This is a genomic window from Olleya sp. KKT75, assembly GCF_055635485.1.
Genome location: NZ_CM145759.1, coordinates 1,895,313 through 1,952,500, shown reverse-complemented (window position 1 = coordinate 1,952,500; position 57,188 = coordinate 1,895,313). Strand labels below are relative to the sequence as shown.

The window sequence follows — 57,188 nt, the reverse complement described above, 5'->3', positions numbered from 1 at the left end:
TTGAAGCTTAACTTTTAAATACGTTATCGGGTTTGTACTTTGAAATGCTTTGACACCATCCTCGTCGTTTTTTGCAAAATACACGTAGTCGTTTATTGTATTTAAGTCCAGGGTTAAATTTGCGTATTTATTAGACTGCACCTTAAATACTAATTGTTGTGTTTTTATATTGTCAAATTGATTGCGCCAGTTATAGTTTTTGTAACTACTTTGAAATAATAGGGTGTTGAAATTTGGAGCAACCGAATTATGGTTAATATTTGCAGACACTTTAAGATCTTTATTTAACAGATAAGACGCTGTACCGGAAATATAGTTTCCGTCAAAATCTCCAGACACATTTAATCCTGCATCTCCTCTTAAATTAAATCCTTTGTATTGCTTATTATATTTTGCTCCTACAGATAAAACATCTCCTTTTAATCTATTAGGAATTACATTTTGATCAAGAAGCACAATTTTATTATAACCGTAATTGTAATTATTGTGAGTCGCATTAAATTGAATGTTACCTAATGTTGAATTACTATAGTTTAATTGTAGTTGATTGGTAAATTGCTCTAGCTCTGTTCTGTCCTTTATATTACTAGTTTGAAAGGAGTCTCCGAAATAATCTGTGTTGGCTGTTGTTTGATCGTAGGTATAAATTTTATCCTCTAACGTCATAACATGTGCTAGTTGGATTTTGTTTGAACTTACTGAATCCTTTGCTTGTACTAAATCATAGCTATGGTTTAAATAAAAACGCTTACCTAATAACAGGTTTTCTGCATCTTCAAAATTAACTTCTAAGACTCCCCTGTCATCAAAATCGGGATCTCCGGATTCGAAAAATGCTATATTATCGTCTTTTAATCCACCATTTTCTTGATTTAATATATCTTGAGATGTAAAATGCGTGTTTAAAACATACCTTTTATTTTTTGTTTTATAGCTTGCTGTAATCCTTAAATTACCAGAACTACTTAATGAGTTTTGATAAAAACCTAATGATCGCAATCCCTTATACCCTATTGACAAATTAAATTGTCTTGATGTATTTGTTGTAAAGAATGCATCTAACTGCTGGCCTTGGGTGAATGCTGTCTTAAAATAAAGCTCTGTTAGTGGTGTTGGTGCATGATAGTAATTAACATCGTCTGCATTTAGGTAATTAAAATGTTTAGACCTTGCTCCAAATCCAGGAAGTTGATTGGTGTTTTCAAAATTATATGTTAGACTATTATATGTTTGTCCAACGTTAGCAAATGGCATTAGCCCAAAATTATCACGTCTTAAATAATTATATTTATACTCCTTATTAATACTTAACGTTGTATCTAGATAAGTTGTGTCTCTTACTGAAGAAATAATCAAATACTCTGAGATTATTGCTTTTTGCTTTTCGCTTTTATTTGTGTTTGATCTTTTAGACTTAGTGCTATCTTGCGTATTAGATGCGTTTACACTAGAATCTGAGTTTAAAGATTTTTTAAGTGTAGGCTTTTGAGCATAAGCTATGCTTACAAAAGCGGTTAAAAGAAAAGAGAAAATTATTTTTTTCATTAAATGGTGACTATTTTAGACCTTTAATTTAAATCTGAAACATTTATTTTTGCCAAAAATAGCAAATATCTTTATGGTTTTGTGCTTTCTGTCAAGAAAGGCACAAAATTGAATATAGTATAACGTTAAACCTTCATTTTTATTTAATGCTTAAGTTAAAATATACAAAACATAAATTAGAGTGCGGAACAGATGAAGCTGGTCGCGGTTGTCTTGCTGGTCCTGTCACTGCTGCTGCAGTAATTTTGAAACCTAGATTTAAAAATGCCATATTAAATGACTCTAAACAAATTAGCGAAAAAAAAAGAGATTTATTGCGTCCAATAATTGAGGAACAAGCCCTATGTTTTGGTTTTAGCCATGTTTATGAAGATACTATTGACGAGATAAACATATTAAACGCTTCTATTTTGGCCATGCACAACGCTATTGAAGCCATGCCAAAAACACCTGAATTTATAATTGTTGATGGTAATAGATTTAAACCTTATAAGGACATCCCTTCAGAAACCATTATTAAAGGAGACGGTAAATATATGAGTATTGCTGCAGCATCCGTTTTAGCAAAAACATACCGTGATGAATACATGAATAAAATCCATGAAGAATTTCCGATGTATAACTGGAAACAAAATAAGGGCTACCCCACAAAACAACACAGAGAAGCCATTAGAAAATATGGTGCCACAAAATACCACCGAAAATCCTTTAGACTATTACCCGAACAATTGAAATTAGAACTGTAACTTACTATATTTGTATAAATATGACGCCTTTTATGAAACACTCTTGGTATAGTTTTCTTATAATTTTATTGATTTTTTCTTGTGAATCTGCACCAGAAAAAAACACAATGGAAGACTTTATTTATGCTGATTCTGATTTTGTTTTAACTATTAATAATTTAGACAATTTTAAGAGCAACACTGGTAACAACAATTTTATTGAATCTTTATCTAAAACAGAACACTACAAGACCTTTACTGAGACCTTAAATTTTTTAAACCAAATAAAAAGCCAACAACCTTTTTACATTAACTTATTTAAGGATCAAAAAGACAGCCTAACTTATAGTTTTGTAACCAAATTAACGGATTCAGTATTTACTTTAGACAGCCTTAAAATTACGCGCGAGCCCTATCAATTAAAAGGTCTAGCTGTTGAAAAAGTAAACATTGACAAACAAACAATATATGTTTCGAAACAAGGTGATTTATTAATAGGATCTAACAACACTACCCATTTAGAAGACTTATTTAATGGAAATACTAAAAATGCTTCAGTAAAAAAAATAATACAAACTCAAGATAAAGATGCTTCGTTTTCTGTGTATTTAAACAACGGTAGTTTAAAACACATTTTTAAAAACACCACGATTCCTTTTAAGACACTAACAAACAACCTAACTTTTGACACAGAAGTTAGTCAAAATGAATTAGTGTTAACCGGAATTACAAAAGCAACCGACAGCTCTAGTTTAATTAATGTTTTTAAAAATACTCTACCACAAGATAATCAACTAGCGCAAATCACACCTTCTAATAGCGATGGTTTTTTGAGTATCACTTTTAATGAGTTTAGTGTTTTTAAAGACAACTTAGACCGCTTTAATACAGTAGATACTATTACTAAAAACACCACCCTTTTTGACAATATTATTGAATTTGGAGAAATATATACTGACACTACTAGTGTTGTTGTACTAAACACGATTGATGTCATTGCTACAAAAGAAGCACTGCTAAGTGAGCAAGAAAAGATAGAAGATTTTAGAGGTGTAAATCTTTACAAATTTTCTAAACCAGACTTATTTAAAGAGCAATTAAAACCATTTATTACTTTAGATAAAGCAACAAAATACTGCATAATTAATCAGTTTATAATTTTTGCATCAAACACAGATGCTTTAGAAAATATAATAATTAATTACCAGAATCAAACCACATTAAACGATCGTCCCTATTATAAAGATATTAGCGCAGGATTAAGTAGTCAAGCCTCAATACTGCAAGTCTTAAATCCAACCAATTTAGAACAATTGGTAACCTCTAATCTAAACACAAAGCAAGATTTAGATTTTAGTAAATATAAAAGCTCAGCTTTTCAATTTATATACGATGGTGATTTCGCGCATTTTAATGCCATAATAAAACAAAGCAAAAATACGGTTGCTGAAAATTCTATTACCGAAATATTTAACATCAAACTTGACAATGACGTATTTAACACACCTCAATTTGTAAAAAACTATCGCACTAAGCAACAAAATATTATTGTTCAGGATGTCACAAATAAGCTGTATTTGATAACTAATGACGGAAAAATACTTTGGAAAAAACAACTACATGGCCCTGTTTTAGGTCGTATTGAACAAATAGATATGTATAAAAATGGACGCTTGCAATATGCCTTCGCAACTCCAAACCGTGTTTATGTATTGGACCGAAATGGGAATGATGTCAAGCCATTCCCTATGAAGTTTTCAGATCAAATCACACAACCATTATCTGTTTTTGATTACGATAAACGAAAAAAATACAGACTGTTTGTTACTCAAGGTAAAAACGTATTACTATATGACGGAAGAGGAAAAAAGGTCAAAGGTTTTAATTTTAAATCTGCAAAAGAAGATTTTAATAGTCAACCACAACATATTAGGATTGGCAGAAAAGATTATTTAGTATTTAAAACAGAGCATAAATTGTATATTCTGGATAGACGAGGTAAAACTAGAGTTACACCTAAAACAAACTTAAGCTATTCTAATCAACCTGTTTTTGATTATAATTCTGATTTTATAACAACAACAAAAGAAGGAAAACTAGCAACAATAACCACTAAAGGCGCCGTATCTGTAATGGATAAAAACCTAACAGATAATAATAGTCTAGTTTCTACTACAAAAACATTAGTTTCTCAAAGTAATAACATCTTAAACATTAAAGATCACACTTTAGAGTTAGACTTTGGAACCTATACCCCTGCTCTGTTATTTTTGATAGACAATAAAATATACATTTCCACTACGGATAAACAAACTCAAAAAGTACTACTTTATGATAGCAATGGTGTGTTGCAAGACAACTTTCCTGTTTATGGCACATCTGCTATAGATTTAAAGAACATTGACAAAGATTCTAATTTAGAGTTTGTTACTAAAGGCGAAAATAATTCTATACTAGTTTACAAAATAAACTAAGTATTTAAAATTAAGATTATTAAAAACCGAAGCAAAGTCTTCGGTTTTTTTACGCATTATTTCTGCTTAATTTAGTAACATTGTAACTGAATACAAACTTCAATTTTAAAGATGATTACACGTAAACTCGCTACCATTTCAAAATTTATAATTCACAAGGTTGGTAACAAACATAACGACACAAAAAATGCATTTTCTGAGAAAGAAGTTCATTTTGACGAAGAGAGTTATGAGCTTATGCTACCCTTTTTACTAAGGCCATTTGGAAGCGTTGTCCAGAGTTACCGATTTAATCACCACGCCAATGTGGAGCTTAACGAGATTAACTCTTACAGTAAACAAATCTTTAATGACGATGATGCATTTGTCGAGATGTCTAAAAACATAGTTAAGCATTTGTTTGAACAAAGTAATTCTGCACAAATAAAAACCGGAGATGTTTTGGTTGCTGTTTTTGAAGGTATTGAATACAAAGAAATGGTTACCAATGCTATTGGAATATTTAAAATTGAAAACAAAACAAATTTCTTTCAAACCTTTTTAGAGGATAGTAGCTATGACGTTTTAGTACAAAAAGGAATCTCGTCCAAAAAAGTTGACAAAGGGTGTTTGATTTTAAATCAAACAGACATGGAAGGTAACATTATTTTGAGTGTCGACAACAACAGTTATGATGCACAATACTGGTTAGATCGTTTTCTAAACATAAAATATGCTGATGATATGAATAATCACACACATAACTACTTAGATATGTGCAGTGAGTTTTCTACTGAGATTTTAAAGACAAGTTTTGGAGAACAAGAACGCAATATCTTTTTAGCAAAAACAATCGACTATTTTAAGGAGAACGAAATTATAAACGTTGAACGTTTTAAAGAAGAAGTCTTTACTGAAGAAAATCACATACAGTTATTTGAAGATTTCAAAAAAGAATATGAAGGAGAACAAAATGTATTATTAAGAAATCAATTTGATCTTGCTGAAGCTGTAGTTAAGAAGGATAAAAAGAAAATTAAAACAGACATTAAATTGGATACTAACATCCAAATTAAATTAGATATAGATTCTCCCGATGCTGCGCAAGAATATTTAGAACGCGGTTATGACGAAGATAAAAAAATGCACTACTATAAAGTGTTTTTTAATGCAGAAGCATAATACTTTAAAATGATTTCTAATACCCTAAGTTTGGTTTTGATACATAACCATACTTAGGGTATATAGTAATTATTATTGCTTAAACTCAGCCTCAAACATTTTACTAAAGTGTTTTAATATTTTTGCTTTTACTTCTGCTTCATCTACTTCTTTAACACCAAGTTCTACATTTAAAGAACTTACTGCTTTACCTCTAATACCACAAGGAATAATATTATCAAAATACCCTAGGTTAGCATTCACGTTAAGTGCAAATCCGTGCATAGTCACCCATCGACTTGCTCTAACACCCATAGCACAAATTTTACGTGCAAAAGGTGTTCCAACGTCAAGCCAAACACCAGTTTCGCCTTCGCTTCGAGTAGCTCTTATACCGTACTCATCCAAGGTTAAAATAATAACCTCTTCTAAAAAACGTAAATACTTATGTATATCAGTAAAAAAATTATCCAAATCTAAAATAGGATATCCTACAATTTGACCAGGACCATGATATGTAATATCTCCCCCTCTGTTTATTTTATAAAATGTAGCACCTTTAGCTTTTAGTTGGTCTTCATTTAACAACAAGTTAGACATATCACCGCTCTTACCTAAAGTATATACATGAGGATGCTCCACAAACAGAAAGAAATTCTCTGTTTCTAAACCCGCAGCTTCTCTTCTATTTTTTATTTTAGTATCTAAAATCCCTTTAAATAGTTGCTCTTGGTAATCCCAAGTTTCTTTAAAGTCTTTTGTCCCTAAATCCTGTAGTTGTATCGTTTTATTCATAACAAAATTAATGGTACAAAGATACAATATATCTTTCAAGATTATTGAATATTACACATCCCGAAATTACAACAACCAGTCAGAGCTTTAATGATACTCAAAATACAATCCTTATATAATTAACACCGAGACAAACAGTGTTTTTAAGTCGTTATATAACAAGGTGCAAAAAACACCTGATATAACTAATAAAAAATTTAATAGTTTGACGGTGTACTTATTTGATGTTATCACTTATTTTTTGTTACAAACGCTTATCTTTGTGCCTTAATTTTTTTTTACAATAAAACTATGTCACAATTATCTGAGCAAGAGCTCGTACGTAGAGAAAAACTTGCAAAATTACGCGAGTTAGGTATCAACCCTTATCCAGCAGATTTATATCCTGTTTCTGACAATTCTAAACAGATTAAACAGGAATTCAAAGAAGGCAAACAGGTAGTTGTTGCTGGTAGATTGATGGCAATTAACATTCAAGGAAAAGCATCTTTTGCACAATTACAAGATTCTGAAGGACGTATACAGTTATATTTTAACAGAGACGAAATTTGTCCTGGAGAGGATAAAGACCAATATAATGTTGTCTTTAAAAAATTATTAGACTTAGGAGATTTTGTTGGTATTGAAGGTGAATTGTTTACAACACAAGTTGGAGAAAAAACAATATTAGTTAAAGGGTTTTCTTTACTAAGTAAATCTTTAAAACCACTACCAATTCCAAAACAAAAAGACGGAAAAACTTACGATGCGTTTACAGACCCAGAAATGCGTTACAGACAACGTTATGCTGACTTAGCTGTAAACCCACATGTTAAAGATGTTTTTATAAAACGTACTAAGTTATTTAATGCTATGCGTAGCTTTTTTAATGACTCCGGTTATTTTGAAGTAGAAACACCAATATTACAACCAATTCCTGGTGGAGCAGCTGCAAGACCTTTTATTACACACCATAACAGTTTAGACATACCATTATATATGCGTATTGCTAACGAGTTATACCTAAAACGATTAATTGTTGGTGGTTTTGATGGTGTTTATGAGTTTTCTAAAAACTTCCGTAATGAAGGAATGGACAGAACACACAATCCTGAATTTACAGCAATGGAAATTTATGTAGCCTACAAAGACTACAATTGGATGATGGACTTTTGCGAACAACTTCTAGAACATTGTGCTATAGCCGTAAACGGAACATCTGAAGCTACTTTTGGAGATCATAAAATAGACTTTAAAGCACCTTATGCAAGAGTTACTATGGCAGACTCTATTAAGCACTTTACTGGATTTGATATTACAGGAAAAACAGAAGACGAAATAAGAACAGCAGCAAAAGGCATGGGCATTAGCGTAGACGCAACCATGGGTAAAGGAAAGCTGATTGATGAAATTTTTGGTGAAAAATGTGAAGGAAACTACATCCAACCTACATTTATTACGGACTATCCAAAAGAAATGAGTCCATTATGTAAAGAACACAGAGAAAACCCTGAATTAACGGAACGTTTTGAACTCATGGTTTGTGGTAAAGAAATAGCAAATGCTTATTCTGAACTTAATGATCCAATAGACCAGCGTCAACGTTTTGAGCACCAATTAAAATTGGCAGCTAAAGGTGATGATGAAGCAACAGAATTTATAGATGAAGACTTTTTACGTGCTTTAGAATACGGTATGCCTCCAACATCTGGAATGGGAATTGGAATGGATAGATTAATTATGTTTTTAACTAACAATCAATCTATACAAGAAGTATTATTTTTCCCTCAAATGCGACCTGAGAAGAAAGCAGCACCAATGAATGAGGAAGAAAAAGCGGTACTTGCTTTATTAAAAACGACTAGTCCAATAGAATTAAACGCACTTAAAGATCAATCTGGATTAAGTAATAAGAAGTGGGATAAAACTATAAAAGGTTTAACCAAATTAGGCGTTGCCAAAGTAAACAAAACTGATGATGGACTATTTGTAGAAGTTGTTTAACTACTACAAATAACCAAATTGGTTTAAACAAAAAAAGGAACTACATAACTGTAGTTCCTTTTTTTTGTTCTAGTGTCTATTTATGAGGGTAAATTCTTTAGAAAATTTTTAGATAAGAATTTATAGTACCAATTTCTATTAGAAAGTTTTATCCCCATTTGTCTTGATGTTTTAATTTTAGACATAACGCCAAGGCTTCTTATAATTACTACAAATACAAGTGCTAAAATTAAAAATATCATCAAATTTGAAAACGTCATAGGTCTGTGTACTTAATTATCTTGTAATAAAATTAGCACACTAACAACTATTTACCAATTCAAAACTCTTAATGTTATTTGAAATTCGATGATTGGTTGTTTTTATAGGTCAAAAAACACAAAATAGCAACAAACACACTCTTAATCAACTCTTTACGACATAAATTAATGTAATTATGATACTATACAACACGTCTAAAATCTGTTATATTTAGTAAAACAATCAATTAATCAGTCGTCTTTTGCAATTCGACATAAGTCCCTATTGGTACGTCATTAATAAACACATCTTCTAAAACAGAATATCCGTTTTTAACATAGACCAATGCATAAGTATTATTTGACAAACCTTGTCTGCTAGCTTTTCTATAAGCCATTTCGGCTGGATACGCTTTACTTTCTTCCATATAAAACCTATCAAAAGGTAGCATAAAGTCAATAACATTACTTTTTTGGTAATAGCCATAAGTTTGAGCAATTACAAAATCGTCATCAGTATTTGTTTTAAATGGACTTACCGATTTTACAGCAGCATAACCTAAACTATCTGTTTTTAGATACACATAGATATCACTACGATTTTCCCATAATGTATCTATTGTGGCAACTTTATTCATATCAAAAGACAGCGTAATGTACTTCCCTCTAAAAGGATCTGTTGGATCAATAGGGCGTGTTTTAAATTTATAAGCTGTTCCTGAATTTAAAACAGATTGGTTTTTAAAAACCATGGCAGCTGGCACACTCAATTGAATTAAAGCCAAAACCACAAAAAGTATAAATAGATATATTGTTTTCATCTTAATTGTTTAAAGATTTGTTTTGATTTGATTTCTGCTTTTTAAGCATGACGTAATTTGCGCTAAAGAAACCGACTCCTATAGTTATAAATAATAAGCCTCGAATAACAAAGCTCATGTTTGTATCAAAAAACCTAAAACTAATTAAAGCGGTTATAATAAGTAAACCATAGTTTAAGATTCCGAAATGATATTTATCCACTCCCGTCTTTACTGTTGTAATACCTAAACCAAGTATTAAAAAGTTAATTAATACTAATCCCGCAGTTGCATAATAACTACTAACAATAAAAACAATTAAATATAATGCAAATACATATCTAAACAAGTTAAATGGTTTTAAGCTATCTTTTATGTGACTATAGACTAGAGTTACTAATGTTAGCGTGATCAAAAGTATTGGAACGTAAAAATTTGATGCACTATAATACTCATAATTAAAGTCTCCCGACCAAAATCTATGAAAAGAAGCTAAAAGAAGTGTAACAACTACACCAAGAGATCCAATTGCTAAGTAACCGTTTTTTCTAAGTTTTAGAATTTTTAAATAAGGTAATTGCCCAATATTGTAAAGCAACCCAAAAAACAATATAAAAACCAGATACAATATACTGCTTGAAACATCTAAAAAAGCTCCAAATGTAATGGTCAAACTTAATGGGAATAACCAATTAAGTAAAGAAAACCCATTAGAAGCTGCTTCATTTTTAATGACGTTGTAATAAAAAGGAATTATACCTAATAACATAACCAAATACAACCATGGTATCTGTCCATTACCAAAATACCCGACTAAACAAGTATAATAAGTTGCAAAAACAAGATGTAATATTGCTAACACTTTTGATTTAAGTAAATAAACTAAAGGTAAACATAGCGCAATCCATGTTAATAAATAGCCTTCTAAATTGCCTGGCACATTATAAATCTGACCAATTAAAGCAATTGCAGCTCCTACTCCAAAAAACAGAAAGACACCTGATGCTTCTTTCCATGTCTGACTCTTCTTTTTAAAAATAGAAAAACCAACTAGCAATTGTCCAATGATCAAAGGGATAAAAGACAATACCGTTTTGATCATCTTAGGCAAATATTCCCAATTATGGGCAAATAGTAATATTATTCCAGACCCTATTAATAAAGATCCTAAAATACCAAATACTACAAATAACTTATTAGGCGCTTCGGCTTCTTTAGACTCAAAGTAACGTTCTATTCGTAATGCAGTGTCTTCAGATATTATCTGATTTGTTATTAATTCTGGTAATGTATTTATAAATTTTGTACTCATTTTTAATGGTTTTAATTAATTAAATTTTGATTAAAAACCTCGTAACATCCGTCACGAGGCTTTAGGTTAACCATCACATTAACCAATCATCAAAACAAAATATTAAACATTGTCTGTTTTCTCATTTGATAAAAAGGCAATATCTCGAGTATTTTTTTGCACTGCAATAGCCGCAAAAAGACTTAAGGTAAATGACATACCATAAAACCCTTTTTCGCTAAGTTCTAGATCTGCATTCCACAATCCAATAACTAATAATGCGATTGCTGTAACAGACGTAAACCAACTTATACCGTAATAAATTTCTGTTACTGGTACATTTTCTAGCTTATCTCTCACTGATTTCTGTACAGATATTACAGAAAATAATCCAAAAAGCAAGATAGTAAAATAATACCCTTTTTCATTTAGAAGCATATTTGCATTCCATAATCCAATACAATACGAAACCATACCAAGACATAAAGCTGTCCAAGACGCTCCTACAAATGCTGGAGTAGGTTTTGTATTATATGTTGTTGCCTTTTTTTTAGGCTTTTTAGACTTTTGGTCTTCATTGATTGAAACTGTTGTTTGATAATCCATAATATTTTGTTTTTGATAATTATTGTTTAAATAAAGTTTGAGACATTATGTCTTTAATTTGATAAGACGTATAAAACTAATTTGCTTTAGACACCTAAATAACTCACCTTACTTCCTGTATGACTACTTAAGTCTGCTACATAAGATTGATAGCTGTCTATTAAATAATTCTGAATCTCCATTCTGTTAGCTAGTAAGACGCTAAAAAATAAAACGATAAGTGTTGCTTTAAAAAATGTTTTCATGATGTTTTGATTTGTTGATTACACGACAAAGATGCAACGGGTAAACAGTTATATAAAAACAGATTTAAAATAAAACTGACGATATATTTTAGATAAAAAATAGAATTAATCTTATTTAAAGAATTATTTTTAACCAAATAATGACGATTAAATGACCGATTTAAACAGCTTAATTTCTACATTTTCTAATGAAGAACAACAACAGTTTATATCGTTTCTAGAAAAAAAGAACAAAAGAAGCGATACCAAAAACATACAACTCTACAAGTTACTTCAAGATAAAGACATGGACACATTTACCATTTGTAATACACTTTATGGTAGTCAGAAAAAAGGAGCATATCATGCTTTAAGAAAACGTTTATATCAATCTGTTATAGATTTTATAGCCAACAAACATCTGGCAGACGAAAGCACTGTGGAAATGCAATTAATAAAACTACTAATCACTGCTAGAGCCTGCCTTACCAAAAAGCAATATAAAACAGCCTATAAATTATTAGCTAAAGCTGAAACAATAGCAATAGAACATGCTTTGTTTTCTATTTTGAATGAAATTTATCACACAAAAATTCAATACTCCTACTCACAACCACAAGATAAACTAGAACATTATATTACAGCTTTTAAAAATAACCAACATAATGCCTATACAGAAGACCAACTAAATATAGTATATGCAAAAATTAGACAAACACTTAACAACATAAACTATAAAGGTGTGGTCTTAGATCTAGAAACATTACTAAACAATACTCTGGAAGAACATAATATAAATTTAGAAAATGCTATTACATTTAAAGCGCTATATCAAATTATAAGTATTGTTAGCTTATCTGCTTTTGTAACCAATGACTATTATAAAATAGAATCCTTTTTATTAAAACATTACACCACTTTAAAATCATATAAAAATCGAGAAAAACAAACTTATTATCATATTCAAATACTATATATGATTGCTAATACTTTATTTAGGAACAAGAAATTTGACGAAGCTTCGCAGTACTTAAATGCAATGGAAATACAATTAAAAAGCAATCAAAAAAAACACTTCAATACCTTTATATTAAAACACAACCTATTAAAAGGTTTAACATTTAATTACACCAACCAACAAACAGAAGCTATTGCCTTACTAGAAGAAAGCACTAGACTAAAACATCAAGATATAGAAAGCCAACTAGACATTCACTTATGCTTAATAATGACACATGTGCAACATGACGACTATAAAAAAGCAAATCAAGTTATGGCTACCTTTTATCATACCGATGCTTATTACGAAACTAAAGCAGGAAAAGAATGGGTTATTAAAAAAAACTTAATAGACATTATAATACAAATAGAATTAGAGCACATCGATTTAGTAGACTCTAGACTACGTAGTTTTAAACGTCAATACTACTCCTATTTAAAACAAATTAATCAAAATCGAGTTATCACGTATTTAAGCTTTGTCGAATTATATTTTAAAGACCCAAATATTGTAACCACTACAACATTTAAAGCTAGAATAGAAAGTGCTTTTATTTGGGTTGATGCCCAACAAGAAGATATTTTTGTAATGAGTTTTTACGCTTGGTTAAAAAGTAAAATGGAAAACAAACCACTATACACCATCACTTTAGAACTTGTAGAAATGGCAAAAACCAATGTTAATTAAAAGCTAAAAAACAAGCACTTATTAAACCTTTTGGAAAATAGCGGGTCTTAGAAGTATAACAATTTAAAATAAGATACAAATGAAAAAATTAGCAATACTAGCATTAGCTTTAATTACATTTCAAGCAAATGCACAAGATAACAGTAGCGAAAAACGTCAAGAAAACAAAAAAGAACGTTTGGAAAAACGCATGAAACTTGAACCAAAAGAAATGGCAGAGTTAAAAACTAAAAAAATGACTTTGCATTTAGATTTAACAGAAGCACAACAAACAAAAGTTATGGCTTTAAATTTAGAAAATGCAAAGCAAAGAAAAGAGCACTTTAAAAAGCATGCAGACAAAAAAGCAGATTCTGAAAAAACAAAACCAACTAAAGAAGAAAAACTTAAAAGAATGAATGCTAAATTAGATGCACAAATAGCAACTAAAAAACAGATGAAAGACATCTTAAATGCTGACCAATATGAAAAGTGGGAAAAATCAGAAATGAAAAGAAACCATGGACGTAAGCATAATAAAAAAGGCGAAAGAAAACACGGGAAAGGTGAGAAAAAGAGTACCGAAACTGATGAATAATTAGGAAATATTCACATTTTAAGGAAAAAAGACGCTGATTATCTATTCAGCGTCTTTTTTATTTGCGATTATTAAACTAAAAGTGTTACTTTGAGAGTATAATTAATTAACTCTTACACAATGAAAAAAATAATTACGCTTTGTCTTTTTGTATTTGGTTTATTTTTAGCAACTAACACTGCTAGCGCACAACAAAAATTTAGTGCAGAAGTCACTACTGCAGCACTAACAAAAACGGTTGAGCTTGGTAAAGCTTTAAAAGCGAACAAACCTACTCAAGAATTAATGTATCCTGCATTCCAAGAATTTTATGCAAAATCAGAAACGCTAAACAGCTCTTTTGAAACAGGTACGACTGAGTATAGCGCGTTAGAAAAGAAAATCAACGATCGTTTATCTTCTCAAATGAATGAAGTACTTAACAGCGAACAATACACTAAATATTTAGAATTATCAGGTCAATCTGAAACTGAATAATTTAGCAATACTACATATAAAAAAAGCCGATTATAAATTTATAATCGGCTTTTTTAGTGTCTAAAATTTTCTATTAACTAAAGACAGATTCACAAGCTGCAATAGTTTTATCTAAATCCTTGTATGAAAGTGCGTCATTTAAAAACCAACTTTCAAAAGCACTTGGTGCTAAATAGATACCCTGATTAAGCATCCCATGGAAAAAAGTTTTAAATGTTTCGTTGTTTCCTTTAGCAGACGTTTCAAAATCTACAACTTGACCTTCACTAAAATGCACAGACATCATAGATCCTAATCTGTTTATAGTATGTGTTACTTTTAATCGTTCTAAAACCTCAGCAATACCTTTATGTAGGTATTCCGTTTTCTTAGCTAAACTTGAAAACACATCACCCGTATTTAATTCTTCTAACATTGCTAATCCCGCAGCCATAGCTAATGGATTACCACTTAATGTTCCTGCTTGATATACTGGTCCTAAAGGCGCTAAATGATCCATAATTTCAGCCTTAGCTGCAAAAGCACCTACAGGTAAACCACCTCCTATTACTTTACCAAAACACACAATATCTGCTTTAATACCTAATAATTCTTGAGCACCACCTTTAGCTAATCTAAATCCAGTCATAACCTCATCAAATACCAATAAAATATTATTAGCATCACACAATTGTCTTAACCCTTCTAAAAAACCTGCTTTTGGAGGAATACATCCCATATTACCAGCAACTGGCTCTATTATAATACAAGCAATTTCGTTTTTGTTAGCTTCAATTAAAGCTTCTACATTAGCCAAATCGTTGTATTTAGCCAACAATGTATCTTTAGCGGTACCTTGTGTTACTCCTGGACTATTTGGTGATCCAAAAGTTACTGCACCACTACCCGCTTGTATTAAAAACGAATCTGAGTGCCCATGATAACAACCAGCAAATTTGATAATCTTATCTTTATTAGTATACCCTCTTGCTAATCTAACAGCACTCATACAAGCTTCTGTTCCAGAATTAACAAAACGAATCTTATCAATATTTGGCACCATTGATACTGCTAACTCAGCAATTTTGGTTTCAATTTCAGTAGGCATACCAAAGGATGTTCCTTTTTTAGCTTTATCAATAACTGCGTCAACCACTGGTTTGTGTGCGTGACCTAAAATCATTGGCCCCCATGATGCGATATAATCTATTAATTGGTTACCATCTTCATCATACAAATAAGCGCCTTTAGCTTCTTTAACAAAAATAGGTGTCCCACCTACTGCTTTAAATGCACGGACTGGAGAGTTTACACCTCCAGGAATTACTTTCTCTGCTTCAGCAAACAAAGCACTACTACGTTTATAAATCATAAACCTTAATAATCTTTTGGAATTGGTTTTACAAATAAAATCTGTCCAACAAATAAATCGTTGCCATCTAAACTATTCAACGATTTTAATTCGGTAACAGAAATGTTATATTTTCTAGAGATAGAATACAATGTGTCTCCTTTTACTACAGCATGTTTATCACTAACTTTTGATTCTTTACCTAAAACGTCAGCATCAAAACGATATAACTGGTAACGCTCTATTAAGCTAATTAGCTTGTTTGGATATTTTCTATCGGTTGCATAGCCCGCTGCTCTTAAGCCTTTTGCCCAACCTTCATAATCATCTTTTTCTAATTCAAATAACTTAGAGTAACGTTTACGCTCCGTCAAAAACAAAGAGTGATCTCTAAAACTATATTTTGCGTTTTTATACTTTCTAAAACATTCTTGAGATGCATCGTCATCATGGTAAATCTTAGCACCTGTCCACTCGTGACACTTAATTCCAAAATGATTATTAGCCTCTACAGACAAACGTCCACTTCCAGAACCTGATTCTAAGATTCCCTGTGCTAGAGTTATACTTGCAGGTATTTGATAGTTGCGCATTTCATTTTGAGCAATATCACTAAAAATAGCAATATATTCTTCTGTTTTATTTGCATAAACTTCCGGAGTTTCGGTAATAGCTTCTTCTTCTACAACAACGACTTCAGTTTCTTTTTCAGCTTTCTTTTTCTTTCTATCAACCTTAACCGTATTTTGTTTTCCTTTTTTGGTGGTTGTTTTCTTGGATGATCCACAACTCACAATTAAGAGTGTAATACAAAGAATGGCTATTATTTTTTTCATTTACTATAATATTAATTGTTGTTGTTTCTTTTTTAGTCTTTTATTCATGCCTTCTACACCTTGCAAGCCACCTGTATGGATTGCAAGTATTTTTGCATTGTCCTCAAAATACCCATTCTTAATTAAATCAAAAATTCCAAATAACAGTTTACCTGTATATACTGGGTCTAGTGCTATTTGTTGCTCCGCTTTAAACTGATTAATAAACGCAACTAAATCTGCATTTATCTTAGCGTAGCCTCCAAAATGATAATCGGTAACTAACTTCCAATTGGACTGTGCTGCAAATTTACTAATATCTTCTTTTAAAAAGTCGCCTTTTAAAGCCGAAAAACCTAAAACTTGTTGCTCTGGTTTAGAGACATTAATTAATCCTGCCAATGTCCCACCTGTACCAACTGAAGAACAGATATAATTAAAATCAAAATCAGCTTGATTTAAGATCTCTTTGCAACCTTTTACAGCCAAATCATTAGTACCACCTTCCGGAATTTGATAAAAATCACCAAACTCTCTTTTTAGTTTTTCAATAATAGACTGTGTAGATTTTAACCTAAAATGCTCTCTACTTATAAACTTAAACGTCATACCACAATCTTGTGCAAATCGCAATGTAGGGTTATCTAAAATCTTGTCTCGTAATTCTTCTCCTCGAATAACGCCTATTGTTTTAAAACCAAATACACGACCTGCTTCTGCAGTAGCTGCGATATGATTAGAAAAAGCTCCACCAAAAGTAAGCAAGGTATCATACTTATGTTTTTCAGCGAAAGCGATATTATACTTTAACTTTCTGTACTTATTTCCAGAAATTATAGGATGTATTAAATCCTCACGTTTTAGGTATAATGAGACCGAACTTTTAAAAGGAAGCTCTATTTTTTGATTGACACTAAGTTCAGGCTTAAATTTCATGCTTGCTAAGATACTTTAAAAATTGCCAAAATGGTCTTGATTTTAAATACACTAAGTTAGTATCATTACAATACGCCTCTCTTTCAAAACTCAAGTTTTTATATGCTAAAAACCAATTTTTATGTTGATAATAACGTATTAAAAACTCTAACACATACCATATATAAAACGGTAGTATTAACATTTCTAATTGTTGTCTAAGATGAATTTTCTCATGATTAATAAGCGTTTTACTGTGTTTTAATCCTTTATTTTTTAAAAAAATAAAAGGAAAAACGGTCATTCCAGTATAACCCTTTGGCACTAAAAATTTAGATACTATTATCATAATTTATACATCTCAAAATGTACACCAATTTACGTTATCTTTGTGATATGAAGAAGATAATTCCAATAGAAGACGGTGATTACTACTTAACACCTGAAGGATATCGCTGTTTTACAGAGCAATACCATTTAAAACGCGGGTATTGTTGCGAGAGCGGTTGCAGACATTGTCCGTATGGATATGATGCTAAAACAAATGCGACTAAAAACAACTAAAGTCAGTACATACTATGACATTTAAAGACCAAATATTAGAAGGTATCCCTAACCAATTACCACAACCAAAACCTTTTGATGCTAACATAAATCACGCACCAAAACGTAAGTCTATTTTAAGTAAAGCTGAAGAAACGTTAGCTTTAAAAAATGCGCTTCGTTATTTTGACAAAAAACATCATGCAACATTACTACCTGAGTTTAAAAATGAATTGGATACGTATGGTCGTATCTATATGTACCGTTTAAGACCAGATTACAAAATGTACGCTAGACCTATTAACGACTATCCTGCGCAATCAAAACAAGCCGCAGCGATTATGTTAATGATACAAAACAACTTGGATTATGCTGTGGCACAACACCCACACGAGTTAATTACTTATGGTGGTAATGGTGCTGTATTTTCTAATTGGGCACAATACCGACTAACCATGAAGTATTTGGCAGAAATGAATGACGAGCAAACACTAACCATGTACTCTGGACACCCAATGGGGTTATTCCCATCACACAAAGAAGCCCCAAGAGTTGTTGTTACTAACGGTATGATGATCCCTAACTATTCTAAACCGGATGATTGGGAAAAATTTAATGCCCTAGGTGTAACACAATATGGTCAAATGACTGCCGGGAGTTACATGTATATTGGTCCACAAGGTATTGTACATGGTACGACCATTACCGTATTGAATGGTTTTAGAAAAATTAAAAAAGAACCTAAAGGAAACTTATTTGTGACTTCAGGATTAGGCGGAATGTCTGGTGCACAACCAAAAGCTGGTAATATAGCGGGTTGTATTACTGTCTGTGCTGAAGTTAATCCAAAAATCACGCAAGTCCGTTTGGATCAAGGATGGATTGATGAGAAAATTACCGATTTAAACCAATTAGTAGATCGTGTTATTAAGGCTAAAGCCGAAAAAGAAACCATATCAATTGCCTACTTAGGAAACATTGTAGACGTTTGGGAAACCTTTGACAAAGCAAATATCCATATTGATCTTGGAAGTGATCAAACCTCTTTACACAATCCATGGGCTGGAGGATATTATCCTGCAGATCTATCTTTTAAAGAGGCTAATGTAATGATGGCTGACAATCCTGAATTATTTAAAGAAAAGGTTCAAGAAACATTAAGACGTCATACTGCTGCTATTAATAAACATACTGCAAAAGGAACATACTTTTTTGATTACGGTAATGCCTTTTTACTAGAAGCATCTAGAGCAGGAGCAGATATAATGGCTGAGAATGGTATTGATTTTAGATACCCAAGTTACGTACAAGATATTATGGGCCCTATGTGTTTTGATTATGGTTTTGGTCCTTTTAGATGGGTTTGTGCGTCAGGAAAACCTGAAGATTTAGCAAAAACAGACGCTATTGCTTGTCAAGTATTAGAAGACATCAAAAAACAATCACCTCCAGAAATCCAGCAACAAATGGCTGATAATATCCAATGGATTAAAGGTGCACAAGCCAACAAACTAGTTGTAGGCTCTCAAGCAAGAATATTGTATGCTGATGCAGAAGGACGTATGAAAATTGCCGAAGCTTTTAACCAAGCTATCAAAAACGGAGAGATTGATACTGTAATATTAGGACGAGATCATCATGATGTATCAGGAACAGACAGCCCGTATCGTGAGACTTCTAACATCTATGATGGCTCAAGATTTACAGCAGATATGGCTATTCAAAACGTAATAGGCGATAGTTTTAGAGGCGCTACTTGGGTAAGTATACACAACGGTGGTGGTGTTGGCTGGGGAGAAGTTGTTAACGGTGGATTTGGTATGGTTCTTGATGGTAGTAAGGAAGCATCAAAACGATTAAAACAAATGCTATTTTGGGACGTTAATAATGGTATTTCAAGACGAAGTTGGGCCAGAAATGACGAAGCTATTTTTGCAATAAAACGCGCTATGGCTATTGAACCTAATTTAAGAGTAACGTTACCAAATCTAGTTGATGAAGATTTATTAAATTCACTTTAAAACAATACTGCTATGAAAAAAATTATGAAACTGTTACCTATCGTGTTAGTCGCTATAGCACTAACATCTTGTAGTTCTGTTAAAGTTGCTGCCGATTATGACAAAGCTGTAGATTTTAACAATTACAAAACCTTTGCATTTTTTAAATCAGGAATAGACAAAGCTGAAATCAGTGATTTAGACAAACGAAGAATTCTTCGTGCTATTGAATCTGAATTATTAGCAAAAGGGTTTACTAAGTCTGAAAAGCCAGACGTATTAGTTAGCATCTTTACAAAATCTAATCAACGTGTTGATGTATACAATAACTCTTGGGGCGCAGGCGCTTGGGGTTGGGGCGGACCACGTTGGGGATGGGGTTGGAATTCGCAACCAAATATATCAACATCTACACAAGGCGTATTATTTGTAGATTTAATTGATGCTAATAAAAAAGAATTGGTTTGGCAAGGACAAGGTACCGGTTACCTTTCTAAAAATGTAGAAAAGAAAGAAGAACGCATCAAGGAGTTTGTTGCTAAAATAATGGAGAAATATCCTCCGGGAATGGAGAAATAATTTTATAATAGATTTATATTAATCATTATATGTTTTTAAAAAAGCGACTACTTTAAACAGGTAGTCGCTTTTTTATTTTACAGTAAATAAGGTTTAGCATGACCATTATCAATTAACCACTGATTAAGGTTTAATCCATCTTCTAAAACTATATCTCCCAAATAACGCCCATATTTACCTTGTTTGTCTTTATATGTCCGTATTATAACCTCTTTATCCAAAATCATACTTCGTACAATATCTCTCACTTTTTTACCCTCTACTTTTTCAGCTCCTCTTAACTCGGGTGTATCAATTCCGTATAGACGTAATTTCATTTCTTGAGAGTGTAAAAAACCTAAATCAACAATTGCTGTTACAGTATCACCGTCGTAAACTGCTATTATTTTAGCTTTATATGTATACATAATATTTTTTTTATATTGATAAATATACAAAATATAAAAAGCCCTTAAAACATATGTTTTAAGGGCTTTTAAATATTATAACAAACTAGTTATTTAGTTTTTGTTTTGATCTTTAAATTTATCAAACTCACTAGCCTTTACTTCTCTTGGCCAAGAGTTATTAGAAACATCCACATCTGCTGTTTCTAATTTAGGATCTACAGTAATACTTACTAGCTCTTTTTCGGTTGCTAAAGTCTTACTAACTTCTTTATCGTTAAGTCTCCAAATTTGTGCTGGATACGTTTCCGTTTTTGATGTTCCATCAGCATAAGTGTACTCAACTATAATTGGCATCACTAATCCACCTGGCTTTTCAAAAGTTACTTTGTAAAAGAATTTTGGTTCTTTTATTTTAGCTCTTTCAGCAGGCGTAAAGTTGTCCATAATATATTCGTTTAAAGTTGCTGAATTTTCTAAAGCTGTTTTACCTTTTAAACTCGCATTAAAATCTTCACTTCCTTCTTCTACAAAATATACTAAAGGTGGTAAGTCACTTAACTTCATCCCTCTTTGTTCTGCTATTTTTTTGATTTCAGCATTAGGCTCATTAGATACAAAATACTTTTTTACGTCTTTTACACCTATATCAACATAGTCTGTTGTGTAAAACCATCCTCTCCAATACCAATCTAAATCTACTGCAGATGCATCTTCCATTGTACGGAAAAAATCTTCTGGAGTTGGGTGCTTAAACATCCAACGTTGTGCGTATTCTCTAAAAGCATAGTCAAATAACTCCTCTCCCATTACTGTTTCACGAAGAATATTTAAAGCTGTTCCCGGCTTGCTGTATGCGTTATTACCAAACTGGTAAGTATTTAATCCTTTAGTCATTATTGGTGCAATATAATCTTGATCACCACCCATGTATCTTACAATATTTGCTGCTGGTCCACGACGTGATGGATAAGCTGTTTGTCCTTCAGACAATGCTGCTGGATACCACTTTCCAAAATCTTGTTCTGCTACGTACTGTACAAATGTATTTAAACCTTCATCCATCCAAGTCCATTGACGCTCGTCACTATTTACAATCATAGGAAAAAAGTTATGCCCTACTTCATGAATAATTACAGACATCATACCAAACTTAGTTCTATCATTATAGTTTCCTTCTTTATCAGGACGACCATAATTCCAACAGATCATTGGATACTCCATTCCTTGCTCTTTAGCATGTACAGATATTGCTTTATGGTAAGGGTAGTCAAAAGTCATACGCGAGTAAGACTTTAATGTACTTGCTACTGCTTTAGTAGACCAGTCTTCCCATAATGGGTTTCCTTCTTTACCATATAATGATACAGCCATAACATCTTTACCACCAATCTTAACACTCATCATATCCCAGATGTAACGTCTTGACGTTGCAAAACCAAAGTCACGTACATTTTCTGCATATAACTTCCATGTTTTAGTCTTTGTTGATTTTGTACTTAACTTAGCAATTGCTTCGTCTTGTGTTACTATAACAACAGGCTCATCATAAGATTTTTTAGCTTGCTCATAACGTTTCATCATATCTTTTGAGAACACGTCTTTTCTATTTGTCAATTTACCTGTACCATCTAAAATATGATCTGCAGGTACTGTAATATTTACTTCAAAATTTCCGAAAGGTAATGCAAACTCATCACGTCCCCAGAATTGAGAATTTTGCCATCCTTCTACATCATTATATACTGCCATTCTTGGGTAGAATTGTGCAATAACGTATGCTCTGTTATCATCTTCTGGAAAATACTCGTATCCAGAACGTCCTCTACCATTTACGTGATCATTGATGTTGTACCACCATTTGATAGAAAAAGAAAATGATTCTCCAGACTTTAATGCTGTTGGCATTTCAACACGCATCATTGTGCGGTTAATCATATGCGGTAAAGCACGACCTTTAGAATCTTTTACTTCTTGGATATTAAATCCACCGTCAAAAGCTTCCGTTAAATAGCTATTTGCAAAACTACCTGGTGTTGTTGCAGGCTGTGCAGAATCATCACTAATTAATGGTGTTTTTGAATCTTTAGCACGCATATTTTGATCTAACTGAACCCATAAATAACTTAGGTTATCTGGCGAATTGTTAGTATACGTAATAGTTTCGTAACCTGATAATTTTGCATTAACATCATCAAGCTCTAAGTCCATCTTATAATCTGCTTGTTGCTGGTAGTAAGCAGCACCTGGAGCACCCGAAGCTGCTCTATACATATTAGGCGTTGAAAACTCTTCATACAACTGCTTGAACTTGTTGTTGTTTGTGTGACCTTGCTGAGGCTCTTTCTTATCTTCTTTTTGGTCTTGTGCAAAGGCACTTATAGACACAAAAAATGCTGAAAGAAATAAATACTTTAGTTTTTTCATTTGTGAGTGGTTGTTACTTTAAGGACGTGAATTTAACAAAAATTAACGTTGAATAAAATGTTTGTTAAAAGTTTAACAAACCTTTATCTTTCTGTGGTATTAAAACAAAAGTCTTGTTTTTACCATTAATATTGTTTCGTACAATATTTTTTTGATCTTCAAAAATATCAAATAAGACCTTGTTTTGAATCTCAATACTTTTAATAGAGGCTACATTTTCAATTTCTAGATAACAGCGCATAATGTCATCATCATACTCTTTTCCTATAAATTTCAACATTGCTGGTGTTCCGTTAATGTTGATAAACATCTTTTCTAAAAGATACTTCTTTATATAACTATCAATTATTGCCTCGTCTTGACCATCATTTAATGTCACCTTTTCATCATAACGTTTACGAATCAATTTTTCGATATCATCGACAAAAATTCGTGATATTATCTGTACCGATTGCTTCTCTTTTACATATTCGATTTGCGTAATACTAACATAGTATTTATGTATCCCTGAAAAAGAGAACAACGCAAACAAGCTAACTAATAAAATATATTTAAATGGCTTCATGAAGTTTAATTATAATTACAAATTTAATTGAATAATGACAAAAAGCATTCCAATTGTTATTTTATTCTTTTTCTGATAAATTTAGCTTGTATTGCTCTAATTTTTTTTTGAAAAACGCAAAAGCATCTAAGTTATTCTTACTGCACTTACTTCTAAAATCTGGGTCTTCTTGTACAAAATAGAAAAACTCTACATGATGCTTTTCCTCCAGCGGATGAGTTTTAAAAAAATCAATCGACAAATCATCCTTTAACCTGGCCAACAAAGCATCGTCGTTTTCTAATTGTATTTGTGCCTTTAATCTTTTAGTACGTCCAGTTATTGCATTGATAATTGGATTTAAAGGAATTATTCCTCCACCTGTCGTGGCTTCAAACAAACGCCTCTCGGATTGTGTTTTTTGCTTGCCTTTATAACCAGGAATTCCGACGTCGTAAAAATTAATTTTAGGTTTAGCTGTAGAAGTTAGAACATCATCCGTTAAGTTTCCAGATAACGATCTAGCTAGGTAAACCTCGTCCAATTCGTTAACAAAAACCTCTAATTTTACTTGTAAAGATTTTAACGCTATATCACTATCAGTAACTACCCTAAACAACGTTTTGTATTGTATTGCGGTAAATATTATAGTGTCATTTACTTTTGCAGATATGGTAAAAGCACCTTTAACGTCCGATGTTGCATTGGTCAGGGATGTTTTATTTAAAATATGTACCCCCTCAACATCATCATCCCCATCTATTAATCCAGACAACTCAAATTTTTGAGCATGGACTGTAGAGATAATAAAAAAACAAACTAACCTTGAAATTAGCTTAGTCTTTTTCAATGGTTGTCTTTAAAAATTTTTTACTTTCTGAGTTAAGATGCTCAATTAGCTCCATCTCTTTTCCTTTATCTAAAAGCGTGCTATCAAAATCACTAGTTTCCACAAAAGCTATAAAAGCTTCTACCTGATCTTCTGGTATTTTAAAATTTAGAGTATAATAATCGTGATTATAAACATCAGACAATGCTAAAACCTCTATTGGCTCTGTACTATTATTATTTCTATTCTTCTTGTCTTTCTTTTTAAAAATCAAACCAACCAAACCATCTAGAATAGCAATAACATCTGCTTGGTATCTTATTCTTTCGTTTTGACTCATTGCGGCTAAGTTATCAACTTTACTATAAGAGTCATCTGCAAATTCGTACAAACTAATATCATCAACACCAAAGTAAATAGCATCCATATTAGCGTTAAATGTTTTTACACTTGACACATCTTCCTTTAAAATACCTGTTAAATTATAAGGTAAAATAACAACTTCATCTAACTTATTAACTTGCTCTACTAAGTAGACATTCATTTGCTTAAAATCTATAACTTCTTGTGCTACCACAACATTAAAATCTTTAAACTGAAGTGCGGCCACACTAATTTTATCATTCAACATGGCTTTTATAGTAAATTCACCTTTTTCATCAGTAATAGTCCCTCTATTAGAAGATGAATTATACACCGTGATACCTTCTACGTCGGGAGAATCAATAATAATTTTACCTTTTATTTCTACTCGTGTAGAGTCTTGAGCTGACGCAAAACTAAAGGTCAATAATAAAAATGCAATTAAATATGATTTCATGTTGGTTGATTTTACGTAAATTAAAAACTTTTACTCTTAATGTTAATGTAAAGCCTCTATAATCTTTTGTTAAAAGCTTCTAATAACTAAATTTACAAAAACTATATTTATGAAACAATTATTAATAGCAAGTACTTCAACCTTGCATTCAGGTGCCTATCTTGATTATTTACTTGACGCTTTAAAAATTCACTTTAAAGATATAAAAGACATTATTTTTATTCCCTACGCACGCCCAAGTGGTATATCTCATGATGATTACACAAAAAAAGCAGCAGAAGCTTTTGCTAAAATTGATATAAAAGTTACAGGTTTACACACCTTTAAAAATCCTGCTGAAGCTATTGCCAATGCAAAAGGGATATTTACAGGTGGCGGAAACACGTTTGTCTTAGTTAGCTCATTGTATCAATACAAATTATTAGAGCAATTAAAAAGCGCTATCAATAGCGGAACACCCTATTTAGGAACTAGCGCTGGAAGCAACATTTGTGGATTAAATATCCGTACCACTAATGATATGCCAATTGTGTATCCTCCAAGCTTTAAAACTTTAGGGTTCGTGCCTTTTAATATTAATCCTCATTATTTGGATCCCGACACCAACAGTACACACATGGGAGAAACTAGAGAAACTAGAATAAAAGAGTTTCATCAATTTAACACACAACCAGTCGTTGGATTACGTGAAGGTAGTTGGCTAAAAGTAAATGGGCAGTCTATTGAACTTAAAGGCACATTAACTGCAAGAATTTTTGAATATGACAGCGAACCTTATGAAGTAGAAACAGGAACTTTTTTAAATGAATTGAAATAAAAAAAGCTTCATCGTTATGATGAAGCTTTTAGAGCGAGAGACCAGGTTCGAACTGGCGACATTCAGCTTGGAAGGCTGACGCTCTACCAACTGAGCTACTCTCGCATTTCCGATGGCAAAAATAGAACTTATTTCCAATATACAAACAATTATTTCAATTATTTTTTATGTTTTTTAACCGATTTATTTGCTTTTCACCGATTACCGCCCAATAAATAGAACTATTTTACTTAAAAAACAAGGAATCATTCTTATTTTCGGTTTAAAATCCCGAATTAATGAAAAAGTTATTACTAGTACTATCCTTTTTTTTGACAACAAACTTATTTGCCCAAGTCAAAATAGGTGACAATCCACAAACAATAGATCAAAATTCCATCTTAGAATTAGAAAGTTCTGATAAGGCTTTAGTAGTTACAAGACTTTCTGCTGCACAGATGAATGCTATCTCCCCTCTAAATGGAGCTTTAGTGTATAACACTGACGCAAATTGTTTATTTCAATATAACGACAACTCATGGACTAGTTTATGTGTGGACGTTATGGCAAACGAAACAATAACATCACTTGTAGACAACAATGATGGAACAATTAGCTATACCAGTGAAGACGGAGCAATTACAACTATAATAAAATCTGCTCTGATAGACAATGGAGACGGAACTTATACTTTTGATAATGGGAATGGGACACCTATAACATTAGATGTATCCGCATTAGAGACCGTAACAACATTAATTAATAATGCAGATGGTACATTTACTTACACTTCCGAAGATGGTACAGTAACCACTGTTGATACCAATAGCGCTGAAACTTTAACAGCTATAGTGCTTAACCCTGATAATGCGAGTATTGATTATACAGATGAAGATGGTGTTATTACCAACCTAAACTTTGCTGCAATTGTTGCAAACCTAGAAGCTTTAACGACTATCGTTGACAACAATGATGGTACTTTTACTTTTACCGATGAAGACGGTGTAACTACAACTTTAGATGTTGCCAACTTAGAAACGCTAACTACAATTGCACTTAATCCTGATAACACTAATATAGATTACACGGATGAAGATGGTGTCGTTACTCAATTAGATTTATCTGCAATCGTTGCAAACCTAGAAGCATTAACAACTATAGTAGATAATAACGACGGAACTTTTACTTATACGGATGAAGATGGTGTTGCAACAACTTTAGATGTTACAAACCTTGAAACATTAACGACTATAGCACTTAATGCTGATAACGCAAGTATTGATTATACTGATGAAGACGGTGTTATTACTAACCTAAACTTTGCTGCTATCGTTGCAAACTTAGAAGCATTAACGACTATCGTTGATAATAACGATGGAACATTTACTTACACGGATGAAGATGGTGTAGCAACAACTTTAGATGTTGCTAACTTAGAAACGCTAACTACAATTGCACTTAACCCAGATAATACTAACATTGATTATACAGATGAAGATGGTGTCGTTACTCAATTAGACTTATCGGCTATCGTTGCAAACTTAGAAGCATTAACAACTATCGTTGATAATAACGACGGAACATTTACATATACAGATGAAGATGGTGTTACAACGACTCTTGATGTTGCTAACTTAGAAACGCTAACTACAATTGCACTTAACCCAGATAATACTAATATCGATTACACAGATGAAGATGGTGTAGTTACGCAATTAGATTTATCAGCTATCGTTGCAAACTTAGAAGCATTAACAACTATTGTAGATAATAACGACGGAACTTTTACTTATACAGACGAAGACGGTGTAACAACTACTCTAGATGTTGCTAACTTAGAGACACTAACAACTATTGCGCTTAATCCAGATAACACTAATATTGATTATACGGATGAAGATGGTGTCGTTACTCAATTAGATTTATCAGCTATTGTTGCAAACCTTGAAGCATTAACAACTATCGTAGATAACAACGACGGAACTTTTACTTATACAGACGAAGACGGTGTAACAACTACTCTAGATGTTGCTAACTTAGAGACACTAACAACTATTGCGCTTAATCCAGATAACACTAATATTGATTATACGGATGAAGATGGTGTCGTTACTCAATTAGATTTATCAGCTATTGTTGCAAACCTTGAAGCATTAACAACTATCGTTGATAATAACGATGGTACATTTACTTACACAGACGAAGACGGTGTAACAACGACTTTAGATGTTGCAAACTTAGAGACATTAACAACTATTGCGCTTAATCCCGACAATACTAATATTGATTACACTGATGAAGATGGTGTAGTTACTCAATTAGATTTATCAGCTATCGTTGCAAACTTAGAAGCATTAACAACTATCGTTGATAATAACGATGGAACATTTACTTACACTGATGAGGATGGTGTTGCAACAACTTTAGATGTTGCTAACTTAGAAACGCTAACTACAATTGCACTTAACCCAGATAATACTAATATCGATTACACAGATGAAGATGGTGTCGTTACTCAATTAGATTTATCGGCTATCGTTGCAAACTTAGAAGCTTTAACGACTATCGTTGATAATAACGACGGAACTTTCACTTACACTGATGAAGATGGTGTTGCAACAACTCTTGATGTTACAAACCTTGAAACATTAACGACTATAACACTTAATGCCGATAACGCAAGTATTGATTATACAGATGAAGACGGTGTTACTACCAACCTAAACTTTGCAGCAATCGTTGCAAACTTAGAAGCATTAACAACTATCGTTGATAATAACGATGGAACTTTTACTTATACTGATGAAGATGGTGTCGCAACGACTTTAGATGTTGCTAACTTAGAAACGCTAACTACAATTGCACTTAACCCAGATAATACTAACATTGATTATACGGATGAAGATGGTGTAGTAACTCAATTAAATTTATCAGCTATCGTTGCAAACTTAGAAGCATTAACAACTATCGTTGATAATAACGATGGAACTTTTACTTACACTGATGAAGATGGTGTCGCAACGACTTTAGATGTTGCTAACTTAGAAACGCTAACTACAATTGCACTTAACCCAGATAATACTAATATCGATTACACAGATGAAGATGGTGTAGTTACGCAATTAGATTTATCAGCTATCGTTGCAAACTTAGAAGCATTAACAACTATTGTAGATAATAACGACGGAACTTTTACTTATACAGACGAAGACGGTGTAACAACTACTCTAGATGTTGCTAACTTAGAGACACTAACAACTATTGCGCTTAATCCAGATAACACTAATATTGATTATACGGATGAAGATGGTGTCGTTACTCAATTAGATTTATCAGCTATTGTTGCAAACCTTGAAGCATTAACAACTATCGTAGATAACAACGACGGAACTTTTACTTATACAGACGAAGACGGTGTAACAACTACTCTAGATGTTGCTAACTTAGAGACACTAACAACTATTGCGCTTAATCCAGATAACACTAATATTGATTATACGGATGAAGATGGTGTCGTTACTCAATTAGATTTATCAGCTATTGTTGCAAACCTTGAAGCATTAACAACTATCGTTGATAATAACGATGGTACATTTACTTACACAGACGAAGACGGTGTAACAACGACTTTAGATGTTGCAAACTTAGAGACATTAACAACTATTGCGCTTAATCCCGACAATACTAATATTGATTACACTGATGAAGATGGTGTAGTTACTCAATTAGATTTATCAGCTATCGTTGCAAACTTAGAAGCATTAACAACTATCGTAGATAACAACGACGGAACTTTTACTTATACAGACGAAGACGGTGTAACAACTACTCTAGATGTTGCTAACTTAGAGACCTTAACAACTATTGCGCTTAATCCAGATAATACTAATATAGATTACACAGATGAAGATGGTGTAGTTACTCAATTAGATTTATCTGCAATCGTTGCAAATCTAGAAGCATTAACAACTATAGTAGATAATAACGACGGAACTTTCACTTATACTGATGAAGACGGTGTAACTACAACTTTAGATGTTGCTAACTTAGAAACACTAACTACAATTGCACTTAACCCAGATAATACTAATATCGATTACACAGATGAAGATGGTGTCGTTACTCAATTAGATTTATCTGCTATCGTTGCAAACTTAGAAGCACTAACGACTATCGTTGATAACAATGACGGAACTTTTACTTATACTGATGAAGACGGTGTAGCAACAACACTTGATGTTACAAACCTTGAAACATTAACGACTATAGCACTTAATGCTGATAATGCAAGTATTGATTATACAGATGAAGACGGTGTTATTACTAACCTAAACTTTGCTGCTATCGTTGCAAACTTAGAAGCATTAACAACTATTGTTGATAATAACGACGGAACATTCACTTACACTGATGAAGATGGTGTCGCAACAACTCTTGATGTTACAAACCTTGAAACTTTAACGACTATAGCACTTAATGCTGATAACGCAAGTATTGATTATACAGATGAAGACGGTGTTATTACTAACCTAAACTTTGCTGCAATTGTTGCAAACCTAGAAGCATTAACGACTATCGTTGATAATAACGACGGAACTTTTACTTATACGGACGAAGATGGTGTTGCAACAACTTTAGATGTTGCTAACTTAGAAACGCTAACTACAATTGCACTTAATGCTGATAACGCAAGTATTGATTATACAGATGAAGATGGTGTTGTTACTAACCTAAACTTTGCTGCAATCGTTGCAAACTTAGAAGCTTTAACGACTATCGTTGATAATAACGATGGAACATTTACTTATACGGATGAAGACGGTGTAACGACAACTTTAGATGTTGCTAACTTAGAAACACTAACTACAATTGCACTTAATCCAGATAACACTAACGTTGATTATACGGATGAGGATGGTGTAGTAACTCAATTAGATTTATCGGCTATTGTTTCAAACTTAGAAACGGTTACTACTTTAGTTGATAATACGGATGGAACATTCACTTACACTTCGGAAGATGGTACTGTAACTACTTATGACGAAACAACGACTATCATCGCTTTAAACTCGGATGATACTAATATTGATTATACTGACGAAAATGGATTAGTAACACAATTAGATCTTACTGATTTAGTTGACAATTTAGAAACAGTTACTTCTTTAACTTTTAATACGACCTCTAATCAATTAGAATATATTGACGAAGATGGTACAACTAACGCTGTTGATTTAGGCGCTTTAGTATCTACTGTTGTTGATGATAATGCTAACACTTCGGTGCAAACCATAGCAACACACACTTCTGGTGACGGAACTGTCGTAGCAATCGAAGAAACAGTTACTACTTTAGTTGATAATGCGGATGGTACGTTTACTTACACTTCGGAAGATGGTACTGAAACGACTTATGACGAAACAACGACTATCATCGCTTTAAACGCGGATGATACTAATATTGATTATACGGACGAAAATGGGCTAGTAACACAATTAGATCTTACTGATTTAGTTGACAATTTAGAAACAGTTACTGCTTTAACTTTTAATACAACTTCTAATCAATTAGAATATATTGACGAAGATGGTACAACTAACGCGGTTGATTTAGGTGCGTTAGTATCTACTGTTGTTGATGATAACGCTAACACTTCAGTACAAACCATAGCAACACATACTTCTGGTGATGGAACTGTCGTAGCAATCGAAGAAACAGTTACTACTTTAGTAGACAACGCGGATGGAACATTCACTTACACTTCGGAAGATGGTACTGAAACAATCTATGACGAAACAACGACTATCATCGCTTTAAATGCTGATGATACTAATATTGATTATACGGACGAAAATGGGTTAGTAACACAATTAGATCTTACTGATTTAGTTGATAATTTAGAAACGGTTACTGCTTTAACTTTTAACACGACGTCTAATCAATTAGAATATATTGACGAAGATGGTACAACTAACGCGGTTGATTTAGGTGCTTTAGTATCTACTGTTGTTGATGATAACGCAAACACTTCAGTACAAACCATAGCAACACATACTTCTGGTGATGGAACTGTCGTAGCAATCGAAGAAACGGTTACTACTTTAGTTGATAATGCAGATGGAACTTTTACTTACACTTCGGAAGATGGTACTGAAACGACTTATGACGAAACAACAACTATCATCGCTTTAAATGCTAATGATACTAATATTGATTATACTGACGAAAATGGGTTAGTAACGCAATTAGACCTAACTGATTTAGTAGATAACTTAGAAACGGTTACTTCTTTAACGTTCAATACAACAACTAATCAATTAGAATATATTGACGAAGATGGTACAACTAATGGTGTTGACTTAGGCGCTTTAGTATCTACTGTATCAGATGATAATGCTAACACTTCAGTGCAAACCATAGCAACGCATACTTCTGGTGACGGAACTGTCGTAGCAATCGAAGAAACAGTTACTACTTTAGTAGATAACGCGGATGGTACTTTTACTTACACTTCGGAAGATGGTACTGAAACGACTTATGACGAAACAACGACTATCATCGCTTTAAATGCTGATGATACTAATATTGATTATACTGACGAAAATGGGTTAGTAACGCAATTAGATCTAACTGATTTAGTAGATAACTTAGAAACGGTTACTTCTTTAACGTTCAATACAACAACTAATCAATTAGAATATATTGACGAAGATGGTACAACTAATGGTGTTGACTTAGGCGCTTTAGTATCTACTGTATCAGATGATAATGCTAACACTTCAGTGCAAACCATAGCAACGCATACTTCTGGTGACGGAACTGTCGTAGCAATCGAAGAAACAGTTACTACTTTAGTAGATAACGCTGATGGTACTTTTACTTACACTTCGGAAGATGGTACTGAAACGACTTATGACGAAACAACGACTAGCATCGCTTTAAATGCTGATGATACTAATATTGATTATACTGACGAAAATGGCTTAGTAACGCAATTAGATCTAACTGATTTAGTAGATAACTTAGAAACGGTTACTTCTTTAACGTTTAATACAACTTCTAATCAATTAGAATATATTGACGAAGATGGTACAACTAATGGTGTTGACTTAGGTGCTTTAGTATCTACTGTATCGGATGATAACGCTAACACTTCAGTGCAAACCATAGCAACGCATACTTCTGGTGACGGAACTGTCGTAGCAATCGAAGAAACAGTTACTACTTTAGTGGATAACGCTGATGGTACTTTTACTTACACTTCGGAAGATGGTACTGAAACGACTTATGACGAAACAACGACTAGCATAGCTTTAAATGCTGATGATACTAATATTGATTATACTGACGAAAATGGTTTAGTAACACAATTAGACCTTACTAATTTAGTAGACAATTTAGAAACGGTTACTTCTTTAACGTTCAATACCACAACTAATCAATTAGAATATATTGACGAAGATGGTACAACTAATGGTGTTGACTTAGGTGCTTTAGTATCTACTGTATCGGATGATAACGCTAACACTTCAGTGCAAACCATAGCAACACATACTTCTGGTGACGGAACTGTCGTAGCAATCGAAGAAACAGTTACTACTTTAGTGGATAACGCTGATGGTACTTTTACTTACACTTCGGAAGATGGTACTGAAACGACTTATGACGAAACAACGACTATCATAGCTTTAAATGCTGATGATACTAATATTGATTATACTGACGAAAATGGTTTAGTAACACAATTAGACCTAACTGATTTAGTAGACAATTTAGAAACGGTTACTTCTTTAACGTTCAATACAACAACTAATCAATTAGAATATATTGATGAAGATGGCACAACTAATGGTGTTGACTTAGGCGCTTTAGTATCTACTGTATCGGATGATAATGCTAACACTTCAGTGCAAACCATAGCAACGCATACTTCTGGTGACGGAACTGTAGTTACAATCGAAGAAACAGTTACTACTTTAGTAGACAATGCGGATGGTACTTTTACTTACACTTCGGAAGATGGTACTGAAACGACTTATGACGAAACAACAACTATCATCGCTTTAAATGCTGATGATACTAATATTGATTATACTGACGAAAATGGGTTAGTAACACAATTAGATCTTACTGATTTAGTTGATAATTTAGAAACAGTTACTGCTTTAACTTTTAATACGACTTCTAATCAATTAGAATATATTGACGAAGATGGTACAACTAACGCTGTTGATTTAAGCTCATTAGTGCACACAGGAACACAAGGATCTATATTCTTTGCTGGTGCTGATGGAAATCCAACTGAGGATAACGACCAATTATTCTGGGATGAAACTAATAACAGAATGGGTATTGGTACTAATACACCAGATAATAAATTACAAGTTTCAGGAGCTATACGCTCTGCTGGTTTCCTTAACTCAGATGGAAATGCTGGAGAACCTTCATACAGATTTACTGACGACACAAACACAGGTATGTATAGCCCAGCAGCAGATGAAATTGGATTTACTGTTGGTGGTGTAGAAGCTCTAAATATTGACGAAACAAGTGGTGCTACTACAGTAACAATAAATGAAACTTTAGACTTAGACGGGCCTGTGCTAGACGAAAACGATTTACCAGGAACACCTGGACAAGTACTTACAGCAACAGCTACAGGAACAGTTTGGGCAAGTGGTGACGATGCTGACTCAGATCCAACAAACGAACATAATACTGCTTTTAGTGCTGACGGAACAAATCTTACTATAACAGATGGTGGAAGTGCACTAAGCGTGCCTCTTACAGACATAGACTCTGAAGTAACACAAGTCGTTACAGCTGGTAACACTATTGCTACTCATCAAAGTGCATCTGGAACATCGACCGATATTTTAGAAACAGTTACAACATTTGTTGAAAACACAGACGGGACTGTTACTTACACTAATGAAAACAATGTTGCAACCACTGTTGGAAGTGTAGGTCCTCAGGGTGCTACTGGACCTCCAGGACCTGCTGGAGTAAATGGAACTGACGGAGTCTCTCCAACAATTACTCTTGTAAAAGAGACAATTGGTATTGTTTTCGCAGCTGCACACACACAAGCTAATGGTACAAATTCATTTAATATTAATTGTACCGTAACAAGAACAGCGGTAGGAAGATATACAGTTGCTTTCGCAACAGCGCATCCAAATGGCGCAAACTACGATATCGCTTTTGGAGTACAAGAAGATGCTGTTAACCGTGATTCAAGACTAGCGTCAGTTGTTACGGGTACACAAACAGCTAATGGTTTTCAAGTAATGGTAGCAACGGGTGATAATGGTGTTACAGCAGATGTATTAGTTGATGAAGTTTGGTATTTTAATACCTCAGCAACTAAAGAGGTAATAACAGATGTAACAGTTTCTAAACCTGGTCCAAGTACTCTTGGTGGTAGCGGGACTAATACTGCAACTCCAACAGGAACAATAACTGGAAATCTAGTGTCAGATAATTTTCAAGACGGTAATGGCAACGCTCCTTTTAACCTTCAAATTAGAAACAATTCAGGTACTACCTTTACTAATGGATATCAAATATTATTAGATAACGTACCTTATTCAAGCATACCAAATTTAAACTTAGGTAATCACACCTTAGTAATAAATGATAACGGAGACGGTACATATGACTACTTATTTTCTTATACTAATTCTGTTGCAGCTGGGGCGAGTGTCCCTGAAATCACTGGAGATTTACCTGTACCTGCAGGAACAGGAAGCTCTTGTGGATGTGTAACATTTTACAGTAACTAAAAAACAGTAAAGATGAAATCATTTAAAATAATTTTGACTGTCACTTGTAGTTTCTTTATTCAAACAGCACTTGCACAAACACCTACCGGAGCAGAAATGCTAGGTTTAAATAACGTACCTACTACCGAGTTGAGTAATGTAACTGGACCTATAATAGGCAGTTTATTGTTTAACCCTACAGATCAAAATGTGTACATGTATACAACTGCAGGATGGACAACCATTAATAATGCTAATGATTTAGATGGAGATACCACTAATGAATTAAATACAACTGTCGTTCTTAATGGAACAAATCTAGAAACTACAGATGCAGGAGGAACAATTACAACAAACTTAGCATCATTGACCTCTACCGTAACACCAGTAGTTACAACAGGAAACACCATTGCAACACATACTAGCGGTACGACAACTACAAACATAACCGAAAGTAATACCTCACTTCTTCAAAACGCGACTAGTGCAACCGGTGAAATAACATATACCAATGAATCTGGAATTGCTAATACAGCACAAGTTATTGCAGCAGAAACTGACAACCAAATAGAAGTTGGTGCAAATGGAGGAGCCTATTTAGGACCTACAGTTTACACAGGAACTTTTATTATTTCAGCGGAAGGAACAACTACAGTAACAGGTATTCCTTTTCAACCATCACAAGTTACATTTGTAGCTAATGCTAATGTAGAAAGTTTGGATATTGATAGTGACAACGCAGTAGGAGACAATGCTAGGGGAATCTCAAATTCGTTTGGAACAATGAATGGTTTTGCCAGAAATACCAATGGCACTTTAGTACAACAATCAATGTATTCTGGTGGACACGGAAATTCAATTAATGATAATTCTAGATATGCCAGCAGCTCCAATTGTATAGGTGTTAGATATGGAGATCAAAACGGTAGTAGTTTAGGTAAAATTGAAGGTGCTTTTAATGCTTTTACTCCGGATGGATTTACAATTGCAGTAAACTACACTAATGGAGTAATAACAGTTAATAGTACAACAGCCACGGTTAATGTCCAACCAGGAGATGTAAATAACGAAAGCTTATTAGTCATGTATACTGCCTACAAATAAAAGTAACCTAAAATATAATACAAATTTTATTTTATCAATTTATCCATATTTTTAAAAACATCTTAATTGTAAGAACAACTTAACCCGTTACATGTGGTTGCCCCGTACCACATGTAACACCTACAAACTAAAAACTAATGATAATTAAAAGCGACATACTAACTAAAATCAAATCATACAAATTCATTTTAATTCTTGTAAGTGTTTGCTTTGCTCAATCTGCATTTGCACAAACCCCTACAGGCGCAGAAATGCTAGGTTTAAATACTGTACCTACTACTGAGTTTAGTAATGTAACTGACCCTATAATTGGTAGTTTATTATTTAACCCTACAGATCAAAATGTGTACATGTATACTACTACTGGATGGAGAACAGTTAATAATGCCAGTGATTTAGATGGTGATTCAACTAACGAATTAAATACAACAGTAATACTTAATGGTTTAAACTTAGAAACTACGGATGCTGGTGGAACAATATCAACTGACCTATCTACTTTAACCTCTTCGATAACTCAAACGGTTACAGGCGGAAATATTATTGCCATGCATACTTCTGGAAATGGAGACACAATAGCAATTAACGAAACCAACACAACTTTACAATTAGTAGATGGCGATTTAGAGTACACTAAGGAAGATGGCACTAAAGATGTTATACCATTAAGCGCTTCATGTGCAATAAAAGGGACAAGAGCTCAAATTATAGCAATGAGTGGGTCTTATGACGAAGGTTGTCACTACATTGTTACAGATGCGCCAGAAAGCGGAACATTATTAGCTAGTGTAATTTCTTTACACGCGGTTTCGCCAACCTCTTTAAGCATGGATGTTTCCGTATTAACAGATCATGACACACATAGTTGGAATGCAATTTATGATATTGGAACAAATCAATTCAAAAAAATATATGACAACCTCTTTAACGAGGTTACGGGAGTAGCTACTATAAACACGTTTCCTTTCGGAAATACAGCAGTACAAAGAAATACGGTTAAAAATTCAGTATTCAATTATACCGCAGGAAGTTTTAATGATAATGAAATCAGTGATTCTAGTGTAACTATACTTAGCGGAACAAACAATAATAACGTTTTTAAAAATGTTATATATAACCAGCAAGGATCTGGTACTATTAACTTCTCTACCCTATCTAATAATTCTAATATTAGAAATGGAGATGTTAACATAATTAGTACAACATTTACTAACGCTACAGTATTATACATGACGGGTAGCGCAGGTAGCATTGCGCAATGTAATTTTAATAGGTTTTACGCTACCGCTGCACAAAACATTGTATCTCTAAAATTATTAGATTCAAATTTTAGTAGCTACAGTTCATTTTCATCATCAGGAGCTTCATTATTAAGTATTACTAGAAATGATTTTGAAAGCTACGGAAGAACATCGCAAGCTGCAGGAACATCTTTAACCATGAATTATGGGGAAGTAAGAGGAAACTCTTATGTGGATCTTAATACAGGAACATTAACGTCCAACGAAATGTTTATTAATAACCAATCGTATATCAGATATGACCGCTCAGGAGCCTCGTTAGTTGATAATATGGTTATTGAAAATGGATCTTATTTTAGAATGGAAGGATCATCTACAAAAAGTGCAACAAATAATAAAATCACAACGGGATCTAATATTAGAGTTGGAGATGTCTCATTATTAGGAAACACGATCAAATCCTACTCTAACATTGCTGCATACGATTCATCAGGAGTAATTAATTATGTTGATCTATCAGGATCAACAATGACTGCTAATGGCGTTGCAGATTTATCAATACAAAGAGCAACAGGATTTAGTTATGGACGGTTTTTATTTGCAAATGCGGCATCTGTAAAAGCTTTGGGTGTTACTGCTAGTAATTATGGTTATTTTCAAGTGTACGCTGGTAAAAAAGGAACTTTTAATTATTCTTCCGTTTCAAACGCAGCATTTAACCGTGTTAGAAATGGCGAATTAACGGTACAATATACAGACACTAAAAACAGTGCTTATATAGATCAGAATAGTAGTGGTATAAACACTGTAAATTATTCAGATTTAGCAGCATCAGGGTCTAGAATATATTTTGAAAACTCTGCAACAGATAATTTAATAAGTCAAGTAACCGTTAGAGGAAGTAGTTATGTTAGATTAAGAGGAACAACCAACGGTGTACAACACTCTAATAACACCTTTACTTCTGCAGTTGCTATTGATCATAACAATAGTACAAATGGCCAAATGAGAAATTCTAATTTTACATCAAGTGCTCGGTTATACGATTATGATAATTCTAGTGCACATTACTTCTATTATTGTAATGCTAATTCCAATGGAGAGATTAGCCAAAGAAATAATACAGGAGAAACAAGATTTTATTCATTAGACGCTTCAAGCCAATCTATAATTAGATATACCAATTCTAGTGGTAACTATTATTATTCTGCTATGAGTGCATACTACTATCAATTAACTAGTGGTGCTAGTGGTACAAAATCAGGACTATTTGGTATAGGTAGACATAGCAATACAATAGCTAATCCTATAAAAACAAACATAAACACTATTAATAGTTATATCGATAATTTTTAAGATGAAATACATATATACCATACTACTTTTAGCTATTACAGTAACGGTAAGTGCACAAGAAGATTTAGAAAAGGCTTTTGAAATTGAAAGAGACTCAATACAAAAACTAATAGAGTTGGCTGCAGATGATGAAACTGAACTAAACAGATTAATAGACGTAATGTCTAAAAAAGAAGAAGCTTTTCAAAAAGGTTTTACTAAACAAACTAATGAGAAAATCGCTTCAGAAAATTCTAAAATTAAATCTGAGTTAGATAGAATTGAACTACAAACAATTAAAAAATTAGATTCAATAGTTAAAGCAAATGACAAAGAATTAGCTGCTAACTTTTCTATTATAGAAGAAGCTCCAAAACCAAAAAGCGAATTATTATTAAAATTTATAGATTACAATAACCAAGGAAATCCAAACAGTTGGATAATAGAGAGAATCGAGAAGAAAGATTTGGAAGCAATTGCTAAAGAGCTTAATATACCTATTGAAAATGGTGACAGTGATCAATCTGCATTAGTAGATAAAATTAAAAAAACATTACAGTCATGAAAAAAACATATATATTAATTTTCACGTTCTTTTCACTAATTATGAATGCACAAGATGCTTTTCATAATTTTGGTAATGTCCAAATACATGATCAAGGTGCTATGGGATTTCATCTTGATTTACAAAATGATGGAATGTTTAACCAAAATCTAGGTTTAGCCGGGTTTTATAACGACATAGGTTCAATAACTATTTTTGGAACAGAAATACCTAGATTTTTTGACATGGAAGTGGCAGTAGATAACCACCTGTTTTTAGAGATTAATACTGAAGTAACTAACGGTGTCGATTATTTGATCGGAGATGTTGTTACTCCTAGACTAACACCTTCAATCTCTCTAGACTATCTTAACAGTGCTATCTACACTCTTGAAGACGACCTCAGAAACGTAGACGGTTATGCATCCGCAACCAGCGATCAATCATTTGTTTTCCCTATTGGTCAAGACGATAAATTTAGACCGTTAATCACACCAGCTCAACCTAGTGTTGTAAGATTTAGCGCTGCCTATTTTAATGAAGACCCTAACTTCCCTTCTACTTTTACAAATACATTTGATACTTCTATTTCTGAAGGTATAATTAATCAAGTAAACACAGAAGAATTTTGGGATTTTGACGGAGTTGACCAAACTTTTGTAACCTTAACTTGGGACCCAGATAGTCAGATTGATAATTTAGTTGATGATTTGATGAATTTAAGAGTTGTTGGTTGGAGTAAAACCGAAAACAAATGGTTAGATCTTGGAAACTCGTCAATAACAGGAGACTTAAGTACAGGTACAATCAGCTCCATTGAATTTATTCCTGCAGATTACGAAATAATAACTTTTGGAGCTTTAATAGGAAGCAGTGGCTTAACTATTTATAATGGAATTAGCCCAAATAACGATGGACTAAATGATGTTTTTGTTATTGAAGGTGTAGAGCTATTTAATAATACTTTAGAAATTTATAACCGTTGGGGAAGAATTGTATACGATGCCGAAAATTATGATAACACGTTTGACGGTGTATCAAACAAAACAGTTGTTGGTACCCAAGGTGAGAAACTTCCTGTAGGAACTTATTTTTATGTATTAAAGTTGACAGAAGAAGACAAAGCATATTCTGGTTGGATATACATTACGTATTAAATCTTATAAGGTTTTATAAAAATTATACCCATAAATTTCAAATCCTTCGTTGTAATAAAACTTATGCGAAGGATAATTTTGAACATAGGTATTTAATTCTGAGGTATTACAGCCCTTACTTTCTGCGTAAGCATATAGCCATTTAAAAAACTGTTTTCCTAAACCTTTTCCTTGGTACTCTGCTTCAATGTAAACATGGTCAATTTCCATACTTTTACCAGCATAATGTCTCGTCTGAAACCACATACCAGAAACACCAATTAACACATCGCCATCGTAAACACCTGCGCACTCATAATTTTGAGTAACCATTTCGGCAAAACGCTCTTTTAAAATAGCGTCTGAGTTTTTATTATTAGTTAATTTCTGAATCAAAGGAATGATACAATTAATATTATCCTTTTCAATTAATTTAAAGCTGAAAGCCATTGCAATTATTTTGTTCAAAATTAGTTAATTTTGAAACATCATTTTTATAATAAATATAGTTTTAACACTATGCACAATAATTTAAACCACATGCAAAATAAAGATATTGTCATCAAACCAATACTAGGCATTGACACTATTCCTGTTAGACATGCTGTTTTACGTCAAGGCAAACCTATTGATGCTTGTGTGCTTCCTCAAGATGATTTAGATACCACCTTTCATTTTGGATTATATTACAAAAATCAATTAGTAGGTGTTTGTACGTTAGTTGCTGACCAATCGCCTTTATTTAGTGATGCCAATCAATACAGACTGCGTGCTATGGGTATTTTAGAACAACACCAAGGGTTACACTTTGGAAAACAACTTTTAACGCATGGTGTCGACTTTCTAAAAACAAAAAATATAGATCGCCTATGGTTTAATGCAAGGTTAGTTGCTCTAAACTTTTACAAAAACAACGGTTTTGAAACTATTGGCAACCAATTTGACATCCCCGATGTTGGCCCACACTATACGATGCATAAATCATTAAAATGAAAAAAAATAACATCATAAAATATGTCCTTACCACCTGCTTTGTACTTGCTACACTAGCACAATACGCATTTAACCTACCCCCTATTTCGGATCAAGAATTAATAGGTCAAGGTAGCCCGCAACTATTTGGTAAAGGTTACAAATTAAGAGCAGAAGCACATACTGCTTTTATAAATATGCAAACAGCTGCTTTAAAAGACGGTATAAGTATTGGCGCGGTATCAAGCTATAGAAGCTTTGCACATCAACAACGCATATGGGAACGTAAGTTTAAGAGCAATAAAGCAAAAGGACTATCCGATCTTGCTAATATTAAAAAAATAATAGAATACTCTACAATCCCAGGGACTTCTCGTCACCATTGGGGGACAGATATTGACATCTATCAAACAAACGTAAAGCAACCTAAAAACGTCTTGTTACCTAAAAATTTCCACGCTAATGGCCCATATTGTAAGCTTAAAGAATGGATGGATACAAACGCAGCAACATATGGTTTTTATCTAGTATACACAGATAACGCTAACCGCAAAGGTTTTAAATACGAACCTTGGCACTTTAGCTATAAAGCACTTTCGTCAGACTATTTAAACACTTACAGAACATTAAACATTTCTGAAATATTAAAAAAAGAAGCCTTGTCTGGAAGTGCTTCTTTTTCAGAATCATTTATAAATCAGTACATCAACCAAAATATTTTAGATATTAACCCAGAACTTTTGTAAATTGGAATATTAACAACTTTAATTAAAATGAGAGGAAATTTAAAAGGACGATTATTAATAGGTTTATGTATAGCTGCTTTTTTTGGCTTTAAATACTGCAGTCAGCAAGAAATAAACCCATATACAGGAAAAAAACAAGCCATATCAATGACTACCGATCAAGAAATCCAAATGGGTTTACAAAGTCGTGATCAAATGGCAGCGCAACATGGCGGTTTATATCCAAACGAGAATTACCAAGCACTAGTAGACAACGTAGGTAACAAACTTGTAAATAATAGTATTGCTAAAGAGACGCCATATAGATATGAGTTTCATTTATTAGCAGACCCTAATGCCATAAACGCTTTTGCATTGCCAGGAGGTCAAATATTTATAACATATGCCTTATACTCTCAATTAGAAAACGAAGATCAATTAGCAGGTGTTTTAGGACACGAAATTGGACATGTGTTAGGAAAGCATAGTGCTGAGCGTATCGCAAACTCTGAGTTATGGCAAGGACTATCTACAGCGGGATCTGTAGGTGCAGATGCTGGTGGTTTTATACAACAGTACGGGATGACAAAATTATTGACTAATGGTCGTGATGACGAGTTAGAAAGTGATGATTTAGGAGTCAGATTTATGCTTCGTGCTGGATATAACCCTGAAGAAATGATTAAAGTTATGGAAATCTTAAAACGTGCTGCTGGACCAAACAGACAACCAGAAATGCAGAGTACGCATCCAGACCCAGATAACCGTATTGAAGAAATTAGAAAGTCAATTAAAAAGTACAGTATTAACTAAATCGTTATCGTAAATAAGCCTTAAAGTCCTGCAATCGCAGGACTTTTGTTTTTATATTTGTATAACAAAATCTTATAAAATGAACAAAAAAGTAATCTTAATGATTTTAGATGGTTGGGGGAAATCTCCTGACCCAAAAGTCTCTGCCATAGATAATGCTAACACACCTTTTATAGATAGTTTATACCACAATTATCCAAATGCACAGCTTCGCACAGATGGCTTACACGTTGGCTTACCAGAAGGTCAAATGGGTAATAGTGAAGTAGGACACATGAATTTAGGTGCGGGACGAATTGTCTATCAAGATTTGGCTAAAATCAACCTAGCTATTGATAATAATACACTTGCAAAAGAACACGTATTACAAGATGCTTTTAGCTATGCTAAAGCGAATAATAAAAATATTCATTTTTTAGGATTATTAAGTGATGGTGGCGTTCATTCTCACATTAATCACCTGAAAGGATTGATTGATGCTACTGAAGCTTCTGGTGTAGAAAACGCTTATATCCATGCTTTTACAGATGGACGTGATGTCGATCCAAAATCTGGAAAAGGATTTGTTCAAGATTTAGAAACTTTCACTAAAAATAAAAATACAAAACTAGCTAGTTTAACTGGACGTTACTATGCAATGGACCGTGATAACCGTTGGGAACGTATTAAATTAGCATACGATGCTTTAGTTAATGGTACAGGCGAATTATCTAATGATTTACCACAAAGTGTACAAAACCATTATGATGCTGATATTACAGACGAATTTATAAAGCCAATCATAAAATCGAATGCTGAAGGGCTTCCGTTAACGACCATTAAAGATGACGACGTTGTTATCTTTTTTAACTTCAGGACAGATCGTGGACGCGAATTAACAGATGCTTTATATCAAAATGATCATCACGAACAAAATATGCATAAATTGAATTTGTACTACGTGACAATGACAAATTATGGTGATGCTTTTACAGGAATTCATGTCGTGTTTGATAAAGATAATATTACAGAAACCTTAGGTGAGGTTTTAGAAAAAAACAATAAAACACAAATACGAATTGCCGAAACTGAAAAATATCCTCACGTAACATTTTTCTTTTCAGGTGGACAAGAAACACCTTTTAAAGGTGAAAGTCGCATCTTAAAAAATTCGCCTAAAGTTGCTACTTACGATTTAAAACCAGAAATGTCTGCGTTTGAATTAACGGATGCTTTAGTCCCAGAATTAGAAAAAGAAACTACGGATTTTATTTGTTTAAATTTTGCAAACGGTGACATGGTAGGCCATACAGGATCAATGTCTGCAGCAATACAAGCTTGCGAAGTTGTTGATAAATGTGTAGAACAAGTTGTGACTACTGCTTTAGCACATGGTTACACAACACTATTAATTGCTGACCATGGTAATTGCGAAACAATGATTAACCCTGATGGATCTCCAAATACAGCACATACAACTAATCCAGTTCCACTTATTTTAATTGATAAAGAATTAAAAACAATTAAAGATGGTGTTTTAGGTGATATGGCTCCAACTATATTAAAATTAATGGGAGTAGAACAACCTAAAGCAATGACTTGTCATAGCTTAGTGTAACACTAATTAAATATCAAAAAACGTTCTATTGTAATCAATAGGACGTTTTTTTTGTTTCATAAATAAGATACTCAAACAAACAATTATAAATCTTTCAACTAGCTTAATGCCTCTTGCTTTTTATTTCTTTTAAAGTGAAATAAAATTCATTCACCCATTAAAATAAAACAAGAACAAATAACAACACAATTTATAACACAACAATATTTTACACGCCCGTCAGTTCGAGTGCTTTTTGAGGCACGAAAAAAGAGTATCGAGAACTCCCTCCGTAATCACTACAATTTCTATACTATTTAATGTACACCTATAAAACAGCCCTTTAGTTTATCAATAATTATTGTATTTTTGAATTCAATTTTTATATAAAATGAAGCTTTCTAAAGGACTTATAATTGCAGTAGATTTTGACGGTACCATCGTAGAAGACGGGTATCCAGGCATTGGACAAGAACGTCTTTTTGCTTTCGAAACCTTAAAACGCCTGCAAGCTGATGGTCATCGCTTAATTTTATGGACCTATAGACATGGAAAAAAATTAGACGAAGCTGTAACTTACTGTCAAGATAATGGAATTACCTTCTATGCTGTAAACCAAAGTTTTCCTGAAGAAGACTTTAAAAACGATGTTAGCAGAAAAATCCACGCAGACCTATTTATAGACGACCGTAATATTGGTGGTATTTTAGGTTGGGGAGCTATCTATCAGATGTTAACTAATGAGACTCCCCAACTACCAAAACCAAAGAAAAAAAGCTGGTTTAAGTTTTAATTACTAATATTTTATCAAATCAAAGTACTGCCTATCCACTAGTTCTCTATGATCTGGATGCGCAATATTAACTAATGCTTTTACACGCTCTTTAATTGTTTTACCAAACAAGTTAGCCACACCATATTCTGTTACCACATAATGCACGTGTGATCGTGTTGTAACCACGCCAGCTCCGGGTTTTAATGTTGGCACAATTCTGCTAATTCCTTTTCTAGTTACAGATGGTAATGCAATAATTGCTTTACCGCCTTCGCTTAAAGAAGCCCCTCTAATAAAATCCATTTGTCCTCCTACTCCAGAGTACATATGCGCACCAATACTATCGGCACAAACTTGACCTGTAACATCAACTTCTATGGCACTATTAATAGCAACCATTTTAGGATTCTGTTTAATAATAGATACATCGTTTGTATAATTTGATGCTCTCATTTCAACAAAAGGATTATCATCTACATAATCATATAAACGTTGCGACCCCACTAAAAAAGTAGATAACGCGCGCCCTCTATTAATTGCTTTATAGTTTCCGTTTATTACATTTTTTAAAATTAAATCAATAACGCCATCAGAAAACATTTCGGTATGTAACCCTAAATCTTTATGATTCACTAATCTAGTTAGCACAGCATTTGGTATAGATCCAATCCCCATTTGTAGTGTGCTTCTATCTTCAATTAAATTAGCAACATAATCACCAATAGTATTTTCAATAGCTGTAGGGGCTACCATATCATGACCCGGTAAAGGCTGATGACTTTCTACAAACGTATTAATCTCGGACACATGGATAATACCCGCACCATGGGTTCTTGGCATAAAACTATTAACCTGAGCAATTACCGTTGTTGCATTGTCAATTGCTGCTAAAGTAGCTTCAACAGAAACACCTAATGAGCAATACCCATGTTTATCGGGTACGGACACATGTATAAAAGCAACATCAATGTCAATAATATTACGTTTAAATAACACTGGTAATTCACTTAAAAAAACAGGCGTATAAGAGCCATTCCCTGCTCTTAAAGTATGTCTTACATTTTTACCTATAAAAAAGGAATTAACATGAAAACTATCCTTTAATTCCGGATTAGCATAAGGTGCTTCTCCTTCTGTATGTAAATGACAAACTTCAACATGACGTAACTCTTCATGTCTTTTAGTCATGGCTTGAATTAAAGATTGAGGCGCTGCTGCTGCTGCCTGAATATAAACACGATCATTAGATTTTATAACTTTTACAGCTTCATCTGCAGTAACTGGTGAAAACATAATTTTAATTTTTAGAGAACAAAAATAATACTAAGAAATACTTTAAAACCTGCTAAATGTCATGTCTTCAAAATTTAGAAAGCAGTTTATTTTAAGTATATTTGCACATATTTTTTTAACCATGATTATAGTAAAAACAAAAGAAGAAATAGAATTAATGCGCGAAGCAGCATTAGTTGTTTCTAAAACATTAGGTGAAGTTGCAAAAGCTGTAAAACCAGGTGTTACCACTTTACAATTAGATAAAATTGCCGAAGAACATATTAGAGATTTAGGTGCTGTACCAGGATTTTTAGGATTGTATGACTTTCCTAACACCTTATGTATGAGCCCAAATTCTCAAGTTGTGCATGGAATACCAAATAATACTCCTTTAGAAAACGGAGACATTATATCAATTGACTGTGGTTCTATTTTAAATGGTTATTATGGTGATCATGCTTACACTTTTGCTGTAGGTGAGATTGATCCAGAAACAGAAAAATTACTTCAAGTGACTAAAGAATCTTTATACATGGGTATTAAAGAACTTAAAGTTGGTAATCGCGTTGGAGATGTTGGTTATGCGATACAAAAATATTGCGAAGATCATGGCTATGGCGTTGTACGCGAATTAGTAGGTCATGGTTTAGGTACTAAAATGCACGAAGATCCAGAAATGCCAAACTATGGTAAACGTGGTCGTGGTAAAAAGTTTATCGAAGGTATGGTTGTGGCTATTGAGCCTATGATTAACCTTGGAACGCAACGCATCAAACAACACAGAGATGGCTGGACAATTACGACTTTAGATGGTAAACCAAGTGCACATTTTGAGCATGATGTTGCTATTGTAGATGGTAAACCTGAGTTATTATCAACCTTTGCATATATCTATGATGCATTAGGTATTGTTAGCAATGAAGAAGATGAGTTTAGACAGAAGGCATTAGTATTATAAATTATAAAGATGTCCATTAGCCATTTAGAAGATCAACTTCAGCCATTAAGACAAGCATTAAATAACCACAAGCTATATTCTGTTTTAACAAACATTGAAGATGTAAAGCTATTTATGGAACAGCATGTTTTTGCTGTTTGGGATTTTATGTCGCTACTAAAAGCGCTTCAAAATAAATTAACAACGACAACATTACCATGGGTTCCTGTTGTAAACCCATCCACTGCTAGATTTATAAATGAAATAGTGTTAGGTGAAGAAAGTGATATCAATGAGTTAGGTGAAGCAAAAAGCCACTTTGAAATGTATCTAGAAGCTATGCAACAAATAGAAGCTAATACAGATCAAATACACCATTTAATATCCTATTTACAACAAGGTTTTTCAATTAATGAGGCTTTAAATAAAATCGAGTTAAACCCTGAAACTTTAGAGTTTGTACTATTTACATTCAAAATAATTGAAACAAATAAAGTGCATAAAATAGCTGCTGCATTTACTTTTGGTCGTGAAGATGTTATTCCTGATATGTTTTTTCAGATTATAAATCAATCTAAAGCAGATCAAAACACCTTTAGCAAACTAAGCTATTATTTAAATCGCCATATCGAGTTAGATGTTGATGAGCATGGTCCATTATCTTTAAAAATGATAGAAGAACTTTGTGGTAATGATACTATTAAATGGAATGAGGTTTTAGAAGTCTCTAAACAAGCATTACAGTATCGCATAGCATTATGGGATGGTATTTATAAATTAATAACAGTAAACTTAGCTATTGAAGCTTAAACCTTTTGAAAAAAATATTCAAATTAATATTAAATAGCATTCCAAGACCTTTATTAATCAGGTTAAGCTATGTTGCGCGACCTATTTTAGCATTCTTTTTAAAAGGAAATACATATACCGACCCTATAGATGGTAAAAGTTTTAAGAACTTTTTATCTTATGGTTATGGGACACAACGTGATAATGTATTATCGCCTTCTACTTTAAGTTTGGAGCGTCACAGATTATTGTGGTTGTATTTACAAAACGAAACTAGCTTTTTTACGCCATCAGAAAACAAAAAAAAGGTGCTTCATTTTGCGCCAGAACAATGTTTTTTAAAACGTTTTAGAGCTTTAGAAAATATAGACTATACAACTACAGATTTATTATCACCAATTGCAGACGTCAAAGCAGACATCTGTAATCTTCCATTTGAGGATAATAGTTATGATATTATTTTATGTAATCACGTATTAGAGCATATTCCTGATGACACAAAAGCCATGCAAGAGTTATTTCGCGTCATGAAACCGGGTGGTTATGGTGTATTTCAAATTCCGCAGGATATAAGTAGACAAACTACTTTTGAAGACAATACAATTACAGATAAAAAGGAACGCGCCAAAATATTTGGTCAATACGATCATGTACGCGTCTATGGATACGACTACTTTAATAAACTAAGAGACATTGGTTTTATGGTTAATGAAGTTGATTATACGGCTAAACTTTCAGCGGAAGCGATAAAAAAATACTGCTTAGCTCCAGGAGAAATTATACCTGTAGTTTACAAATAACATTTGTTAATCCCCTATTTAATGACCTCACAAATATTAATTGCAACAGGAGCCCTTTTTGGGATGTTATCTGTTATTTTTGGTGCTTTTGGAGCACATGCTTTAAAAAAGATTTTATCTACAGATCAATTACACAGCTTTGAAGTAGGTGTCAAATATCAAATGTATCACGCTATAGTTTTAATAGCTTTAGGTTATGGACAGGGACCTATGAGTGCTGCTATTTACTGGTGTTTTGTTATTGGAATACTACTCTTCTCGTTTAGTATATATGGACTAGTTTTATCCGACGCTAAGGGCAAAAAATTAAAATTTTTAGGACCAATAACGCCACTTGGAGGTTTATTATTAGTAACAGGTTGGTTACTAGTATTGGTTAATGCGTTTTAAATTTAATTAGTTTTAAAACCATTAAAGACCAAGGTCTCCAGTTGATTTTTATCATTCTCGAAAATAAGATAAGCTTGTAACTCTAGATGCTTTGCCATAAAATTGTCCACTTTTTTAATTCCCATGGCTTGGAAAGCAGTTGCATATCCATCTGCCATCATACAATTATCAGCAATAACGGATACACTTAAAATATTTGTCTTAGACGGATAACCAGTTTTAGTGTTGATAATATGTGCATATTTATTACCAAATTTATCTATTTTAAATTTACGATATGTACCAGAAGTCGCCATAGCCTTATCTTCTAGCACTAGTGTTTTATTATAACTTTGAGAACCATCAAAATTAGGGTTTTCAATACCTACAGTCCATCCTTTGTTTTTATTAAGATTAATACCTTTGGCTCTTAACTCTCCCCCAATATCAACAAGATAATTATTGATTTTTTTAGACTCTAAAAAATCTGCGATAACATCTACCCCATACCCCTTAGCAATGGCATTAAAATCTATAAAAGAAGCCTCTGGTTTTTTAATAGTATTATTTACTAAACCTACCCTGTTAAGTCCAACAAAACGCATTAAACTATCCACTTTTATGCTATCTAAGGCGGTTTTACTTGTTTCAGACCCAAAGTTCCATCCGTTTACTAATTGTCCTATAGTAGGGTCAAAAACACCTTCTGTCTCTCTATAAATTTGCTTGGCACCTTTAAAAACAGTTTTAAAATGGTTATCGACTTCAACAACCTCATTTCTATTCAATTTTGAAATATCAGAATCCGACTGGTAGTTAGACATTGAAGTATTAATAACCGTAAATAAACTATCAAATTGTTGTGTATAACTTACCCCATCAACATCGTAATATTGCACACTATAACTGGTGCCAAACACAGGTCCTGACACTTTTAATAACTGAGGTTGTTTTTGACAAGATAAACAAACACTAAAAATTAAAAATACAAGTATATACTTTTTCATAAGAAGGAAGATTACTACCCTAAATAGGGACAATAGTTAGTTTAATAAAGGAGACATTAATTCAAATTAGTTTCAATTAATTGAATTCCGTTATACTCAATAAGATATTCCTCATTTAAGTAAATAGGCAAATCATCACCATTTGGATTTCCTAATCCAACGCCGGCATATAAAATTTTTGAATTATGCTCTGTTGCGTGCTTTTTAAAAGATTCCATCCAAACAATATCATAATTATTAGCATTAGCGGGTAGCAAAACAGCACGGACAATAACAAAAAAGTACTGCTTATTTTTATCCATGACCACAAATTGTGGCTGCTTTTTTAACTGACTATTAATAGCAATAAATTCAAAACCACGTTTCTCTAGGTCTTTACCTACGTGATTCATTGCCAGATTATGTAATTCTTGTTTAGAAAGTGCTTTACTCATACTGCAAAAATAAAGTTTATTTCGCTTTCGCGGAAAAAAAGCCGGATAACAAATTACTTAAATCTTGCAAATTTAGAGTTATAGAAGGTAAAATTGGACACCGGGATTACAGCATCAAGTTTTAAATCATACCAAGGCGATAAGGCATTATCCTCTAAATTTTTAACTAAATGAACACTTTGAGCAGGTGTATTACCTTGAATTAGTAAAAATAAGTTTTCGCCCTTATTATTAGTTACTTGATCCGCCAACATAACAATATGACCAGGACTACCACCTAAAATAAGCATATCACCTATTTGTAGCGCTTCAACATTAGTTATAGTCTTCAATTCTTGATACAAAGACAATGTACCAGAATAGGTATAAATTAAGTTTAAATACTTATAGAAATTAGATTTACTATAATCTGAAGTAGCAGTTTTATGAAACGTCACTTTATTACCATTTATTTTAGGTCTAAACCCCTTAGCGTATTTACTCCAAGAACAATAGTGTCCTGACGTAAAATTAAAGCCTATTTCGTCCTTCCTATTATTGTACCAAAGGTATTCGCTTCTTATTCTAATTAAAGCATCTGCACACTGCTGTAAACCATTTTTAGGCACTGGCACTTCTAGTATACCAATATGTCCTTTCTGCCAATAATACTCAGAAGCATCGTAATTTATAATCTTACTACCAAACGGTTTTAATTTATAATGCCTTATGTAATCCTGAAAACTTCCTTTAGCATAGGTTGCGCGTTTAAATCCTTTTGGAGCATTAACACGCGACGCGATGGTCAAACTATCTTTATTAACCGTCGAAATACTTTTAGAAATGGTACTAACCAATTGATTAATTGGTTGCGGACTAAGTTTATAAACCAATAAGATTAATGTTGTAATAATTAAAACAATAAGGGCAACTTTTCTCATATCTAATAACAACGAAAAAGCCTAATACTTTCGTATTAGGCTTTTACATATTAAGATATATTTATAATAACTTTAAGAAATCAATTTCTATCCTCCAAAGTCATCAAATCTGATGTTTTCATCATCAATACCAAAATCTTCTCCCATTTTCTGAACCGCTTGGTTCATTAATGGTGGTCCACAGAAGTATAATTCGATATCTTCAGGAGCTTCATGTTTAGATAAATACTGATCAATAACTACTTGGTGAATAAATCCTGTAAATCCATCTCCAGACTCGTCATTAACATCCGATTTCAATGTCCAGTTATCAGCTTCCGTTGGATCTGATAATGCAATAAAGAATTTGAAATTAGGGAAATCTTTTTCTAAAGCTCTAAAGTAATGGATGTAGAATAATTCTGCTTTAGAACGTCCTCCGTACCAATATGTTACTTTTCTTCCTGTTTTTAATGTTCTAAATAATTCATATAAATGAGAACGCATTGGTGCCATACCAGCTCCACCACCTACATAAAGCATTTCCGCTTCAGAGTCATTTATAAAGAATTCACCGTAAGGTCCAGAAATTGTTACTTTATCTCCAACTTTTTGATTAAAGATATAAGACGATGCTACTCCTGGATTTACATCCATCCATCCACCTTTAGCACGATCAAAAGGAGGTGTTGCAACACGCACATTAAGCATAATTTTTCTTCCCTCGGCAGGGTAAGAAGCCATAGAGTAAGCTCTTTCAACTAACTCGGCATTCTTCATTACTAAAGGTCTTAATCCAAACTTATCCCAATCTGCTTCAAACTTATCAGGCTCTCCTGGGTGATCTTCAGGATGCGCACTAATATCCATTTCTGAATATTTAATTTCGCAATTAGGAATTTCAATTTGAATATACCCTCCAGCTTTATAGTTCATATCCTCAGGGATTTCCACTACAAACTCTTTAATAAAGGTTGCTACGTTGTAGTTAGACACTACTGTTGCTTCCCATTTTTTAATTCCGAAAACTTCTTCTGGAATAGTAATCTCCATATCTTGTTTCACCTTTACTTGACAAGACAGACGCGCACCATGTGCTAATTCTTTTCTTGAAAAGTGAGGCGTCTCAGTTGGTAATGCTTCTCCACCACCAGATAGTACGTGACACTCGCATTGAATACAAGTTCCACCTCCACCACAAGCAGATGGTAAAAAGATTTTATTACTACCTAAGGTAGATAATAATGATGCTCCTGAAGATACTTCAATCTCTCTCTCACCATTAATCAAGATTTTTACTGGTCCTGATGGTGATAATTTTTGTTTTACAAAAAGTAGTAAACTTACTAATACTAGCGTAATAAGTAAAAACGCTACTACAGTTACTATAACTGTTCCTCCTGTTCCTGCTGCTAAAATCATATTACTCTACTATTTTAGTATTGTTAGCTAATTCTTTTTTATCCACAGACAACGTTTTTACTTCAGTTGTCGTTTCTTTTTTAGGTGCTTCTTCGTCTCCTCCAGTTAACATCCCTCCAAAACTTAAAAATCCAATTCCCATTAACCCTGTAATGATAAATGTGATTCCTAATCCTCTTAAAGGTGCTGGTACATTACTGTATCTAATCTTTTCTCTAATTGCTGCAATAGCAAGAATTGCTAAAAACCAACCAATACCTGAAGAAACACCATAATTAAATGCTAAACCTAAAGTTTCAATTTCTCTAGATTGCATAAATAATGACCCTCCTAAAATGGCACAGTTTACTGCAATAAGTGGTAAGAAAATACCTAAAGAGTTATATAGTGATGGTGAAAACTTCTCTACCACTATCTCTACCAATTGTACCATTGTTGCAATGGTAGCAATAAACATGATAAATGATAAGAAACTTAAATCATAATCTACATATTCTGCTCCTAACCAAGATAATGCTCCTGGTTGTAAAATGTATTGATCCAATAACCAGTTTAATGGCACTGTAATAGCTAATACAAATATTACTGCTGCTCCTAAACCAACAGCTGTTGCTACTTTTTTAGATACTGCAAGGTAAGAGCACATTCCTAAGAATACTGCAAATACCATGTTGTCTATAAAAATCGACTTGAAAAATAATTCTAAATGTTCCATAATATTTTTAGTCTTCGATTAATGCTTTGTTTCTACTACGTTGTACCCAAATGATAAGTCCAACAATTATTAATGCCATTGGAGGCATTAACATAAATCCGTTGTTTTCGTATCCTAAAGAATATACTCCTGTTTTCTCGATTGGATCTCCTAATACTGGAATTCCGAAAAGTGTACCAGAACCTAAAAGTTCTCTAAAAAATCCAACGATTAAAAGGATAAGTGCATACCCTAAAGCATTACCTATTCCATCAAGGAATGATCTCCATGGTTTGTTTGCTAAAGCAAAAGCTTCAAAACGTCCCATAATAATACAATTAGTAATAATTAATCCAATAAATACAGACAGTGTTTTACTTAACTCATAAGCAAAAGCTTTTAATACTTGATCTACTATAATTACTAAAGCAGCAACTACAATAAGTTGAACAATAATTCTAATTTTAGAAGGTATAATGTTTCTCATTAAAGAGATTACCACGTTACCAATTCCTAATACAAACATTACAGCAATACCCATTACCAACGACGCTTTTAACTCTGCGGTAATAGCTAAAGCAGAACAAATACCTAATACCTGAATAGTAATCGGGTTATTATCTGCTAAAGGATCTGTTATTAACTTTGCGTCTTTTTTTGAAAGTAGTCCCATAATTAATTGCTAGCTAGTTTTTTTAAGTTCTCGAAATACGGTTGGTATAACTTTAAATCTTTTTTAATCATTGCAGATACACCATCTCCTGTAATAGTTGCTCCTGCTAATGCATCAACTTCGTAATCGTCTTTAATTAAATTTTTAGGATCATTATTACCTTTAGCAACAGTAATACCTTTAAAGGCTCCTGCATCTGTCAGTAGTTTTTCACCATAAAAATCATCCATAAAGTAACGTTGCTTAATATTAGCTCCTAAACCTGGTGTTTCTCCTTTGTGATCAAAAAATGCACCTTGAACAACCATGTTTTCGTCTAAAGCAACATAACCCCAAATAGCATCCCAAAGTCCTTTACCTCTTATTGGTGCGATGTAAAATGTTTTACCATCTTTTTCTCCTATAAATAAAGGTAAACGTCTTGTTCCTCCGCTTTTAGCTTTAGCTTGTTCCTTTTTAACATCAATTAAATAAGCTTGTTTATCTTCTTTAGCAACTCCGTTTTCTATAACTAGTTGCTTTGTGATATATTTTGCGAATTCTACTGATACTTTTGGTGATTTTTTACCAGAACCATTATCTACTAATTCTTTTGAAACAAAAGTTATATCTCCTGTCCCTTCATTACCATTTACACCCATTGCATACAGAATATTCTGTTGCTTTTCCATACGTTCTTGCTCTACAATTGTTGGTTTTAATGTTGCTGCTGTAAAAGCCAATAAAGACCCTACAACTAGTACCATTACAATTGCAAATATTACAGTATATGAATTCTTATCTGTGTTCATTGCCATGATTATGCTGTTTTAACTTTTAAACGTTTCATTCTGCGTTTTACGTTTCCTTGTATTACGTAATGGTCAATAGTTGGTGCAAAGACATTCATTAATAGAATAGCTAAAAATACACCTTCTGGATATGCTGGGTTAAATACACGGATCATTATTGAAATAAAACCGATTAAAAATCCATAAATCCATTTACCTTTATTTGTTTGAGATGCAGTTACTGGATCTGTTGCCATGTATACGGCTCCAAATAAGATACTACCAATTATTAAATGTTGCCAGAAAGGCACATTCATTAATCCATAAAACTTACTAGATTCTCCAATCCATTCTGCAGATACAACACCATTAAATATTAATCCCATTGTAAGCGCTCCAATTAAAGTAGACACTATAATTCTCCAGCTTCCTACCTTTGAAAAGATTAAAAACAATGCCCCAAGAATAATTAATAATTTAGAAGTTTCTCCAACTGATCCTGGAATAAAACCAAAAAACATATCCATGTAATCAATACCGGCTAAACTACTGTTTTGAGCATACGCACCAAGCAATGTTTCTCCAGA

Annotated in this window: 50 protein-coding genes and 1 tRNA gene (2 of these 51 cut by a window edge); 25 read left to right on the top strand and 26 right to left on the bottom strand. The window is 33.0% G+C overall.

What is annotated here, in order from left to right; genetic code table 11:
* Positions 1–1,545 carry the 5' portion of a putative porin gene (locus tag ACZ2G2_RS08535; protein ID WP_470391829.1) on the bottom strand. 423 nt of this gene lie to the left of the window's left edge, so only the first 1,545 of its 1,968 coding nucleotides appear in the window; it begins with the start codon at positions 1,543–1,545; the stop codon falls past the left edge of the window.
* A 146-nt stretch (positions 1,546–1,691) separates the two neighbouring features.
* On the opposite strand from ACZ2G2_RS08535, the gene ACZ2G2_RS08530 reads away from it, so the two are divergent.
* The 3 genes from ACZ2G2_RS08530 to ACZ2G2_RS08520 all read left to right on the top strand — a co-directional run bounded on the left by ACZ2G2_RS08530 (position 1,692) and on the right by ACZ2G2_RS08520 (position 5,905).
* Positions 1,692–2,291 (top strand): ribonuclease HII, encoded by a 600-nt coding sequence (locus ACZ2G2_RS08530; RefSeq protein WP_090842391.1) that lies wholly within the window; start codon positions 1,692–1,694, stop codon positions 2,289–2,291.
* Between the two features lie 32 nt (positions 2,292–2,323).
* Entirely contained in the window at positions 2,324–4,744 is a 2,421-nt protein-coding gene (locus ACZ2G2_RS08525) for a ribonuclease HII (RefSeq protein WP_470391828.1), read from the top strand.
* 111 nt (positions 4,745–4,855) lie between these two features.
* Entirely contained in the window at positions 4,856–5,905 is a 1,050-nt protein-coding gene (locus tag ACZ2G2_RS08520; protein ID WP_470391827.1) for a nucleoid-associated protein, read from the top strand.
* Positions 5,906–5,977: 72 nt separating this feature from the next.
* Here ACZ2G2_RS08520 and lipB read toward each other — a convergent pair whose 3' ends face one another.
* Positions 5,978–6,679 carry a lipoyl(octanoyl) transferase LipB gene (gene lipB, locus ACZ2G2_RS08515; protein WP_470391826.1) on the bottom strand — a complete coding sequence of 234 codons (702 nt, stop codon included), beginning with the start codon at positions 6,677–6,679 and terminating at the stop codon, positions 5,978–5,980.
* 291 nt (positions 6,680–6,970) lie between these two features.
* Between lipB and lysS the strand changes: the two genes are divergently transcribed.
* Positions 6,971–8,662 carry a lysine--tRNA ligase gene (gene lysS / locus ACZ2G2_RS08510; protein ID WP_470391825.1) on the top strand — a complete coding sequence of 564 codons (1,692 nt, stop codon included), beginning with the start codon at positions 6,971–6,973 and terminating at the stop codon, positions 8,660–8,662.
* Positions 8,663–9,149: 487 nt separating this feature from the next.
* Here lysS and ACZ2G2_RS08505 read toward each other — a convergent pair whose 3' ends face one another.
* The 4 genes from ACZ2G2_RS08505 to ACZ2G2_RS08490 all read right to left on the bottom strand — a co-directional run bounded on the left by ACZ2G2_RS08505 (position 9,150) and on the right by ACZ2G2_RS08490 (position 11,843).
* A complete protein-coding gene (locus tag ACZ2G2_RS08505) occupies positions 9,150–9,722 on the bottom strand; it encodes a GDYXXLXY domain-containing protein (RefSeq protein ID WP_470391824.1) in 573 nt (190 codons plus the stop codon).
* 1 nt (position 9,723) lies between these two features.
* Positions 9,724–11,013 (bottom strand): DUF2157 domain-containing protein, encoded by a 1,290-nt coding sequence (locus tag ACZ2G2_RS08500; protein ID WP_470391823.1) that lies wholly within the window; start codon positions 11,011–11,013, stop codon positions 9,724–9,726.
* A gap of 102 nt (positions 11,014–11,115) precedes the next feature.
* Complete coding sequence (gene yiaA, locus ACZ2G2_RS08495) at positions 11,116–11,598, bottom strand: inner membrane protein YiaA (RefSeq protein WP_470391822.1); 483 nt, start codon at positions 11,596–11,598, stop codon at positions 11,116–11,118.
* Positions 11,599–11,684: 86 nt separating this feature from the next.
* Entirely contained in the window at positions 11,685–11,843 is a 159-nt protein-coding gene (locus tag ACZ2G2_RS08490; protein WP_157823448.1) for a hypothetical protein, read from the bottom strand.
* A gap of 151 nt (positions 11,844–11,994) precedes the next feature.
* Between ACZ2G2_RS08490 and ACZ2G2_RS08485 the strand changes: the two genes are divergently transcribed.
* From ACZ2G2_RS08485 to ACZ2G2_RS08475, 3 genes are all read left to right on the top strand, one after another.
* Positions 11,995–13,509, top strand: coding sequence for a tetratricopeptide repeat protein (locus ACZ2G2_RS08485; protein WP_470391821.1), 1,515 nt, complete (start codon positions 11,995–11,997; stop codon positions 13,507–13,509).
* 79 nt (positions 13,510–13,588) lie between these two features.
* A complete protein-coding gene (locus ACZ2G2_RS08480) occupies positions 13,589–14,086 on the top strand; it encodes a hypothetical protein (protein WP_470391820.1) in 498 nt (165 codons plus the stop codon).
* 120 nt (positions 14,087–14,206) lie between these two features.
* Positions 14,207–14,563: a hypothetical protein gene (locus ACZ2G2_RS08475; RefSeq protein ID WP_101203840.1), complete on the top strand. Its 357-nt coding sequence runs from the start codon at positions 14,207–14,209 to the stop codon at positions 14,561–14,563.
* Between the two features lie 73 nt (positions 14,564–14,636).
* On the opposite strand, the gene hemL is transcribed toward ACZ2G2_RS08475, so the two are convergent.
* Genes hemL through ACZ2G2_RS08455 form a run of 4 tightly spaced genes read right to left on the bottom strand, consistent with a single transcriptional unit; the run spans position 14,637 to position 17,972 of the window.
* Entirely contained in the window at positions 14,637–15,914 is a 1,278-nt protein-coding gene (gene hemL, locus ACZ2G2_RS08470; RefSeq protein ID WP_470391819.1) for a glutamate-1-semialdehyde 2,1-aminomutase, read from the bottom strand.
* Positions 15,915–15,919: 5 nt separating this feature from the next.
* A complete protein-coding gene (locus ACZ2G2_RS08465; protein ID WP_282070428.1) occupies positions 15,920–16,729 on the bottom strand; it encodes a glucosaminidase domain-containing protein in 810 nt (269 codons plus the stop codon).
* Between the two features lie 3 nt (positions 16,730–16,732).
* Complete coding sequence (locus tag ACZ2G2_RS08460; RefSeq protein WP_470391818.1) at positions 16,733–17,644, bottom strand: 1-aminocyclopropane-1-carboxylate deaminase/D-cysteine desulfhydrase; 912 nt, start codon at positions 17,642–17,644, stop codon at positions 16,733–16,735.
* A complete protein-coding gene (locus tag ACZ2G2_RS08455) occupies positions 17,634–17,972 on the bottom strand; it encodes a hypothetical protein (protein WP_090842423.1) in 339 nt (112 codons plus the stop codon). Before ACZ2G2_RS08455 ends, ACZ2G2_RS08460 begins: the two co-directional genes overlap by 11 nt.
* Positions 17,973–18,019: 47 nt before the next feature.
* Between ACZ2G2_RS08455 and ACZ2G2_RS08450 the strand changes: the two genes are divergently transcribed.
* The 3 genes from ACZ2G2_RS08450 to ACZ2G2_RS08440 are packed head-to-tail and all read left to right on the top strand — an operon-like array spanning position 18,020 to position 20,745.
* Positions 18,020–18,187, top strand: a complete 168-nt coding sequence (locus ACZ2G2_RS08450; protein WP_157823449.1) for a DUF5522 domain-containing protein — start codon at positions 18,020–18,022, stop codon at positions 18,185–18,187.
* A 14-nt stretch (positions 18,188–18,201) separates the two neighbouring features.
* Positions 18,202–20,187, top strand: a complete 1,986-nt coding sequence (locus tag ACZ2G2_RS08445; RefSeq protein ID WP_090842425.1) for a urocanate hydratase — start codon at positions 18,202–18,204, stop codon at positions 20,185–20,187.
* Between the two features lie 12 nt (positions 20,188–20,199).
* Complete coding sequence (locus ACZ2G2_RS08440) at positions 20,200–20,745, top strand: DUF4136 domain-containing protein (RefSeq protein WP_090842427.1); 546 nt, start codon at positions 20,200–20,202, stop codon at positions 20,743–20,745.
* 77 nt (positions 20,746–20,822) lie between these two features.
* On the opposite strand, the gene ACZ2G2_RS08435 is transcribed toward ACZ2G2_RS08440, so the two are convergent.
* From ACZ2G2_RS08435 to ACZ2G2_RS08415, 5 genes are all read right to left on the bottom strand, one after another.
* Positions 20,823–21,152 carry a thermonuclease family protein gene (locus ACZ2G2_RS08435; protein ID WP_218143726.1) on the bottom strand — a complete coding sequence of 110 codons (330 nt, stop codon included), beginning with the start codon at positions 21,150–21,152 and terminating at the stop codon, positions 20,823–20,825.
* Between the two features lie 93 nt (positions 21,153–21,245).
* Positions 21,246–23,558: a M1 family metallopeptidase gene (locus tag ACZ2G2_RS08430; RefSeq protein ID WP_090842429.1), complete on the bottom strand. Its 2,313-nt coding sequence runs from the start codon at positions 23,556–23,558 to the stop codon at positions 21,246–21,248.
* 64 nt (positions 23,559–23,622) lie between these two features.
* The gene (locus ACZ2G2_RS08425; RefSeq protein ID WP_470391817.1) at positions 23,623–24,123 is read right to left on the bottom strand and encodes a DUF6702 family protein; all 501 of its coding nucleotides are present in this window, start codon (positions 24,121–24,123) and stop codon (positions 23,623–23,625) included.
* Between the two features lie 61 nt (positions 24,124–24,184).
* The gene (locus tag ACZ2G2_RS08420; RefSeq protein ID WP_470391816.1) at positions 24,185–24,952 is read right to left on the bottom strand and encodes a hypothetical protein; all 768 of its coding nucleotides are present in this window, start codon (positions 24,950–24,952) and stop codon (positions 24,185–24,187) included.
* On the bottom strand, positions 24,939–25,751 hold the full coding sequence (locus ACZ2G2_RS08415; protein WP_470391815.1) for a carboxypeptidase-like regulatory domain-containing protein: 813 nt from the start codon (positions 25,749–25,751) through the stop codon (positions 24,939–24,941). The genes ACZ2G2_RS08420 and ACZ2G2_RS08415 overlap by 14 nt, the downstream gene beginning before the upstream one ends.
* A gap of 109 nt (positions 25,752–25,860) precedes the next feature.
* Here ACZ2G2_RS08415 and pepE point away from each other — a divergent pair, with 109 nt between their 5' ends.
* Positions 25,861–26,568, top strand: coding sequence for a dipeptidase PepE (gene pepE / locus ACZ2G2_RS08410; protein WP_470391814.1), 708 nt, complete (start codon positions 25,861–25,863; stop codon positions 26,566–26,568).
* A 32-nt stretch (positions 26,569–26,600) separates the two neighbouring features.
* On the opposite strand, the gene ACZ2G2_RS08405 is transcribed toward pepE, so the two are convergent.
* Positions 26,601–26,673, bottom strand: a tRNA-Gly gene (locus ACZ2G2_RS08405).
* Positions 26,674–26,846: 173 nt separating this feature from the next.
* Between ACZ2G2_RS08405 and ACZ2G2_RS08400 the strand changes: the two genes are divergently transcribed.
* From ACZ2G2_RS08400 to ACZ2G2_RS08380, 5 genes are all read left to right on the top strand, one after another.
* Positions 26,847–36,332 carry a hypothetical protein gene (locus ACZ2G2_RS08400; protein ID WP_470391813.1) on the top strand — a complete coding sequence of 3,162 codons (9,486 nt, stop codon included), beginning with the start codon at positions 26,847–26,849 and terminating at the stop codon, positions 36,330–36,332.
* A gap of 12 nt (positions 36,333–36,344) precedes the next feature.
* Complete coding sequence (locus tag ACZ2G2_RS08395) at positions 36,345–37,415, top strand: hypothetical protein (protein ID WP_470391812.1); 1,071 nt, start codon at positions 36,345–36,347, stop codon at positions 37,413–37,415.
* Positions 37,416–37,552: 137 nt separating this feature from the next.
* The gene (locus ACZ2G2_RS08390; protein WP_470391811.1) at positions 37,553–40,012 is read left to right on the top strand and encodes a hypothetical protein; all 2,460 of its coding nucleotides are present in this window, start codon (positions 37,553–37,555) and stop codon (positions 40,010–40,012) included.
* 1 nt (position 40,013) lies between these two features.
* Positions 40,014–40,556, top strand: coding sequence for a hypothetical protein (locus ACZ2G2_RS08385; protein WP_470391810.1), 543 nt, complete (start codon positions 40,014–40,016; stop codon positions 40,554–40,556).
* A complete protein-coding gene (locus tag ACZ2G2_RS08380; RefSeq protein ID WP_282069312.1) occupies positions 40,553–41,692 on the top strand; it encodes a gliding motility-associated C-terminal domain-containing protein in 1,140 nt (379 codons plus the stop codon). Before ACZ2G2_RS08385 ends, ACZ2G2_RS08380 begins: the two co-directional genes overlap by 4 nt.
* A 3-nt stretch (positions 41,693–41,695) precedes the next feature.
* Here ACZ2G2_RS08380 and ACZ2G2_RS08375 read toward each other — a convergent pair whose 3' ends face one another.
* Positions 41,696–42,139: a GNAT family N-acetyltransferase gene (locus ACZ2G2_RS08375; protein WP_470391809.1), complete on the bottom strand. Its 444-nt coding sequence runs from the start codon at positions 42,137–42,139 to the stop codon at positions 41,696–41,698.
* 72 nt (positions 42,140–42,211) lie between these two features.
* Here ACZ2G2_RS08375 and ACZ2G2_RS08370 point away from each other — a divergent pair, with 72 nt between their 5' ends.
* The 5 genes from ACZ2G2_RS08370 (at position 42,212) to ACZ2G2_RS08350 (ending at position 46,550) form a co-directional block, all read left to right on the top strand.
* A complete protein-coding gene (locus ACZ2G2_RS08370; RefSeq protein ID WP_282069313.1) occupies positions 42,212–42,664 on the top strand; it encodes a GNAT family N-acetyltransferase in 453 nt (150 codons plus the stop codon).
* Positions 42,661–43,389 (top strand): M15 family metallopeptidase, encoded by a 729-nt coding sequence (locus ACZ2G2_RS08365; RefSeq protein ID WP_470391808.1) that lies wholly within the window; start codon positions 42,661–42,663, stop codon positions 43,387–43,389. Before ACZ2G2_RS08370 ends, ACZ2G2_RS08365 begins: the two co-directional genes overlap by 4 nt.
* 27 nt (positions 43,390–43,416) lie before the next feature.
* Positions 43,417–44,181 (top strand): M48 family metalloprotease, encoded by a 765-nt coding sequence (locus tag ACZ2G2_RS08360; protein WP_090841955.1) that lies wholly within the window; start codon positions 43,417–43,419, stop codon positions 44,179–44,181.
* 79 nt (positions 44,182–44,260) lie between these two features.
* Positions 44,261–45,778 carry a 2,3-bisphosphoglycerate-independent phosphoglycerate mutase gene (gpmI, locus tag ACZ2G2_RS08355; protein WP_470391807.1) on the top strand — a complete coding sequence of 506 codons (1,518 nt, stop codon included), beginning with the start codon at positions 44,261–44,263 and terminating at the stop codon, positions 45,776–45,778.
* 370 nt (positions 45,779–46,148) lie between these two features.
* Positions 46,149–46,550 carry a BT0820 family HAD-type phosphatase gene (locus ACZ2G2_RS08350; protein WP_470391806.1) on the top strand — a complete coding sequence of 134 codons (402 nt, stop codon included), beginning with the start codon at positions 46,149–46,151 and terminating at the stop codon, positions 46,548–46,550.
* A 3-nt stretch (positions 46,551–46,553) separates the two neighbouring features.
* Here the strand turns inward: ACZ2G2_RS08350 and ACZ2G2_RS08345 are convergent, their stop codons facing one another.
* A complete protein-coding gene (locus tag ACZ2G2_RS08345; protein ID WP_090841949.1) occupies positions 46,554–47,825 on the bottom strand; it encodes an acetyl-CoA hydrolase/transferase family protein in 1,272 nt (423 codons plus the stop codon).
* Positions 47,826–47,946: 121 nt separating this feature from the next.
* Here ACZ2G2_RS08345 and map point away from each other — a divergent pair, with 121 nt between their 5' ends.
* The 4 genes from map to ACZ2G2_RS08325 are packed head-to-tail and all read left to right on the top strand — an operon-like array spanning position 47,947 to position 50,723.
* Positions 47,947–48,765 (top strand): type I methionyl aminopeptidase, encoded by an 819-nt coding sequence (gene map, locus ACZ2G2_RS08340; RefSeq protein WP_090841978.1) that lies wholly within the window; start codon positions 47,947–47,949, stop codon positions 48,763–48,765.
* A gap of 9 nt (positions 48,766–48,774) precedes the next feature.
* Positions 48,775–49,554, top strand: coding sequence for a DUF3050 domain-containing protein (locus ACZ2G2_RS08335; RefSeq protein WP_470391805.1), 780 nt, complete (start codon positions 48,775–48,777; stop codon positions 49,552–49,554).
* 5 nt (positions 49,555–49,559) lie between these two features.
* Positions 49,560–50,333: a class I SAM-dependent methyltransferase gene (locus ACZ2G2_RS08330; RefSeq protein ID WP_470391804.1), complete on the top strand. Its 774-nt coding sequence runs from the start codon at positions 49,560–49,562 to the stop codon at positions 50,331–50,333.
* Positions 50,334–50,354: 21 nt separating this feature from the next.
* Positions 50,355–50,723, top strand: coding sequence for a DUF423 domain-containing protein (locus tag ACZ2G2_RS08325; RefSeq protein ID WP_101203698.1), 369 nt, complete (start codon positions 50,355–50,357; stop codon positions 50,721–50,723).
* 2 nt (positions 50,724–50,725) lie between these two features.
* Here the strand turns inward: ACZ2G2_RS08325 and ACZ2G2_RS08320 are convergent, their stop codons facing one another.
* The 8 genes from ACZ2G2_RS08320 to ACZ2G2_RS08285 all read right to left on the bottom strand — a co-directional run.
* Positions 50,726–51,709, bottom strand: coding sequence for an FAD:protein FMN transferase (locus tag ACZ2G2_RS08320; protein ID WP_470391803.1), 984 nt, complete (start codon positions 51,707–51,709; stop codon positions 50,726–50,728).
* Positions 51,710–51,765: 56 nt separating this feature from the next.
* A complete protein-coding gene (locus ACZ2G2_RS08315) occupies positions 51,766–52,143 on the bottom strand; it encodes a Na(+)-translocating NADH-quinone reductase subunit F (protein WP_090841938.1) in 378 nt (125 codons plus the stop codon).
* A 53-nt stretch (positions 52,144–52,196) separates the two neighbouring features.
* Entirely contained in the window at positions 52,197–53,063 is an 867-nt protein-coding gene (locus ACZ2G2_RS08310) for a DUF4846 domain-containing protein (RefSeq protein WP_470391802.1), read from the bottom strand.
* 87 nt (positions 53,064–53,150) lie between these two features.
* Positions 53,151–54,464: an NADH:ubiquinone reductase (Na(+)-transporting) subunit F gene (gene nqrF, locus ACZ2G2_RS08305; protein WP_470391801.1), complete on the bottom strand. Its 1,314-nt coding sequence runs from the start codon at positions 54,462–54,464 to the stop codon at positions 53,151–53,153.
* Between the two features lies 1 nt (position 54,465).
* A complete protein-coding gene (gene nqrE / locus ACZ2G2_RS08300; protein ID WP_177183547.1) occupies positions 54,466–55,179 on the bottom strand; it encodes an NADH:ubiquinone reductase (Na(+)-transporting) subunit E in 714 nt (237 codons plus the stop codon).
* A 7-nt stretch (positions 55,180–55,186) separates the two neighbouring features.
* Positions 55,187–55,831, bottom strand: coding sequence for an NADH:ubiquinone reductase (Na(+)-transporting) subunit D (locus ACZ2G2_RS08295; protein ID WP_470391800.1), 645 nt, complete (start codon positions 55,829–55,831; stop codon positions 55,187–55,189).
* A 2-nt stretch (positions 55,832–55,833) separates the two neighbouring features.
* The gene (locus ACZ2G2_RS08290) at positions 55,834–56,628 is read right to left on the bottom strand and encodes a Na(+)-translocating NADH-quinone reductase subunit C (RefSeq protein ID WP_470391799.1); all 795 of its coding nucleotides are present in this window, start codon (positions 56,626–56,628) and stop codon (positions 55,834–55,836) included.
* 2 nt (positions 56,629–56,630) lie between these two features.
* Positions 56,631–57,188, bottom strand: partial view of an NADH:ubiquinone reductase (Na(+)-transporting) subunit B gene (locus ACZ2G2_RS08285; RefSeq protein WP_090841926.1) — the final stretch only. The gene runs 657 nt beyond the window's last position; only the last 558 of its 1,215 coding nucleotides appear in the window; the start codon falls outside the window, past its right edge; it ends in the stop codon at positions 56,631–56,633.

Bases quoted from the DNA above. Each gene is read 5' to 3' on its own strand.
- ACZ2G2_RS08315 (WP_090841938.1), bottom strand. From the start codon at position 52,143: ATGAGTAAAGCACTTTCTAAACAAGAATTACATAATCTGGCAATGAAT.
- ACZ2G2_RS08460 (WP_470391818.1), bottom strand. From the start codon at position 17,644: ATGAAATTTAAGCCTGAACTTAGTGTCAATCAAAAAATAGAGCTTCCT.
- hemL (WP_470391819.1), bottom strand. From the start codon at position 15,914: ATGATTTATAAACGTAGTAGTGCTTTGTTTGCTGAAGCAGAGAAAGTA.
- ACZ2G2_RS08320 (WP_470391803.1), bottom strand. From the start codon at position 51,709: ATGAAAAAGTATATACTTGTATTTTTAATTTTTAGTGTTTGTTTATCT.
- ACZ2G2_RS08295 (WP_470391800.1), bottom strand. From the start codon at position 55,831: ATGGGACTACTTTCAAAAAAAGACGCAAAGTTAATAACAGATCCTTTA.
- ACZ2G2_RS08390 (WP_470391811.1), top strand. From the start codon at position 37,553: ATGATAATTAAAAGCGACATACTAACTAAAATCAAATCATACAAATTC.
- ACZ2G2_RS08290 (WP_470391799.1), bottom strand. From the start codon at position 56,628: ATGGCAATGAACACAGATAAGAATTCATATACTGTAATATTTGCAATT.
- ACZ2G2_RS08370 (WP_282069313.1), top strand. From the start codon at position 42,212: ATGCAAAATAAAGATATTGTCATCAAACCAATACTAGGCATTGACACT.
- ACZ2G2_RS08350 (WP_470391806.1), top strand. From the start codon at position 46,149: ATGAAGCTTTCTAAAGGACTTATAATTGCAGTAGATTTTGACGGTACC.
- ACZ2G2_RS08395 (WP_470391812.1), top strand. From the start codon at position 36,345: ATGAAATCATTTAAAATAATTTTGACTGTCACTTGTAGTTTCTTTATT.
- ACZ2G2_RS08490 (WP_157823448.1), bottom strand. From the start codon at position 11,843: ATGAAAACATTTTTTAAAGCAACACTTATCGTTTTATTTTTTAGCGTC.
- pepE (WP_470391814.1), top strand. From the start codon at position 25,861: ATGAAACAATTATTAATAGCAAGTACTTCAACCTTGCATTCAGGTGCC.
- ACZ2G2_RS08435 (WP_218143726.1), bottom strand. From the start codon at position 21,152: ATGTATACATATAAAGCTAAAATAATAGCAGTTTACGACGGTGATACT.
- ACZ2G2_RS08505 (WP_470391824.1), bottom strand. From the start codon at position 9,722: ATGAAAACAATATATCTATTTATACTTTTTGTGGTTTTGGCTTTAATT.
- ACZ2G2_RS08325 (WP_101203698.1), top strand. From the start codon at position 50,355: ATGACCTCACAAATATTAATTGCAACAGGAGCCCTTTTTGGGATGTTA.
- lysS (WP_470391825.1), top strand. From the start codon at position 6,971: ATGTCACAATTATCTGAGCAAGAGCTCGTACGTAGAGAAAAACTTGCA.
- yiaA (WP_470391822.1), bottom strand. From the start codon at position 11,598: ATGGATTATCAAACAACAGTTTCAATCAATGAAGACCAAAAGTCTAAA.
- ACZ2G2_RS08475 (WP_101203840.1), top strand. From the start codon at position 14,207: ATGAAAAAAATAATTACGCTTTGTCTTTTTGTATTTGGTTTATTTTTA.
- ACZ2G2_RS08530 (WP_090842391.1), top strand. From the start codon at position 1,692: ATGCTTAAGTTAAAATATACAAAACATAAATTAGAGTGCGGAACAGAT.
- ACZ2G2_RS08455 (WP_090842423.1), bottom strand. From the start codon at position 17,972: ATGATAATAGTATCTAAATTTTTAGTGCCAAAGGGTTATACTGGAATG.
- ACZ2G2_RS08430 (WP_090842429.1), bottom strand. From the start codon at position 23,558: ATGAAAAAACTAAAGTATTTATTTCTTTCAGCATTTTTTGTGTCTATA.
- ACZ2G2_RS08380 (WP_282069312.1), top strand. From the start codon at position 40,553: ATGAAAAAAACATATATATTAATTTTCACGTTCTTTTCACTAATTATG.
- ACZ2G2_RS08485 (WP_470391821.1), top strand. From the start codon at position 11,995: ATGACCGATTTAAACAGCTTAATTTCTACATTTTCTAATGAAGAACAA.
- nqrE (WP_177183547.1), bottom strand. From the start codon at position 55,179: ATGGAACATTTAGAATTATTTTTCAAGTCGATTTTTATAGACAACATG.
- nqrF (WP_470391801.1), bottom strand. From the start codon at position 54,464: ATGATTTTAGCAGCAGGAACAGGAGGAACAGTTATAGTAACTGTAGTA.
- ACZ2G2_RS08450 (WP_157823449.1), top strand. From the start codon at position 18,020: ATGAAGAAGATAATTCCAATAGAAGACGGTGATTACTACTTAACACCT.
- gpmI (WP_470391807.1), top strand. From the start codon at position 44,261: ATGAACAAAAAAGTAATCTTAATGATTTTAGATGGTTGGGGGAAATCT.
- ACZ2G2_RS08525 (WP_470391828.1), top strand. From the start codon at position 2,324: ATGAAACACTCTTGGTATAGTTTTCTTATAATTTTATTGATTTTTTCT.
- ACZ2G2_RS08400 (WP_470391813.1), top strand. From the start codon at position 26,847: ATGAAAAAGTTATTACTAGTACTATCCTTTTTTTTGACAACAAACTTA.
- ACZ2G2_RS08480 (WP_470391820.1), top strand. From the start codon at position 13,589: ATGAAAAAATTAGCAATACTAGCATTAGCTTTAATTACATTTCAAGCA.
- ACZ2G2_RS08415 (WP_470391815.1), bottom strand. From the start codon at position 25,751: ATGAAATCATATTTAATTGCATTTTTATTATTGACCTTTAGTTTTGCG.
- ACZ2G2_RS08500 (WP_470391823.1), bottom strand. From the start codon at position 11,013: ATGAGTACAAAATTTATAAATACATTACCAGAATTAATAACAAATCAG.
- ACZ2G2_RS08465 (WP_282070428.1), bottom strand. From the start codon at position 16,729: ATGAAAAAAATAATAGCCATTCTTTGTATTACACTCTTAATTGTGAGT.
- ACZ2G2_RS08445 (WP_090842425.1), top strand. From the start codon at position 18,202: ATGACATTTAAAGACCAAATATTAGAAGGTATCCCTAACCAATTACCA.
- ACZ2G2_RS08365 (WP_470391808.1), top strand. From the start codon at position 42,661: ATGAAAAAAAATAACATCATAAAATATGTCCTTACCACCTGCTTTGTA.
- lipB (WP_470391826.1), bottom strand. From the start codon at position 6,679: ATGAATAAAACGATACAACTACAGGATTTAGGGACAAAAGACTTTAAA.
- ACZ2G2_RS08310 (WP_470391802.1), bottom strand. From the start codon at position 53,063: ATGAGAAAAGTTGCCCTTATTGTTTTAATTATTACAACATTAATCTTA.
- ACZ2G2_RS08335 (WP_470391805.1), top strand. From the start codon at position 48,775: ATGTCCATTAGCCATTTAGAAGATCAACTTCAGCCATTAAGACAAGCA.
- ACZ2G2_RS08345 (WP_090841949.1), bottom strand. From the start codon at position 47,825: ATGTTTTCACCAGTTACTGCAGATGAAGCTGTAAAAGTTATAAAATCT.
- ACZ2G2_RS08360 (WP_090841955.1), top strand. From the start codon at position 43,417: ATGAGAGGAAATTTAAAAGGACGATTATTAATAGGTTTATGTATAGCT.
- ACZ2G2_RS08385 (WP_470391810.1), top strand. From the start codon at position 40,014: ATGAAATACATATATACCATACTACTTTTAGCTATTACAGTAACGGTA.
- ACZ2G2_RS08425 (WP_470391817.1), bottom strand. From the start codon at position 24,123: ATGAAGCCATTTAAATATATTTTATTAGTTAGCTTGTTTGCGTTGTTC.
- ACZ2G2_RS08440 (WP_090842427.1), top strand. From the start codon at position 20,200: ATGAAAAAAATTATGAAACTGTTACCTATCGTGTTAGTCGCTATAGCA.
- map (WP_090841978.1), top strand. From the start codon at position 47,947: ATGATTATAGTAAAAACAAAAGAAGAAATAGAATTAATGCGCGAAGCA.
- ACZ2G2_RS08520 (WP_470391827.1), top strand. From the start codon at position 4,856: ATGATTACACGTAAACTCGCTACCATTTCAAAATTTATAATTCACAAG.